This window comes from Streptomyces polyasparticus (genome assembly GCF_014493765.1).
GTDB lineage: Bacteria > Actinomycetota > Actinomycetes > Streptomycetales > Streptomycetaceae > Streptomyces > Streptomyces polyasparticus.
This window is the reverse complement of the sequence record NZ_JACTVJ010000022.1, coordinates 54,364-107,273: the sequence shown is the minus strand read 5'-3', so window position 1 is coordinate 107,273 and position 52,910 is coordinate 54,364. Positions and strand designations below refer to the sequence as shown.

50 protein-coding genes are annotated in these 52,910 nt (G+C 70.9%); 20 read left to right on the top strand and 30 right to left on the bottom strand.

Annotated elements, in window-relative coordinates; genetic code table 11:
* Positions 1-396: 396 nt before the first annotated feature.
* From proC to H9Y04_RS36110, 10 genes are all read right to left on the bottom strand, one after another.
* Entirely contained in the window at positions 397-1,200 is an 804-nt protein-coding gene (gene proC / locus H9Y04_RS36155; RefSeq protein WP_187818413.1) for a pyrroline-5-carboxylate reductase, read from the bottom strand.
* Between the two features lie 196 nt (positions 1,201-1,396).
* A complete protein-coding gene (locus H9Y04_RS36150) occupies positions 1,397-2,134 on the bottom strand; it encodes an ABC transporter permease (RefSeq protein ID WP_187818412.1) in 738 nt (245 codons plus the stop codon).
* Positions 2,131-2,994: an ABC transporter ATP-binding protein gene (locus H9Y04_RS36145; RefSeq protein WP_187818411.1), complete on the bottom strand. Its 864-nt coding sequence runs from the start codon at positions 2,992-2,994 to the stop codon at positions 2,131-2,133. The genes H9Y04_RS36150 and H9Y04_RS36145 overlap by 4 nt, the downstream gene beginning before the upstream one ends.
* Positions 2,995-3,049: 55 nt before the next feature.
* Positions 3,050-3,790 carry a class I SAM-dependent methyltransferase gene (locus tag H9Y04_RS36140; protein ID WP_187818410.1) on the bottom strand — a complete coding sequence of 247 codons (741 nt, stop codon included), beginning with the start codon at positions 3,788-3,790 and terminating at the stop codon, positions 3,050-3,052.
* Between the two features lie 88 nt (positions 3,791-3,878).
* A complete protein-coding gene (locus H9Y04_RS36135) occupies positions 3,879-4,394 on the bottom strand; it encodes a hypothetical protein (protein WP_187818409.1) in 516 nt (171 codons plus the stop codon).
* Positions 4,395-4,414: 20 nt separating this feature from the next.
* The gene (locus H9Y04_RS36130) at positions 4,415-4,843 is read right to left on the bottom strand and encodes an acetyltransferase (protein ID WP_187818408.1); all 429 of its coding nucleotides are present in this window, start codon (positions 4,841-4,843) and stop codon (positions 4,415-4,417) included.
* A gap of 135 nt (positions 4,844-4,978) precedes the next feature.
* Complete coding sequence (ilvD, locus tag H9Y04_RS36125; protein ID WP_187818407.1) at positions 4,979-6,832, bottom strand: dihydroxy-acid dehydratase; 1,854 nt, start codon at positions 6,830-6,832, stop codon at positions 4,979-4,981.
* 286 nt (positions 6,833-7,118) lie between these two features.
* A complete protein-coding gene (locus H9Y04_RS36120) occupies positions 7,119-7,748 on the bottom strand; it encodes a TetR/AcrR family transcriptional regulator (RefSeq protein WP_187818406.1) in 630 nt (209 codons plus the stop codon).
* A complete protein-coding gene (locus tag H9Y04_RS36115; protein ID WP_187818405.1) occupies positions 7,745-8,572 on the bottom strand; it encodes a sugar phosphate isomerase/epimerase family protein in 828 nt (275 codons plus the stop codon). The genes H9Y04_RS36120 and H9Y04_RS36115 overlap by 4 nt, the downstream gene beginning before the upstream one ends.
* Positions 8,573-8,658: 86 nt before the next feature.
* Positions 8,659-9,618 carry a Ppx/GppA family phosphatase gene (locus H9Y04_RS36110; protein WP_187818404.1) on the bottom strand — a complete coding sequence of 320 codons (960 nt, stop codon included), beginning with the start codon at positions 9,616-9,618 and terminating at the stop codon, positions 8,659-8,661.
* A 71-nt stretch (positions 9,619-9,689) separates the two neighbouring features.
* Here H9Y04_RS36110 and H9Y04_RS36105 point away from each other — a divergent pair, with 71 nt between their 5' ends.
* Positions 9,690-10,604, top strand: a complete 915-nt coding sequence (locus H9Y04_RS36105; RefSeq protein WP_187818403.1) for a DUF3109 family protein — start codon at positions 9,690-9,692, stop codon at positions 10,602-10,604.
* A gap of 188 nt (positions 10,605-10,792) precedes the next feature.
* On the opposite strand, the gene H9Y04_RS36100 is transcribed toward H9Y04_RS36105, so the two are convergent.
* Both H9Y04_RS36100 and H9Y04_RS36095 read right to left on the bottom strand, forming a co-directional pair.
* Positions 10,793-12,547 carry a BACON domain-containing protein gene (locus H9Y04_RS36100; protein ID WP_187818402.1) on the bottom strand — a complete coding sequence of 585 codons (1,755 nt, stop codon included), beginning with the start codon at positions 12,545-12,547 and terminating at the stop codon, positions 10,793-10,795.
* A gap of 125 nt (positions 12,548-12,672) precedes the next feature.
* On the bottom strand, positions 12,673-13,068 hold the full coding sequence (locus H9Y04_RS36095; RefSeq protein ID WP_187818401.1) for a MerR family transcriptional regulator: 396 nt from the start codon (positions 13,066-13,068) through the stop codon (positions 12,673-12,675).
* A 66-nt stretch (positions 13,069-13,134) separates the two neighbouring features.
* Here H9Y04_RS36095 and H9Y04_RS36090 point away from each other — a divergent pair, with 66 nt between their 5' ends.
* The 3 genes from H9Y04_RS36090 to disA all read left to right on the top strand — a co-directional run bounded on the left by H9Y04_RS36090 (position 13,135) and on the right by disA (position 17,070).
* Positions 13,135-14,307 carry an alkene reductase gene (locus H9Y04_RS36090; RefSeq protein ID WP_187818400.1) on the top strand — a complete coding sequence of 391 codons (1,173 nt, stop codon included), beginning with the start codon at positions 13,135-13,137 and terminating at the stop codon, positions 14,305-14,307.
* 60 nt (positions 14,308-14,367) lie between these two features.
* Complete coding sequence (gene radA, locus H9Y04_RS36085) at positions 14,368-15,774, top strand: DNA repair protein RadA (protein ID WP_187818399.1); 1,407 nt, start codon at positions 14,368-14,370, stop codon at positions 15,772-15,774.
* A gap of 237 nt (positions 15,775-16,011) precedes the next feature.
* Entirely contained in the window at positions 16,012-17,070 is a 1,059-nt protein-coding gene (gene disA, locus H9Y04_RS36080) for a DNA integrity scanning diadenylate cyclase DisA (protein ID WP_052581401.1), read from the top strand.
* A gap of 36 nt (positions 17,071-17,106) precedes the next feature.
* Here disA and H9Y04_RS36075 read toward each other — a convergent pair whose 3' ends face one another.
* On the bottom strand, positions 17,107-17,952 hold the full coding sequence (locus tag H9Y04_RS36075) for a hypothetical protein (RefSeq protein WP_187818398.1): 846 nt from the start codon (positions 17,950-17,952) through the stop codon (positions 17,107-17,109).
* 242 nt (positions 17,953-18,194) lie between these two features.
* Between H9Y04_RS36075 and H9Y04_RS36070 the strand changes: the two genes are divergently transcribed.
* The gene (locus tag H9Y04_RS36070; RefSeq protein ID WP_187818397.1) at positions 18,195-18,863 is read left to right on the top strand and encodes a phosphatase PAP2 family protein; all 669 of its coding nucleotides are present in this window, start codon (positions 18,195-18,197) and stop codon (positions 18,861-18,863) included.
* Here the strand turns inward: H9Y04_RS36070 and H9Y04_RS36065 are convergent, their stop codons facing one another.
* From H9Y04_RS36065 to H9Y04_RS36055, 3 genes are read right to left on the bottom strand one after another with little or no spacing between them, the layout of a single operon-like run.
* Entirely contained in the window at positions 18,864-19,526 is a 663-nt protein-coding gene (locus H9Y04_RS36065; RefSeq protein WP_187818396.1) for a response regulator transcription factor, read from the bottom strand.
* Positions 19,523-21,088: a sensor histidine kinase gene (locus H9Y04_RS36060; RefSeq protein ID WP_308801581.1), complete on the bottom strand. Its 1,566-nt coding sequence runs from the start codon at positions 21,086-21,088 to the stop codon at positions 19,523-19,525. The genes H9Y04_RS36065 and H9Y04_RS36060 overlap by 4 nt, the downstream gene beginning before the upstream one ends.
* A 46-nt stretch (positions 21,089-21,134) precedes the next feature.
* Positions 21,135-22,061: an iron-sulfur binding domain-containing protein gene (locus tag H9Y04_RS36055; RefSeq protein WP_236071890.1), complete on the bottom strand. Its 927-nt coding sequence runs from the start codon at positions 22,059-22,061 to the stop codon at positions 21,135-21,137.
* A gap of 301 nt (positions 22,062-22,362) precedes the next feature.
* On the opposite strand from H9Y04_RS36055, the gene H9Y04_RS36050 reads away from it, so the two are divergent.
* From H9Y04_RS36050 to cseC, 4 genes are read left to right on the top strand one after another with little or no spacing between them, the layout of a single operon-like run.
* Positions 22,363-22,902 carry a SigE family RNA polymerase sigma factor gene (locus H9Y04_RS36050; protein WP_187818395.1) on the top strand — a complete coding sequence of 180 codons (540 nt, stop codon included), beginning with the start codon at positions 22,363-22,365 and terminating at the stop codon, positions 22,900-22,902.
* Positions 22,903-22,952: 50 nt separating this feature from the next.
* Complete coding sequence (locus H9Y04_RS36045) at positions 22,953-23,585, top strand: hypothetical protein (protein ID WP_187818394.1); 633 nt, start codon at positions 22,953-22,955, stop codon at positions 23,583-23,585.
* A gap of 9 nt (positions 23,586-23,594) precedes the next feature.
* Entirely contained in the window at positions 23,595-24,308 is a 714-nt protein-coding gene (gene cseB / locus H9Y04_RS36040; RefSeq protein WP_187818393.1) for a two-component system response regulator CseB, read from the top strand.
* Positions 24,305-25,720: a two-component system sensor histidine kinase CseC gene (gene cseC, locus H9Y04_RS36035; RefSeq protein WP_187818392.1), complete on the top strand. Its 1,416-nt coding sequence runs from the start codon at positions 24,305-24,307 to the stop codon at positions 25,718-25,720. The genes cseB and cseC overlap by 4 nt, the downstream gene beginning before the upstream one ends.
* Positions 25,721-25,768: 48 nt before the next feature.
* Here cseC and H9Y04_RS36030 read toward each other — a convergent pair whose 3' ends face one another.
* On the bottom strand, positions 25,769-26,203 hold the full coding sequence (locus tag H9Y04_RS36030) for a VOC family protein (protein WP_187818391.1): 435 nt from the start codon (positions 26,201-26,203) through the stop codon (positions 25,769-25,771).
* 569 nt (positions 26,204-26,772) lie between these two features.
* Between H9Y04_RS36030 and H9Y04_RS36025 the strand changes: the two genes are divergently transcribed.
* Positions 26,773-27,402 (top strand): M23 family metallopeptidase, encoded by a 630-nt coding sequence (locus H9Y04_RS36025; RefSeq protein ID WP_187818390.1) that lies wholly within the window; start codon positions 26,773-26,775, stop codon positions 27,400-27,402.
* A gap of 24 nt (positions 27,403-27,426) precedes the next feature.
* Here the strand turns inward: H9Y04_RS36025 and H9Y04_RS36020 are convergent, their stop codons facing one another.
* Positions 27,427-28,014, bottom strand: coding sequence for a TetR/AcrR family transcriptional regulator (locus tag H9Y04_RS36020; RefSeq protein ID WP_187818389.1), 588 nt, complete (start codon positions 28,012-28,014; stop codon positions 27,427-27,429).
* A gap of 154 nt (positions 28,015-28,168) precedes the next feature.
* Here H9Y04_RS36020 and H9Y04_RS36015 point away from each other — a divergent pair, with 154 nt between their 5' ends.
* From H9Y04_RS36015 to H9Y04_RS36005, 3 genes are all read left to right on the top strand, one after another.
* Positions 28,169-29,770, top strand: a complete 1,602-nt coding sequence (locus tag H9Y04_RS36015; protein ID WP_438818195.1) for an MDR family MFS transporter — start codon at positions 28,169-28,171, stop codon at positions 29,768-29,770.
* 175 nt (positions 29,771-29,945) lie between these two features.
* Positions 29,946-30,416 carry a helix-turn-helix transcriptional regulator gene (locus H9Y04_RS36010; RefSeq protein WP_187818387.1) on the top strand — a complete coding sequence of 157 codons (471 nt, stop codon included), beginning with the start codon at positions 29,946-29,948 and terminating at the stop codon, positions 30,414-30,416.
* A 53-nt stretch (positions 30,417-30,469) separates the two neighbouring features.
* Positions 30,470-33,643 (top strand): NACHT domain-containing protein, encoded by a 3,174-nt coding sequence (locus H9Y04_RS36005; protein WP_187818386.1) that lies wholly within the window; start codon positions 30,470-30,472, stop codon positions 33,641-33,643.
* 83 nt (positions 33,644-33,726) lie between these two features.
* Here the strand turns inward: H9Y04_RS36005 and H9Y04_RS36000 are convergent, their stop codons facing one another.
* On the bottom strand, positions 33,727-36,252 hold the full coding sequence (locus tag H9Y04_RS36000) for an ATP-dependent Clp protease ATP-binding subunit (protein ID WP_187818385.1): 2,526 nt from the start codon (positions 36,250-36,252) through the stop codon (positions 33,727-33,729).
* Positions 36,253-36,694: 442 nt separating this feature from the next.
* On the opposite strand from H9Y04_RS36000, the gene H9Y04_RS35995 reads away from it, so the two are divergent.
* A complete protein-coding gene (locus tag H9Y04_RS35995) occupies positions 36,695-37,267 on the top strand; it encodes an SCO3374 family protein (protein ID WP_236071889.1) in 573 nt (190 codons plus the stop codon).
* On the opposite strand, the gene H9Y04_RS35990 is transcribed toward H9Y04_RS35995, so the two are convergent.
* From H9Y04_RS35990 to H9Y04_RS35945, 10 genes are all read right to left on the bottom strand, one after another.
* On the bottom strand, positions 37,246-37,581 hold the full coding sequence (locus tag H9Y04_RS35990; RefSeq protein ID WP_187818384.1) for a histone-like nucleoid-structuring protein Lsr2: 336 nt from the start codon (positions 37,579-37,581) through the stop codon (positions 37,246-37,248). The genes H9Y04_RS35995 and H9Y04_RS35990 overlap by 22 nt on opposite strands.
* A gap of 191 nt (positions 37,582-37,772) precedes the next feature.
* A complete protein-coding gene (locus H9Y04_RS35985) occupies positions 37,773-38,312 on the bottom strand; it encodes an amino-acid N-acetyltransferase (RefSeq protein ID WP_187818383.1) in 540 nt (179 codons plus the stop codon).
* 9 nt (positions 38,313-38,321) lie between these two features.
* A complete protein-coding gene (locus H9Y04_RS35980) occupies positions 38,322-38,720 on the bottom strand; it encodes a BlaI/MecI/CopY family transcriptional regulator (RefSeq protein WP_187818382.1) in 399 nt (132 codons plus the stop codon).
* 117 nt (positions 38,721-38,837) lie between these two features.
* A complete protein-coding gene (locus H9Y04_RS35975; RefSeq protein ID WP_187818381.1) occupies positions 38,838-39,029 on the bottom strand; it encodes a hypothetical protein in 192 nt (63 codons plus the stop codon).
* Positions 39,030-39,043: 14 nt separating this feature from the next.
* Positions 39,044-39,601, bottom strand: a complete 558-nt coding sequence (locus tag H9Y04_RS35970; RefSeq protein ID WP_187818423.1) for a hypothetical protein — start codon at positions 39,599-39,601, stop codon at positions 39,044-39,046.
* 117 nt (positions 39,602-39,718) lie between these two features.
* Complete coding sequence (locus H9Y04_RS35965; RefSeq protein ID WP_187818380.1) at positions 39,719-40,516, bottom strand: type III pantothenate kinase; 798 nt, start codon at positions 40,514-40,516, stop codon at positions 39,719-39,721.
* Complete coding sequence (nadC, locus tag H9Y04_RS35960) at positions 40,516-41,490, bottom strand: carboxylating nicotinate-nucleotide diphosphorylase (protein ID WP_187818379.1); 975 nt, start codon at positions 41,488-41,490, stop codon at positions 40,516-40,518. Before nadC ends, H9Y04_RS35965 begins: the two co-directional genes overlap by 1 nt.
* Complete coding sequence (locus H9Y04_RS35955) at positions 41,487-43,232, bottom strand: L-aspartate oxidase (RefSeq protein ID WP_187818378.1); 1,746 nt, start codon at positions 43,230-43,232, stop codon at positions 41,487-41,489. Before H9Y04_RS35955 ends, nadC begins: the two co-directional genes overlap by 4 nt.
* On the bottom strand, positions 43,229-44,359 hold the full coding sequence (panC, locus tag H9Y04_RS35950; RefSeq protein WP_187818377.1) for a pantoate--beta-alanine ligase: 1,131 nt from the start codon (positions 44,357-44,359) through the stop codon (positions 43,229-43,231). The genes H9Y04_RS35955 and panC overlap by 4 nt, the downstream gene beginning before the upstream one ends.
* Positions 44,356-45,291: a Rossmann-like and DUF2520 domain-containing protein gene (locus H9Y04_RS35945; protein WP_308801571.1), complete on the bottom strand. Its 936-nt coding sequence runs from the start codon at positions 45,289-45,291 to the stop codon at positions 44,356-44,358. The genes panC and H9Y04_RS35945 overlap by 4 nt, the downstream gene beginning before the upstream one ends.
* A gap of 318 nt (positions 45,292-45,609) precedes the next feature.
* Between H9Y04_RS35945 and H9Y04_RS35940 the strand changes: the two genes are divergently transcribed.
* Complete coding sequence (locus tag H9Y04_RS35940) at positions 45,610-46,809, top strand: threonine aldolase family protein (protein ID WP_187818376.1); 1,200 nt, start codon at positions 45,610-45,612, stop codon at positions 46,807-46,809.
* Between the two features lie 213 nt (positions 46,810-47,022).
* Positions 47,023-49,137, top strand: a complete 2,115-nt coding sequence (locus H9Y04_RS35935) for an ATP-binding protein (RefSeq protein ID WP_187818375.1) — start codon at positions 47,023-47,025, stop codon at positions 49,135-49,137.
* Between the two features lie 86 nt (positions 49,138-49,223).
* On the opposite strand, the gene H9Y04_RS35930 is transcribed toward H9Y04_RS35935, so the two are convergent.
* Positions 49,224-49,367 carry a hypothetical protein gene (locus H9Y04_RS35930; protein WP_187818374.1) on the bottom strand — a complete coding sequence of 48 codons (144 nt, stop codon included), beginning with the start codon at positions 49,365-49,367 and terminating at the stop codon, positions 49,224-49,226.
* 222 nt (positions 49,368-49,589) lie between these two features.
* On the opposite strand from H9Y04_RS35930, the gene H9Y04_RS35925 reads away from it, so the two are divergent.
* The 4 genes from H9Y04_RS35925 to H9Y04_RS35910 all read left to right on the top strand — a co-directional run bounded on the left by H9Y04_RS35925 (position 49,590) and on the right by H9Y04_RS35910 (position 52,786).
* Positions 49,590-50,714 (top strand): DUF5937 family protein, encoded by a 1,125-nt coding sequence (locus H9Y04_RS35925; RefSeq protein ID WP_187818373.1) that lies wholly within the window; start codon positions 49,590-49,592, stop codon positions 50,712-50,714.
* A gap of 177 nt (positions 50,715-50,891) precedes the next feature.
* Positions 50,892-51,635, top strand: coding sequence for a CPBP family glutamic-type intramembrane protease (locus H9Y04_RS35920; RefSeq protein ID WP_187818372.1), 744 nt, complete (start codon positions 50,892-50,894; stop codon positions 51,633-51,635).
* A 42-nt stretch (positions 51,636-51,677) separates the two neighbouring features.
* A complete protein-coding gene (locus tag H9Y04_RS35915) occupies positions 51,678-52,025 on the top strand; it encodes a PadR family transcriptional regulator (RefSeq protein WP_187818371.1) in 348 nt (115 codons plus the stop codon).
* Positions 52,022-52,786 carry an HAAS signaling domain-containing protein gene (locus tag H9Y04_RS35910; protein WP_187818370.1) on the top strand — a complete coding sequence of 255 codons (765 nt, stop codon included), beginning with the start codon at positions 52,022-52,024 and terminating at the stop codon, positions 52,784-52,786. The genes H9Y04_RS35915 and H9Y04_RS35910 overlap by 4 nt, the downstream gene beginning before the upstream one ends.
* The last annotated feature ends 124 nt before the right edge of the window (positions 52,787-52,910 follow it).

Genomic DNA, 52,910 nt, shown 5'->3' with positions numbered 1-52,910 from the left:
TCTCGGGCTTTCCTCCGGGCTTCCCTTCGGTCTTGCGTTTCCGACTCTATCAGACTCTTTCGAGTCTCGATTTCCTCGGTGCTTTCCAGTTCTTCGCTTTCGCGTTTCCCTTTCCGGCGGTGTCGACTCTATCAGATCCTTTCGGGCCTGACTCCCGGTCAACTCGGGTTGTCTTTGCGGCTGTTGGGCCGTTCCGACGAGTGAGACTTTAGCGGAACATTCGCTCCCGAGCTAATCGGGGGCTATTCCTCATTTCGTAAGAGCGCACGAAAGCGAGACCGCGTTCGAACGCGGAATGCTTGAAGTGGGTCTTGCGGAATGGCCGCCCGGGGACCGACTTTCGTCGGCTCTCACGTCGGGCAACTCGGAGAACACTACTGATCTACGAGGGCCGTGTCAACCCGCGGCCAGCTCGCGGCTGCGGTCGCGGGCTGCCTCCAGGGCGGAGAGCAGTGCGGCGCGTACGCCGTGGTTCTCCAGCTCGCGGATGGCGTTGATGGTGGTGCCCGCGGGGGACGTCACGTTCTCGCGGAGCTTCACCGGGTGCTCGCCGCTGTCGCGGAGCATCACGGCGGCGCCGATGGCGGCCTGGACGATCAGGTCGTGGGCCTTGTCGCGGGGCAGGCCGAGCAGGATGCCCGCGTCCGTCATGGCTTCGACGAGATAGAAGAAGTACGCGGGGCCGGAGCCCGAGAGTGCGGTGCAGGCGTCCTGCTGGGACTCCGGGACGTGGAGCGTCTTGCCCACGGCGCCGAAGATCTCCTCGGCGTGGGTGAGGGCTTCGGGTGTCGCGTGGGTGCCGGCCGAGATGACGGACATGCCCTCGTCGACCAGGACCGGGGTGTTCGGCATGACGCGGATGACCGGGGTGCCTTCGGTGAGGCGGTCCTCGATGAAGGCCGTGGTGATGCCGGCGGCCGCGCTGATGATCAGGCGGTCCTTGGTGACGTGGGGGGTGAGCTCGTCGAGGAGCTTGCCCATGTCCTGGGGCTTGCAGGCCAGGATGAGGGTGTCGGCGTGCTTGGCGGCATCGGCGTTGGTGACGGTCTCCACCGCGTAGCGCGTACGGAGTTCCTCGGCGCGTTCGGGGCGGCGGGTGGTGACCAGGAGGTTCTCGGGGGCCCAGCCTGCCCTGAGCATGCCGCTGAGCAGGGCCTCGCCGATCTTGCCGGTGCCGAGGACGGCGACTTTCTGGGTCATGCGGGCCTCCCGTGTGCGTTCGCTTGTCCGGTCATCCTCGCATCGGGTGGGGGGCGCCTGCGGCGGGGTTTTCTCCCCCACCCCGCCCCTTCCCGAAACCGGGGCTGCGCCCCGGACCCCCGCATCCGAACTTCGTTCGGATCTGCTCAAGCGCCGCAGGGGCTGAAAGGTCTGCCCAAGCGCCGCGGGGGCTGAGTTACGCCGTCCTGCGGCGGAGGGTGGCGGCTCCCAAGGCGAGGACCAGGAGGGCGCACAAGGCGACGATCAGGGCGTCGCGGATGAAGTTGGCTGTGACGTCTGTGTGTTTGAGGACTTCGCCCATGCCGTCGACCGCGTACGACATGGGCAGGACGTTGGAGAGCTTCTCCAGGACGGGCTGCATGGTGTCGCGGGCGGTGAACAGGCCGCAGAGGAGGAGCTGGGGGAAGATCACGGCCGGCATGAACTGGACGGCCTGGAACTCGGATGCGGCGAAGGCGGAGACAAAGAGGCCGAGGGCTGTGCCGAGGAGCGCGTCCAGGAGGGCGACGAGCAGGAGCAGCCACGGGGAGCCGATGACGTCGAGGCCCAGGGCCCACAGGGCGAGGCCCGTGGCGAGGAGCGACTGGATGATCGCGAGAGTGCCGAAGGCCAGGGCGTATCCGAGGATCAGGTCGGCTTTGCCCAGGGGCATGGCGAGGAGGCGTTCCAAGGTGCCCGATGTGCGTTCTCGCAGGGTGGCGATCGAGGTCACCAGGAACATCGTGATCAGCGGGAAGATGCCGAGGAGTGAGGCGCCGATGCTGTCGAAGATCTGCGGCCGGCCGTCGTAGACGTAGCGCAGGAGCAGCAGCATCACGCAGGGGACCAGGAGCATCAGCGCGATCGAGCGGGGGTCGTGGCGCAGCTGGCGCAGGACCCGGGCGGCGGTGGCGAGGGTGCGGGAGGTGTTCATCGCGAGGACTCCTTGGTGCTGCTGTTCCCGGATGTCTGCGGCGCGCTGTTCCCGGACGCCTGTGGCGTGCTGTTCTCGGCTGCTGTCGCCTCGTCGACCAGGCGGAGGAAGGCGGCTTCGACGGTTTCCGTGTCCATGCGGTGGCGCAGGGCGTCGGGGGTGTCGTCGGCGAGGATCTCGCCCTCGCGCATGAGGAGAAGGCGGTGGCAGCGTTCGGCCTCGTCCATGACGTGGGAGGACACGAGGATCGTGGTGCCGCGGCCCGCGATCTCGTGGAAGAGGTTCCACAGGTCGCGGCGCAGGACCGGGTCGAGGCCGACGGTCGGTTCGTCGAGCACCAGGAGTTCCGGGGTGCCGAGCAGGGCGACGGCGAGGGAGACGCGGCTGAGCTGGCCGCCGGAGAGAGTGCCGGCGAGTGCGTCGTGGTGGCTTTCCAGGTCGACATCGGCGATGGCCTTGCCGACGTAGTCACGGCGGAGACCGGCGTAGCCGCGGCCGGGGATGAGGATCGCGGCGAAGTACTCGAGGTTCTGGCGGACGGTGAGGTCCAGGTAGACCGAGGGCGCCTGGGTGACGTAGCCGATGCGGGAGCGCAGGGGTGCTGATCCCGCGGGTTCGCCGAGGACGTCGAGGGTGCCGGTGACCTTGGCCTGGGTGCCGACGACGGCGCGCATGAGCGTGGACTTTCCGCAGCCCGAAGGGCCCAGGAGGCCGGTGATCTGGCCTTGGGGGACCTCGAAGTGGAGGCCCTTGAGGACGGTGCGGGGGCCGCGGACGACGGTGAGGTCGGTGGCCTTGATGGCCGGGCCCGGGGTGGTCGGGCCCGGCCTGGGGGCTGCTCCGGATTTATAATTCATCATGTGATGAATATTGGTCGCGCGGGGGCGCTTCGTCAAGGCCGGGCACGGCAGGCGGCTAGACCGCGAGCGTCAGTTCCACCGTGTAGTGCTCCTGCACCTCGCCGGACGGGAAGAGGCGGAGGAGTTCGGTGCGCTCCTGGGCCAGGAGGGGTTCGGCGCGGGCCGGGCCCAGGGCGGCGAAGTAGGAGCGGCTGCCCAGGTGGGCCAGGTGGGCGTCCACCGTGACGCGGCGGGTCCAGTTCAGGCGGCGGTGGAGACGGGTGGCCTCCGGGGCGACGGTGGCGATGAGGCGTTCCGTATCGACGGCGACGCCGAAGCCGTGGTGACCGGGGACGCGGGTGGCGAGGCGTTCCTCCTGGGCGGCGGACCAGGGGCTGTCGGGGACGTTCCACCACAGGGCGAGCGCGCCGTCGGGGCGCAGGACGCGCAGCGCCTCGGGGATGGAGCGCTGCGGGTCCGTCCAGTGCCAGGACTGGGCGTACGTGACGAGGTCGGCGGTGGCGTCGGCGAAGGGCAGGTGCTCGCCGGCGGCGCGGACCAGGGGGACGTCGGGCAGGGCCGCGTGCAGCTGGGCGCCCATGCCGGGGCCGGGTTCGACGGCGATGACCCGGGCGCCGCGGGCACGCAGCAGGCGGGTGGCGATGCCGGTGCCGGCGCCCACGTCGAGGACGCGGCGGCCGGTGAGAGGTGCGCCGGTCAGCTCCTCGATCGTGTCGAAGAGCTCGGGCGGGTAGTCGGGGCGGGCGGTGGCGTACTGAGCGGCGACGGCGTCGAAGGAGAGCGCGAGGTCGGTCATGACCTCATCGTGGCGGGCGACGGGTGGGCGTGCCGGGGGTTCCGGGGTTCCGGGCCGCGGAGTTCCGGGGTGCGCAGGGGCGGCGAGGTCAGCCGCGGCGCTTCTTCTTCGGGCGGTTCGACGGGTTGCCCGTACGGCGGGACGCGCGGCGTTCGTACTGGGCGCGGGCCGTCTCGTATTCCGTGCGGCGGAGCTTCTCGCCCGGGGCTTCCATGAAGGTGCGGACGAAGTACGCGAGCAGGACGCCGATGAACCCGATGGCCATCAGGCCGCGTGCGGACTGGGAGGACTCGGGGTCGACGCGCTTGCCGTACGACTCCCATGCACGGCGGAAGGCGATGGCGCTGCAGGCCGAGAAGGCGACGATGAGGAGGAGGTTGAGGAAGTTGCCGACCTTGGCGATCTCCAGGCCCTGGAAGGCGAAGCGGAGGACGAACGCGCCGGCGGCGGCGAGGGCCAGGGAGCCGATGCCGGCACCGAGGCGACGCCAGAGGTAGCCGCCGTCGTGGTCCAGCCAGGTGGTGCCGAAGAGGGGCAGCGGCTCGGGCTGCGGGCCTGCGGCGGGTGGGGCTGGTGTCTCGTTCGTGCCGGTTTCGTCGCTCACAGGGGCGATTATCCAGGACCTCAGCCGCAGTGGCCCCAGCCGCTGTTGTAGGTGCGGGTCGCGCCGCCCCAGGTGATGGAGCCCGTGAAGGACACGCACCGGCCCGCGGCGGAAAGCCGGACGGGCCCCGCGTACTGGGAGTAGGTCCCGGGGTCCGACTTGCTGGCGCCCCCTTGGACCTCGAGCCGGGCGAGCGTGTAGGTGGCCACGCCGACCGAAGGTCCCGCATGGACCGTGACCACGCAGTTGTATCCCGTACCGGCGTTGTACAGGAGCGAGACGCGGGCGACGGTGGTGCCGCCGGACTGGATGCTCCTGGTCTCCAGGGTGGAGTATCCGGACCCGCAGAGCTCCGCGGGTGTGGCCGCGTGGGCCGGGGCCATGCCGATCCCCGTGGCCAGCGCCACTCCCGCGCTCAGAACGCCTGCCCTGCGCACACTCTTCCGCACTGCGAATCCCCCTGCGAGCCTTACGTGACATGCACACGGTAGCCGGAGCGTCCGGGACCCGAGGCGTGATCGACATGAACGGCGGCCCGCCCCCCGTCTCGCGGGGTGCGGGCCGCCGGTTGCGTGCGGGTGGGGTCAGCCCAGCTTGGACACGTCGCGGACTGCTCCCTTGTCCGCGCTCGTCGCCATCGCCGCGTACGCCTTGAGGGCCTGGGAGACCTTGCGCTCGCGGTTCTTCGGGGCGTACGTGCCGTTCAGAGCCTGCTCACGAGTCGCCAAATCCTCGTCGGAGACCAGGAGTTCGATCGTACGGTTCGGGATGTCGATGCGGATGCGGTCGCCGTCCTCGACCAGCGCGATCGTGCCGCCCGAGGCCGCCTCCGGGGATGCGTGACCGATCGAGAGGCCCGAAGTGCCGCCGGAGAAGCGGCCGTCGGTGATCAGCGCGCAGGCCTTGCCGAGTCCGCGGCCCTTCAGATACGAGGTCGGGTAGAGCATCTCCTGCATGCCGGGGCCGCCCTTGGGGCCCTCGTAGCGGATGACGACGACGTCGCCCTCCTTGACCTGCTTGAGCAGGATCTTCTCGACGGCTTCTTCCTGCGACTCGCAGACGACCGCCGGGCCTTCGAAGGTCCAGATCGACTCGTCCACGCCCGCGGTCTTCACGACGCAGCCGTCTACCGCGAGGTTGCCCTTGAGGACCGCGAGGCCGCCGTCCTTGGAGTAGGCGTGCTCGGCGGAGCGGATGCAGCCCTCGGCGGCGTCCTCGTCGAGGGAGTCCCAGCGCTCGGAGGTCGAGAAGGCCTCGGCGGAGCGGACGCAGCCGGGGGCCGCGTGCCACAGCTCGACGGCCTCGGGCGAGGGGGAACCGCCGCGCACGTCCCAGGTCTTGAGCCAGTCGGCGAGGGACGGGGAGTGGACGGAGTGGACGTCCTCGTTGAGGAGGCCCGCGCGGTGCAGCTCGCCGAGGAGGGCGGGGATGCCGCCGGCGCGGTGCACGTCCTCCATGTAGTACGTACGGTTCTTGCCGACGTTCGGGGCGACCTTGGCCAGGCACGGGACGCGGCGCGAGACGGCGTCGATCTCGTTCAGACCGAAGGGCACCTCGGCCTCCTGGGCCGCGGCGAGCAGGTGCAGGATCGTGTTGGTCGAGCCGCCCATCGCGATGTCGAGCGCCATGGCGTTCTCGAAGGCCTGGAAGGTGGCGATGGAGCGCGGCAGGGCCGACTCGTCGTCCTGCTCGTAGTAGCGCTTGGTGAGGTCCATGACCGTACGGGCGGCGTCCTCGTACAGCGCCTTGCGGGCGGTGTGCGTGGCGAGGGTCGAGCCGTTGCCCGGCAGGCTCAGGCCGATCGCCTCGGTGAGGCAGTTCATCGAGTTGGCGGTGAACATACCGGAACAGCTGCCGCAGGTCGGGCAGGCGTTCTCCTCGATACGGAGGATGTCCTCGTCCGAGATCTTCTCGTTCACGGCCTCCGACATCGCGTCGACCAGGTCGAGGGTGCGGACGGTGCCGTCGACGAGGGTCGCGCGGCCGGACTCCATCGGGCCGCCGGAGACGAACACGGTGGGGATGTTGAGCCGCAGGGCCGCGTTGAGCATGCCCGGGGTGATCTTGTCGCAGTTGGAGATGCAGATCAGGGCGTCGGCGCAGTGCGCCTCGACCATGTACTCCACGCTGTCGGCGATCAGGTCGCGGGACGGCAGGGAGTAGAGCATGCCGCCGTGGCCCATCGCGATGCCGTCGTCGACGGCGATCGTGTTGAACTCGCGCGGGATGCCGCCCGCGGCGGTGATCGCCTCGCTGACGATGCGGCCGACGGGGGCGAGGTGGGTGTGGCCCGGGACGAACTCCGTGAAGGAGTTGGCCACGGCGATGATGGGCTTCCTGCCGATGTCTCCGCCCGGTACGCCCGACGCCCGCATAAGGGCGCGGGCGCCCGCCATGTTGCGGCCGTGGGTGACTGTGCGGGACCTCAGCTGGGGCATCGTCGCTCGCTCCTTGCGTGACAGTGCTGGTCTGTTTGAGCGTACGCCTCGCTGCCTGCGATCTGGACAGGGTGTCCGGAATGCGGGATGTCGTCTTGGTGTGCGGGCCGGTGGGGTGCGGGCCGTTGCGCCTGCGGCGGGCCTTTCTCCCCGCCCCGCCCCTTCCCGAAACCGAGGGCTCCGCCCCCAGACCCCCGGGTGGGTGGCGCGCGGGGGCTTCGCCCCCTGCACCCCCGCATCCGAACTTCGTTCGGATCGCCTCAAACGCCGGCGGGGCTGCGTTTGCCTACGTCTCCGTCAAGTAGCGCTGCAGCGTGGGGGCCACCAGGGCGATGATTTCCTCCGGGTCGGCCGATGCCAGGGGCTCGACCTTGACCACGTAGCGGACCATCGCGATGCCGACCATGTGGGACGCGGCCAGTTCCGCGCGGAACTTGGGGTCGGGGACCTCGAGGTCCACCTCGACGCGTTCGATCAGGCGGCGCATCACGAACGCGCGCAGGATCTTGGCCGCCGCCTCGTGCGTGACCGCGGAGCGGATGATCGCGAGCAGCGGGGTGCGGGTGGCCGGGTTCTCCCAGACGGAGAAGAAGAAGCGGGCGAGCCGCTCGCCGGCGCCGTCCAGGCCGTCGGCCACCGTGTCGACCACGCCCTGGGCCGGTTCGAAGGTGACCTCGATGGCGGCCGCGAAGACATCGTCCTTCGTGCCGAAGTAGTGGTGGACCAGGGCCGAGTCCACGCCGGCCGCCTTCGCGATGCCGCGGATGGAGGCCTTGTCATAGCCGCGCTCGGAGAACTGTTCGCGGGCCGCGGCGAGGATCCGGTCCCTGGTGCCGGGGCCCGACTCCGCCTCCGTACGGGAGGGGCGGCCGCGGCCGCGGCGGGGCGCCGCGCCCTGCGGGTTCGCGGCGGTCACTGCTTCGATGCCGCGTTCAGGGCCGAGGCCAGATGCAGCCGGGTGAAGGCCAGGGCTTCGGCGAGATCGGCCTCACGTTCGGCACTGGACATCGCGCGCCGTGTGTTGACCTCGATGACGACATGGCCGTCGAAGCCGGAGAGCGCGAGGCGTTCGAGCAGTTCGGCGCAGGGCTGCGTACCCCGGCCGGGGACCAGGTGCTCGTCCTTCGCCGAACCGTTGCCGTCCGCGAGATGGATGTGCGCGAGACGGTCGCCCATGCGGTCGATCATCTCCAGGGCGCCGGTGCGGGCGGTCGCGGTGTGGCTGAGGTCGACCGTGAAGTGCCGGTAGTCGTCCTTGGTGACATCCCACTCGGGCGCGTACGCGAGCATCTCGCGGTCGCGGTAGCGCCACGGGTACATGTTCTCCACGGCGAAGCGGACGTCCGTCTCGTCCGCCATGCGCCACAGGCCCGTCACGAAGTCGCGCGCGTACTGCCGCTGCCAGCGGAAGGGCGGGTGCACCACCACGGTCGAGGCGCCCAGCTTCTCGGCGGCGGCCTGCGCGCGCTGCAGCTTCACCCACGGGTCCGTGGACCAGACGCGCTGGGTGATCAGAAGGCAGGGCGCGTGCACCGCGAGGATCGGGATCCGGTGGTAGTCGCTGAGCCGGCGCAGCGCCTCGATGTCCTGGCTGACCGGGTCGGTCCACACCATGACCTCGACACCGTCGTAGCCCAGGCGCGCGGCGATCTCGAAGGCCGTCGCCGTCGACTCCGGGTAGACGGAGGCCGTCGACAGGGCGACCTTCGCATCCGGGATGCGCACCACTGGTTCTGCCACGAAGGACAGGGTACGGGCCCCGAACGGGGTGCCGTCAGGAGACCTCTCGGGCCGGCCGCCCGGGTCTAAGGGATGGCTCGACCCGTTCAAAGCGCTGCCCCCTGGGAGTGCGCACCGGGTGTGGTCATCTGGTCGAGGCGGCGCAGGATGAGGCCCTCGCGCAGCGCCCATGGGCAGATCTCCAGGGTCTCCACGCCGAACAGGTCCATCGCGCCCTCCGCCACCAGGGCTCCGGCGAGCAGCTGTCCCGCCCGCCCCTCGGAGACGCCGGGCAGCTCGGCCCGCTCGCTCTCCGTCATCGCGGCGAGCTGCGGCACCCAGTCCTCCAGGGACTTCCGCTTCAGCTCCCGCTGGACGTACAGGCCCTCGGCGGAGCGCGCCGCGCCCGCGAGCCGGGCCAGCTGCTTGAAGGTCTTGGACGTGGCGACCACATGGTCCGGGTTGCCGAAGCGGCTGAACTCCCCGACCGTACGAGCGATTTGGGCCCGTACGTGGCGGCGCAGCGCCCTGATGTCCTGCGGGTCGGGCGGATCGCCGGGCAGCCAGCCCGCGGTGAGCCGGCCGGCGCCGAGCGGGAGGCTGACGGCGGCGTCGGGGTCCTCGTCGATCCCGTACGCGATCTCCAGTGAGCCGCCGCCGATGTCGAGCACGAGCAGCTTGCCCGCGGACCAGCCGAACCAGCGCCGTACGGCGAGGAAGGTGAGCCGGGCCTCGTCCTCGCCGGAGAGAACCTGCAGGTCGACGCCGGTCTCCTCCTTGACGCGGGAGAGCACCTCGTCGGCGTTGCCCGCCTCGCGCACCGCGGAGGTGGCGAACGGGAGCACGTCTTCGCAGCCCTTGTCCTCGGCGGCCTCGAGGGCTTCCTTGATCGTGGCGATCAGGCGGTCGACGCCCTCGGGGCTGATCGCCCCAGTCCGGTCGAGGAGTTGGGCAAGCCGCAGATCAGCCTTGTGCGAGTGGGCGGGCAGCGGGCGCGCGCCGGGGTGCGCATCCACCACAAGGAGATGCACCGTGTTGGAACCCACATCGAGGACACCGAGTCTCATGCGTAAAACGCTACTGCGCGTTCGGGGATCGACGGTCCACGCGAGGGGTCCGGCGCGCATACCCTGGGTGCGTGCCCAAGACGAAGAACGCGAAGTCGGAGAAGTCGGGTAAGACCGGTAAGTCGGGTAAGCCCGACAAGACCGGGGCGAACGGCGGCTCGGCAAAGGCTTCACAGAAGGACTCCAAGGCGAACAAGCCCGGCAAGGCGGCGAAGGTGATCGCCCCGAAGGCGGCTCCGGACGAGCAAGGGCTCGATTTCCCGCGCGCCTGGGTGGAGTTCGCCGATCCCGCCGACGAGGAGCAGGTCTTCCGCTGCGATCTGACCTGGCTCACCTCGCGCTGGCACTGCATCTTCGGCAGCGGCTGCCAGGGCATCCGCGCCGGCCGCGCGGACGACGGCTGCTGCACCCTCGGGGCGCACTTCTCGGACGAGGAGGACGAGCAGCGGGTCGCCGGTTTCGTGGCGCAGCTCACGCCGGACATCTGGCAGCACCACGAGGTCGGTACGGACTCGGGGTGGACGCAGGAGGACGAGGACGGCGAGCGGCAGACGCGGCGCTGGGAGGGCTCGTGCATCTTCCAGAACCGGCCGGGCTTCGCCGGCGGCGCGGGCTGCTCGCTGCACATCCTCGCGCTGCGCCAGGGCCGCGAGCCCCTGGAGACCAAGCCGGACGTGTGCTGGCAGCTGCCGGTGCGGCGGACGTACGAGTGGATCGAGCGGCCGGACGACACCAAGATCCTGCAGGTGTCGATCGGTGAGTACGACCGGCGGGGCTGGGGGCCGGGCGGTCATGACCTGCACTGGTGGTGCACCTCGGCCACGTCGGCGCACGGTGCGGGGAAGCCTGTCTATCTCTCGTATGAGCCGGAGCTGCGGGAGCTGATGGGGCCGGCCGCCTACGACATTCTGGTCGGCCTGTGCGAGCAGCGCCTCGCGTCCCAACTCCCGTTGGTGGCGCCGCATCCGGCGGATCCTGGGGTCTAGGCGGGGGTTGCGGTCCCGTTTTGGGTGCGGGTGAGTGGCGCCTGCGGCGGGCTGTTTTCCCCTACTCGCCCCTTCCCGAAACCGGGGGCTTCGCCCCCGGACCCCCGCATCCGAACTTCGTTCGGATCTGCTCAAGCGCCGCAGGGGCTGGAAGGTTTGCCCAAGCGCCGCAGGGGCTGAAAGTGTTCTCAAGGCCCGGAACGGCTGGAAGTGGGCGGCGGGTCCGACGGGCTGGGGTCGGTGGACGGCGGGGGCTCGCTGGTGGGTGGCGGGTCGCTGGTCGGGGGCGGGTCCGAGGGGCCCGGGTCCGAGGGGCCGGGATCCGAGGGACCCGGGTCGGAAGGTCCGGGATCCGACGGGCCGGGGTCGGAGGGACCGGGGTCCGACGGACCCGGATCGGACGGGCCGGGGTCGGAAGGCCCCGGATCGGAGGGACCGGGGTCCGACGGGCCCGGATGCGAAGGGCCCGGGGAGCCCTCTCCGTAACCGTCGATGACCACCACCGCATTGCCGGGGTCGACCGCGATACGGGCGGTCCAATGGCCCGTGGGCTGGCGCGCATGGTCGACCCAGACCTGGATCGTGACGGACTCGCCCGGCTGCAGGGTCCCCGAGGTGTGGCTGAACCAGAGCCAGGACGCGTCGCTGTACGCGGACCACCGGACCGGGCTGCCGCCCGATGCCGTCAGCGTGATGAGGGTGGTGTCACCGTTCGGCTGTGCGTCCACAGTGAGGCGGCCGGGGCCTATCCCGGGCTTCGTGGGCGCGGCGCCCGGGCTGATGACCTCGACGGAGACATCGGGCGAGCGGCTGCCCGCGGTGAAGCGGGGGTCCGGCTCCGCATGGGCATTGCCCGCGTTCTCGTACGTGTCCTCCGCGTTCTCCCCGTCGAGGCCGCCGGGTCCCCCGCCCTCGCCGGCCGAGATGGAGCGCCCGTCGCCCTCGCCGACCAGCGGCGCTCCCCGGTACGCCGCCCACAGGGCGAGCACCGGGGCCGCGACCACCGTGGCCACCACCGTGGTCGTGACGGCCCGCGCGCGCAGCCGATCGCGCCGGGCCGCACGGTCCTTGGGATCCATCGGGAAACCGCGCCGGTCGAAACGGGGCGCACCGCCGCGCGCCCGTACCGACGAGGCCATCGCCGCGTGCAGGGCCGCACGCGGTGCCTCGACCACCGGCAGGGCGGCCGGCGTGGCGGCGGTGCCGGGCCACGCCCTGGCGCCGGCGCGCTCGGCCGTACGGCGGCAGCGCGGGCAGTCGTCGACATGGCGGACGAGTTCGCCGCGCAGGGCGGCGCCGAGCAGCAGCTGATTGTCGCCGGTCAGGCGGGCCACGATCGGGCAGCTGCCGGTCTCGACCACGGCGAGCGCGGCGCGGGTGCGCTCCACCTCGCAGGCGGCGGCGGAGATCAGCTCACGCGCGGCCGTGCGGTCCATACCGAGGACGTCGGCGACCTCGGCGGCGCCCAGGCGGTGACGGACCGCGAGTTCGAGTGCCTCGCGCTGCTCGGGGGTGGTGCCGGCGGCCTCCGGCCAGGCGAGCAGCGCGAGTTGGCGCGTGTGCTCGTCCGTGGCCTGCCGCTCGGCGGACTCCCCCGCGTCGCGGCCGCCCGCGTGCGCGCCCTGCCGCTTGCGCTTGGCCTCGGCCATCCGGCGCAGACAGGCCCAGCGGGCCAGGGCGTACAGCCAGGCCCTGCGGTCGCGGTGGCCGACCGGGCCCCGGCCGGCCTTGCGCTCGGCGAACGCGAGCACGTCACCGAGCGCGGCGGTCGCCGCATCGTGATCGCAGAGCACGGACAGGCAGTAGGTGAACAGCCCGTCCAGATACGGCTCATAGCGGGTCGGCGGGGCCTGCGGAGCGGTCCGGTCCGAACGGTGCGCACGGCGGTGCGCCCGGTGTGCGCCGGTGGTGTGGGTGGAGTGTTCCGGGCTGCTCGTCGTCACCCGTGCGACCGTAGGTGCCGGGGTAAGTGCCCGTCCGTCCCCTTGCGCACCTTTAGCTCATACGGGTGAACGTATCCCTCAAAAGGGGACAGGAACCGTCGATTCCGGGCCTCTTGCCGATCGCCTCACGCGACTCCCGGCTCTGCCGACTCCGTCAACTGGACGCGCTGCGCGGCCACTTCGATGATCTCGTCGAGGACGCCGCGGGAGCGTACGAGGTCGGCGATCATGCCGTCGATGCGCTCGCGCTCCCCGGTCAGGTCCGCGACCAGGCGCGGGGTCGCGATCTCGCTGGGGCCGCCGTCCGCGTCCCGCATGCAGGGCAGGAGCTGGGCGATCTTGCGGCTGTGCAGGCCCGCCGCGTACAGGCCCTGGATGAGGACGACCCGGTCCACGGCCCGCTCGGGATAGTCACGGTGACCGCCGGGGGTCCGGTCCGCTGCGAGCAGCCCCTGCTTCTCGTAGTAGCGCAGGGAGCGCTCGCTGACTCCTGTACGTGCGGCCAGTTCGCCGATCCGCATCTCTCACCTCGCCGGTCACCGAAGGGACTTGAATCTGACACTGGTGTCAACTTCTACGGTACGGCCATGACGAACACCGCGAAGAACCAGACGCCCCACCAGACGCCGAACCAGCCGAAGGCCTCCGTGAAGACCCAGGCGAGCAGCACTCTCCTCAACCCCGCCCGCCTCGGCGGTCTGCCCCTCCCCAACCGTCTGGTCATGGCCCCGCTCACCCGCAACCGCGCGCACGCCGACGGCGTTCCGTCCGCGCTGATGGCGCGGCACTACGCCGACCGTGCCTCGGCCGGCCTGATCATCGCGGAGGGCACCACCCCGAACGCCGTCGGCCAGACCTACCCGAACATCCCCGGTATCCACACCGACGCCCAGGAGGCGGGCTGGCGGCGGGTGACCGACGCGGTGCGGGCGCGCGGCGGGCGGATGTTCCTGCAGCTGCAGCACGGCGGCCGCAACGGCCACCCCGACACCAGCGGCCATGTCCCGGTCGCACCGTCCGCCCTCGCGCTCCCGGAGGACGTGGAGACGCCGAGCGGGCCCCAACCCGCGCCCGTGCCAAGGGAGATGACCACCGAGGACATCCGCGCCACCGTCGCCGACTTCGCCGCGGCCGCCCGCCGCGCGATCGCCGCGGGATTCGAGGGAGTCGAGGTGCACGGCGCCAACGGCCAGCTGCTCCAGCAATTCCTCGCCGAAAACACCAACCGGCGCACGGACGGCTACGGCGGCGCCCCCGAGCAGCGCATCCGCTTCGCCGTCGAGGTCGTGCGCGCCGTCGCCGCGGCCGTCGGACCCGAGCGGGTCGGGCTGCGGATCTCCCCGAACGTCACCGTGAACGGGATGGCCGAGGGCGACACGTATGCGATCTACCGGGCGCTCGTGACGGAACTGGCCGGTGACGGGCTCGCGTATCTGCACATCGTGTACGCGGATCAGGACCCGGAACTCTTCGGGGAGCTGCGCCGCCTGTGGCCCGGCACGCTGATCGGCAACCCGGTCCTGACCCGCGAGGACGTGGCCAAGGACGGCGGTCTGCGCAAGGGCGAGGCGCTGCACGCGGCGGGCGCCGATCTGATCGCGCTGGGGCGCGGCTTCCTGGCCAACCCCGACCTCGTCGAGCGCCTTGCCGCGAGTGCCCCGCTGAACCTCGTACGGGACAAGTACCTGATGTACACGGGCGGCGAGACGGGCTACAACGACTACCCGACGCTGGCGGATACGCGGGCCGCGGCGGCTTGAGCGGGTGGGACGCTGTCGGTCCGTACGGCGATGTCAGTGGCTGGCGCTACGGTTCGGGGCATGGCTGCCCGTACGAAATCCAAGGACCGTCCCGCCTACCGCTGCACCGAATGCGGCTGGCAGACGGCCAAGTGGCTCGGCCGCTGCCCCGAGTGCCAGGCCTGGGGCACGGTCGAGGAGTACGGCGCGCCCGCCGTGCGCACCACCGCTGCGGGTCGCGTCACCAGTTCCGCCGTGCCCATCGGCGAGGTCGACGTACGGACGGCCACCGCGCGCTCGACCGGGGTGGACGAGCTGGACCGGGTGCTCGGCGGCGGGCTCGTACCGGGCGCCGTGGTGCTGCTCGCGGGCGAGCCGGGCGTCGGCAAGTCCACGCTCCTGCTCGACGTCGCGTCCAAGGCGGCCAGTGACGACCACCGCACTCTCTATGTGACGGGCGAGGAGTCCGCGAGTCAGGTCCGCCTGCGGGCCGACCGCATCGGCGCGATCAACGACCATCTGTATCTGGCCGCCGAGACCGATCTGTCCGCCGTCCTCGGCCACTTGGACGCGGTCAAGCCCTCGCTCCTGATCCTCGACTCCGTACAGACCGTGGCATCGCCCGAGATCGACGGCGCGCCCGGCGGCATGGCCCAGGTCAGAGAGGTCGCCGGGGCGCTGATCCGCGCGTCCAAGGAGCGCGGGATGTCCACGCTCCTGGTCGGCCATGTCACCAAGGACGGCGCGATCGCGGGACCGCGTCTCCTGGAGCACCTGGTGGACGTGGTCCTCTCCTTCGAGGGCGACCGCCATGCGCGCCTTCGTCTCGTACGAGGAGTGAAGAACCGATACGGAGCCACCGACGAGGTCGGCTGCTTCGAGCTGCACGACGAGGGGATCACCGGACTCGCCGACCCCAGCGGCCTCTTCCTGACCCGGCGCGACGAGCCCGTGCCCGGCACCTGCCTGACCGTCACCCTGGAGGGCCGCCGCCCCCTGGTGGCCGAGGTGCAGGCGCTCACCGTGGACTCGCAGATCCCCTCGCCGCGGCGGACGACCAGCGGTCTGGAGACCTCCCGGGTCTCGATGATGCTGGCCGTATTGGAGCAGCGTGGCCGGATCAGCGCCCTCGGCAAGCGCGATATCTACTCCGCGACGGTCGGCGGTGTGAAGCTCTCCGAGCCCGCCGCGGACCTCGCGATCGCCCTCGCCCTGGCCAGCGCCGCGAGCGACACCCCACTGCCGAAGAACCTCGTCGCGATCGGCGAAGTGGGGCTCGCGGGCGAGGTCAGACGCGTGACGGGCGTCCAGCGCAGGCTGGCCGAGGCGCACCGCCTCGGCTTCACGCACGCCCTCGTGCCGGGCGATCCGGGGAAGATCCCGGCGGGCATGCGGGTCACCGAAGTGGCCGACATGGGGGACGCGCTGCGGGTCCTGCCGAGGTCGCGTCGGCGAGAGGCCCCACGGGAGGACGACGAGCGCCGGTAGACTTTGCCCCGGTCTCGCCCGTCCGTACGAAACACGGGCCCCACGCGTACGCGCCGCAAGCCCGCTGACGTACGTACGAGACCACGAGGCTGAGTTTTTTACGTGGCAGGGCGTGGAGTAGATCCCCGATCCCGGAGGAGAGCAGTGGCAGCCAGCGACCGGGGAGCGAATCCCGGCAAGGACAAGGCCGCGGCTCCGAGCAGGACGGGCGGCTCGGGCGTCGGCGCCGAAGGCCTGATGCGCGCCGCGCTGAGCGCGGTCGCGCCCGGCCAGGCGCTGCGCGACGGCCTGGAGCGCATTCTGCGCGGCAATACGGGCGGGCTCATCGTGCTCGGCTCCGACAAGACGGTCGAGTCGATGTGCACGGGTGGATTCGTCTTGGATGTCGAGTTCACGGCCACGCGGCTGCGCGAGCTGTGCAAGCTCGACGGCGGCATCGTGGTCAGCTCCGATCTGTCGAAGATCCTGCGCGCCGGCGTCCAGTTGGTGCCGGATCCCACGATCCCCACCGAGGAGACCGGCACCCGGCACCGCACCGCCGACCGCGTCTCCAAGCAGGTCGGCTTCCCGGTCGTCTCGGTCTCGCAGTCGATGCGGCTGATCGCCCTGTACGTGGACGGGCAGCGCCGCGTCCTGGAGGACTCGGCCGCGATCCTGTCCCGCGCCAACCAGGCCCTCGCGACCCTGGAGCGCTACAAGCTCCGCCTCGACGAGGTGGCCGGCACGCTCTCCGCCCTGGAGATCGAGGACCTGGTGACGGTCCGCGATGTCTCGGCCGTGGCCCAGCGCCTGGAGATGGTGCGCCGGATCGCCACCGAGATCGCCGAGTACGTGGTGGAGCTGGGCACCGACGGCCGGCTGCTCGCGCTGCAGCTGGACGAGCTGATCGCGGGCGTCGAGCCCGAGCGCGAGCTCGTCGTACGGGATTACGTGCCGGAGCCGACCGCCAAGCGCTCGCGCACCGTGGACGAGGCGCTGTCCGAGCTGGACGCCCTCTCGCACACCGAGCTGCTCGAACTGCCCGTCGTGGCACGGGCGTTGGGCTACACCGGCTCGCCGGAAGCCCTGGACTCGGCGGTGTCGCCGCGCGGTTACCGGCTCCTGGCGAAGGTGCCGCGGCTGCCCGGCGCGATCATCGACCGGCTCGTGGAGCACTTCGGCGGACTGCAGAAGCTGCTCGCGGCGAGTGTGGACGATCTGCAGACGGTCGACGGCGTGGGCGAGGCCCGCGCCCGCTCGGTGCGCGAGGGGCTCTCGCGGCTGGCGGAGAGTTCGATTCTGGAGCGGTACGTGTAGGTGCGCGGCCCGAGAGGGTTACGCACCGCCCAGGCCTCACGCCTCGTCAAGCACGAACGACGCCCGCAGCGTCCCCGTCCCCTCGCCCTTCGCCTCGACCAGGTACGTACCGGGAGAGGCCGAACCCGGCGCCGGCGAGGCGCAGTTGGCCTCGCTCGGCTTGCGGTCCCAGTTCAGGGTGTACGTGATGGCGCTGTTGCCGGGGACGCGGTAGAGCAGGCTGCCGGCGGTGGCCGGGCAGTCGGCGGACTTCCAGTACGGGGAGTCGTCGCCGGCCTTGGTGATCGTGACGACCAGTTCCTTCGGGCCGAGGTCGACCTTGCAGTCGGCGGACGCGGAGTTCTTCGCGACGATCTCGACCTTGGGCTTCTCGCCCGGCTCGTAGCGGTTCTTCGCGCTCTCGATCGTCAACTCGAGGTCGGAGGCACGGCAGTTGGGGATCGAGGAGCCGGCGGGAAGCTGCTCGCCGGACCCCGACCCCGCGCTCGAACCGACCCCGGACCCGGAGCCCGCGGAGCCGCCCGCCCCACCGGAATCACCGTCGCCGCCCGTGCCGTTCGCCCCGTCCGTACCGCCGGAGTCCTCCCCCGTACCGCCGTCCTCGCCGGAGCCGCCGCCCGAGTCCGCGCCCGTGGAGTCGCCCGACTCGTCGCGCCCGCCCGGTCGTTCGCTGATCGCGGGACCCGAGCCGTCGGGGCCGGGGGTGATGGAGGGCGCGGGGTTCTTGCCGTTGGCGTCGCCCCCGTTGCCCCCTCCGCCGCCGGACGTGACGGCCCACACGATGAGCAGCGTCAGCAACCCGAGCACGGTCAGCAGCGCCGCCCTCCGTCGCCAGTAGATGGAGGAGGGAAGCGGCCCGACCGGATTGCGCAGAGATCCCACGGCGCAAACTGTACGAGAGATCGTGCCCAACTCAGGCCCCACCCGCCGCCACGGAACCCAACTTTTCCGGATCATCATTCCGGGAACGGGGGTTCGCCGGGCGGTATGGGTTCTTTGCGGCCGACGGCGGGCCGTTGGACCCGGGCCCTTGGTCCCCGCCCCGCACCCCTGACGATCGTCAGGTGCGGCTGTGGCCGATCGCCGGATGCGGGCCTTACCCCGCACTCCGTACGTTCTAGATCATGGAAGCGACCACCTCACTCACGACGGCCTCCGCACCCCCCGTCGACACCTCCGGGCTCTACCGCGACATCACCGGCTTCGCTCACGACGCGCCTGCCTGGCTGCAGCACATATTCGAGGTGTGGACCGAGCTCGGACTGCTGCTCTTCGGCGCGCTGTTCGTCGCCGCATGGTGGCGGGCGCGGCGCGGGGACTCCCTGGCGCTGGCCGTCGCGGTGCTCGCCCCGCTCGCCACCGCGCTGGCGTACGTGGCCAGCGAGCTCCTGAAGTCGGTGGTCGACGAGGAGCGACCGTGCCGGGCCGTGGCCGGAGCGGTCACCTCGCTCGCCAAGTGCCCGCCGCACGGCGACTGGTCGTTCCCCAGCAACCACGCCACGATCGCCGGCGCCTCGGCCGTCGCGCTCGCGCTGATCTGGCGCGGCATGGCCTGGCTGACGCTGCCACTGGCCCTGCTCATGGCGTTCTCGCGGGTGTTCGTCGGTGTGCACTACCCCTTCGACGTGGCGGTGGGCCTGGCGCTCGGCGCCTTGGTCGCGTTCCTCGTCGTACGGCTCCTGCCGCCGCCCCTGATCCGCCTGGTCACGGCGATGCGTGCCTCGTCGAACGCGGCGGTGCGCTGGTGCGTGGGCCCGGGCCCCGCGGCGCACGCCTACGCGGCCGTCCGCTAGCTAGGAATCGCCGGAGCCCACAAGTCCCGCCTCGTACGCGACGATCGCCGCCTGGACGCGGTTCCTGACCTCCAACCGGTCGAGAACCGCGCTCACATACGCCTTCACCGTGCCCTCGACCAGATGCAGCTCCGCCGCGATCTCCGGGTTCGACAGGCCCGCCCCGACCAGCGCGAGCACCTCGCGCTCACGCGGGGACAGCGCCCGGGTGCGCTCGCACGCCGCGGCCGAGCGGCTCAGGCGTTCGCCCCCGTATCCCTCGATGACCTGCCGTGCGACCTTCGGCGAGAGGAAGGCCGCGCCGGAGGCCACCGCCCTTACCCCGGCGAGGAGTTCGGCCGGGTCGCCGGACTTCAGGAGGAAGCCGGTCGCGCCGCCGGTCAGGGCGCGGGCGACATAGGCGTCCTCGGAGAAGGTCGTCAGCATGGCGACGGCCGTCTGCGGCACGGTCCGGGCGATCTCCTCCGCCGCCCCGAGCCCGTCGAGCCGCGGCATCCGGATGTCGAGCAGCGCGACATCCGGCCGGTGCGCGCGCACCGCCTCGACGGCCTCGCGCCCGTCGGCGGCCTCGGCGATCACCTCTATATCGGGGGCGAGGGCGAGGATGGCCCGTACGCCCGCCCGGATCATGGCCTCGTCATCGGCAAGCAGTACGCGGATCACTCACGGTCCTTTCCCGCGGCCGGCACCGCGTCCTTGGCGACGAGCCGGCCGTCCTCGAAGCACAGCCTGAAGTGCTCGACGGAGACGAAGAGTTGGCCGCTCGCACGGTAGTAGTGGCAGTCGGCCCCTGCGGGCGGCTCGGGCGCGCGGTCGTCCGGCGGATCGGCCACATCCCGCTCGGGCAGGACCTTCCGTACATCCGCCTCGCTCATCCCGGTATCCAGGCGCGCGTAGTCGGCGGGTCTCAGGACGGAGTGCGTCTTGCTGTACGCGTACCAGGCGAAGGTGCCCGCGACGAGCAGCACACCGGCGGCGCCCGCGGCGGCGAAGGACAGCAGGGTGCGGCGGCGCAGGCCGACGAGCACCTGGGCCTGCGGGTGCGGCGCGTCCAGGCGGGGCAGCCGCTCTGCGGGCAGCCAGGCGTGCACCCGGAAGCCTTCGCCGTACGGGCCCGCGTGGAAGTTCCCGCCCTCGTCGAGCACCCGCTCGCGCAGCCCGATCAGGCCGGTGCCGCCCTCTCCGCGGGGCGCGTCGGGCGCCCCCTCGTCGGTGACGGTCACGGTCGCGCCCGCCGCGTCGCGTACGAGATCCACGCGGACCGCGGCGCCCGGCGCGTACTTCACGGCATTGGTCAGCGCCTCCTGGACGACGCGGTGCACGATCCGCTCGCACAGCACATCGCGCCGCGCGCCACCGAGCTTGCCTTCGGTGTGCAGCCGGACATCGAGCCCCGAGGTCCCGGCCCGCTCCACCAGCGCCTCGACCGTCTCCCCCGCCGGCACGAGCGGTGCACTCTCGTCACCCTCCTCGCGAAGCAGCCCGATGATCTCGCGCAGCCGGTCGGTGGCATCGGCCGCGGCGCCGCGCAGTTCGGCGGCGGCCGCGCGGTGCCGCTCGTCGAGCCCGGGGTCGAGCTGGAGCGCGCCCGCGCGCAGGGCGAGCAGGCTCAGCTCGTGGCCGAGCGAATCGTGCATGTCCTGGGCGATCCGGGCGCGTTCGCGCAGCCGCGCCCGGTCGGCCACGATCAGCTGCTCGCGCTCCAGCTGCTCGGCGCGGGCGAGCGCGGAGCTCACCAGCGCGGCCCGCTGCCGCCAGTAGCGCCCGACGAGCCACGGGAAACAGCCCGCGAACAGCAGCGTCGCGAGCAGTACCAGCCACTCCGGAGCCGGATCCACATCCCGTACGAGAATCCGCACCGTCCCCGCGACGGCGATCCCGGCGAAGGACACGAGCACCGGGCGCCCGCCGCCGCTGCGCGCACCGAGCAGCAGGGCGAAGACGGCAAGGGCGGGCCCGTACGAGACGGTGAACAGGGCCGGCGAGGCGACCAGGCCGAGCGCGGCGACGGCCAGGAACGCGAGGAGCGGGCGCGCCCGGTGCAGGGCGACCGCGAGCGCCAGCACGGCAAGACCGGCCAGCTCCTGCCAGGGTGCGCGCGGCTCGTTGAGCCCGATGCGGTCCGCGCCCACCGCGGGTACGGCGAGGAGGGCCCAGAGCAGGGCGTCTTTGAGAACACGTCGTACGACAGGGGCCACGCCGGTCGACGCTACAAGCGGAGGCACCTGCTCCACACCTGTCGATCGTCAGGTCTTCGCGACCAGGCGCGGGTCAGCCCACCGGAAGCCGGTACAGCCCACCCTCGATCGGCTCCACCAGACCGTCCGCCACCAGCCCGTCGAGCGCCCGCGCCCGCTGCACCGGCTCCTCCCACACCGCATCCAGCACGGCCTGCGGCACGGGTGCCACGGCCTCGCGCAGGACGGCGAGCAGCTTGCCGCGGACCTGGCGGTCGGTGCCCGCGTAGGTCTGGCCGCGGCGCGGCGGCCCCTGGTGCTCGGGCTTGCCCGCGAGGCGCCAGGCGCACTGCGCGGCGATGGGGCAGGCCCCGCAGTCCTCGTTCTTGGCGGTGCACACCAGCGCGCCCAGCTCCATGGAGGCGGCGGCCCACTGCGCGGCCGTCCGCTCCTCCTCGGGGAGCAGCATCCGGGCGAGCTTGCGCTCGGCGGCGGTGGTGGCGTTCGGCGGGTAGCGCACACCGGTGACGGCGCGGGCGAAGACCCGGCGCACGTTCGTGTCGAGGACCGCATGCCGCTGCCCGTACGCGAAGGAGGCGACGGCCGCCGCGGTGTACTCGCCGATGCCGGGCAGCGCGAGCAGCTGGGCGTGCTTGGTCGGTACGTCGCCGCCGTGCCGCTCCGTTATGGCGACGGCAGCGCCGTGCAGGCGAAGGGCGCGGCGCGGGTAGCCGAGCCGGCCCCAGGCGCGGACGGCCTCGCCCGGCGCCTCCTTGGCGAGGTCGGCGGGGCGCGGCCAGCGGGCCAGCCACTGCTCGTACACCGGCAGGACCCGGTTCACGGGCGTCTGCTGCAGCATGAACTCGCTGACCATCACGCCCCAGGGGCCGGCCTCGGGCCGTCGCCAGGGCAGGTCGCGGGCGTGGGTGTCGAACCAGGCGATGACGCGGGTGTGCAGGACATCCGCTTCGGTGCCGGGGTGGTCGGGGCTTGGGGCGGAGGTGAGCGCGGTCGCAGTCATGACGGAGGGATCCTCCCACGGGCGGTGCGCAAACCGGGGGAAGCCGAGTCTTTATGTGCCCCTGAAACCATCCCTGACCGGCGCAAACAAGGCGCAATCAGTCCGCTTGCTTAACCCCGCGTTACTTCTGTTACACAACCGAGGGCCAGCCGTGCGCCCGCCGAAGGCTGCATCGCGAAATGCCGTTACACCGCCTCCGTAGCGTCGAAGACGGAACAACGAGAGATCACGTTCCGCATCGCACGAACTTCTTCCGGGAGCGAACGCTCGCGGTCATGACGGTGGACGGAGGCGGTTGGATATGGCGCACGGCGAGGTGCTCGAGTTCGAAGAGTACGTACGCACCCGGCAGGACGCCCTGCTGCGCAGCGCCCGCCGCCTGGTCCCCGACCCGGTCGACGCGCAGGACCTGCTGCAGACCGCCCTGGTCCGTACGTTCCACCGCTGGGACGGCATAGCCGACAAGCGCCTCGCGGACGCCTACCTGCGCCGCGTCATGATCAACACCCGTACGGAGTGGTGGCGGGCCCGCCGTATCGAGGAAGTCCCCACCGAGCAGCTGCCGGACGCCAGCGTCGAGGACTCCACCGAGCAGCACGCGGACCGCGCGCTCCTGATGGACGTCCTGAAGGTGCTCGCCCCCAAGCAGCGCAGCGTGGTCGTGCTGCGACACTGGGAGCAGATGTCCACCGAGGAGACCGCGGAGGCGCTCGGCATGTCCGCCGGCACCGTCAAGAGCACGCTGCACCGCGCGCTGGCCCGACTGCGCCAGGAGCTGGAGAGCCGGGATCTCGACGGCCGGTTCCTGGAGCGTGAGGAGCAGGAGCGTTGCGCGGCCTGAACGGCGGCAGCAGCCCGGCGGCACCACCGGGCGAACGGAACCCCAGGCGCATGGCGGGGGGCGCGGCATCGGCCGGGCTCGCCGCCCTCGCGCTTTGCGTGGTGGCCCTCACGGCCTGCGGCACCGGCGCCGGCGGCACCCGCGACGAGGGCGCGGCCCGGGTCGGCGATGCCACGCCCAAGGCCACCGTGTCCCCCTCGCCCTCGCCGTCCCTGAAGGGCACCCGGCTCACACAGGTGCAGGCGGTCGCCCTGGTGAAGGACGACCCGACCGTGAACGCCCGGGTGCGGGCCGATCTGAAGCCCTGCTTCGAGGACACGTATCCGGTCGATGTCTCCTACGGCAACCTGACCGGGGGATCGTCCGAAGACATCATGGTCAACGTGATGACCTGCGGCGATGGCATCGGAATGGGCAGTTACGTCTATCGCGCCGAGGGCAGGAAGTACCAGAATGTCTTCAAGGCCGAAGAACCACCGGTCTATGCGGAGATGAACCGTGGCGACCTGATCGTCTACCAGCAGTTGTACGACGCGGGCGACCCGGTGGCCCTGCCCTCCAGCGAGGACGTCATCACGTACCGCTGGAAGGACGGCCGGTTCGTGGAGACGGACCGGATGCACAACGACTACAGCAGCGCGGTGAACGGCCCGGACGCCGCGGCCGCGCCCGAGGAGAACTGAGAGCAGGCGATGGCCGATCAGAGCAAGACGCGCGTCCTGTTCGTCGAGGACGACGATGTCATCCGCGAGGCCACACAGCTCGCCCTTGAGCGCGACGGCTTCCAGGTCACCGCGATGCCCGACGGACTCTCGGGCCTGGAGGCCTTCCGCGCCGAGCGGCCCGACATCGCGCTGCTCGACGTGATGGTGCCGGGCCTCGACGGGGTCTCGCTGTGCCGCCGTATCCGCGACGAGTCCACCGTGCCCGTGATCATGCTGTCCGCGCGCGCCGACTCCATCGACGTGGTGCTCGGCCTCGAAGCGGGTGCCGACGACTACGTGACCAAGCCGTTCGACGGCGCGGTCCTGGTGGCCCGTATCCGCGCGGTCCTGCGCCGCTTCGGGCACGCGGGCGGCCCGTCCTCCCCGGGTGACGAAGAGGCGGTCGGAGCGGGCACCGGCGTCCTGACCTTCGGCGATCTGGAGATCGACACCGAGGGCATGGAGGTCCGCAAGTCCGGCGAGACGGTCGCCCTGACCCCGACCGAGATGCGGCTGCTCCTGGAGTTCTCGCACGCGCCCGGCACCGTCCTGTCCCGCGACAAGCTCCTGGAGCGCGTCTGGGACTACGGCTGGGGCGGCGACACCCGCGTCGTGGACGTCCATGTGCAGCGGCTGCGGACGAAGATCGGCCAGGACCGGATCGAGACGGTCCGCGGCTTCGGCTACAAGCTCAAGGGATGAGCCGTACGGGGGCTCGGGGGGCGGCACGCAGGCCGGCCCCCGGAACGAGCCGGATTCCTGCCGCCGGCTCACCGCGCGGCGCCGGGTTCGCCGCGCTGACCTCGCGGCTCAGGCACGGTCTGCGCACCGGTCTGCGCTGGAAGCTGAGCGCCGCGATCGCCCTGGTGGGGGCACTGGTCGCGATCACGCTCTCGCTGGTCGTGCACAACGCGGCGAAGGCTTCGATGCTGGACAACGCGCGCGATGTGCAGGACGAGCGGATCGTGTTCGCGCAGCGGATCTACGACTCGACCAAGCGCACCCAGTTCGGCACCCGGCTCGACGATCCCGCGCTGCCCGCCGAGCTGAAGGCGAAGGCGGCGGCGGGCCGGCGCGCCACCTACGTACAGGAGAACGCCGAGGGGCCGCCCGACATCTGGGCCGCGACGCCCGTCGGCGACGGGCACGTCCTGTCGCTGCACAGCAAGTTCACCGACCGCAGCGCCAGCATCATGAGCGATCTCGACCAGGCGCTGATCATCGGCTCGATCGCGGTCGTCTTCGGCGGCAGCGCGCTCGGCGTGCTCATCGGCGGCCAGTTCTCGGGCCGGCTGCGCAAGGCGGCCACGGCCGCGAACAAGGTGGCCCAGGGACAGACCGAAGTGCGCGTACGGGACGCCATCGGCGGTGTCGTACGCGACGAGGCGGACGATCTGGCCAGCGCGGTGGACGCGATGGCCGACGCGCTCAAGCAGCGGTACGAGGCCGAGCGCCGCGTCACCGCCGATATCGCCCACGAGCTGCGCACCCCGGTGACGGGCCTGCTCACCGCGGCCGAGCTCTTGCCGCCGGGACGCCCCAGCGAGCTGGTCAAGGACCGCGCGCAGGCGCTGCGCACCCTGGTCGAGGACGTCCTGGAGGTGGCCCGTCTCGACGGGGCCTCCGAGCGGGCCGAGCTGCAGGATCTGATGCTCGGCGAGTTCGTGCGGCGGCGCGTGGGGATCGCGTATCCGGACGTCACGGTCCAGGTCCTGCACGAGTCGGAGGTCACCACGGACCCCCGCCGTCTGGAGCGGATCATCGGCAATCTCCTGGCCAACGCCTCCAAGCACGGCAAGCCGCCCATCGAGGTCTTCGTCGAGGGCCGGGTGATCCGGGTCCGCGACCACGGCACGGGCTTCCCGCCCGAGCTGCTCGCGGACGGCCCGAGCCGCTTCCGTACGGGCAGCAGCGACCGCGCCGGACACGGCCACGGTCTGGGCCTCACCATCGCGGCGGGCCAGGCCCGGGTGCTCGGCGCCCGCCTGACGTTCCGCAACGTGGGCACCGAGAACGGTCCCGTCGAGGGTGCGGTGGCCGTGCTGTGGCTGCCGGAGCACGCGCCGACGAACACGGGGAGCTTTCCGATCCTGCAGCTGCCGCCGCAGAAGTAGTGCTCCCGGGGCGGGGCGCCGTCAGCCCCGGGACGTGGGGGGGCGCTCTCACCCCCAGGACTTCGAGAAGTCCAGCTCCTCGTTGCGCTCGGTCAGCGAGTACCAGTTGCCGTTGTCGTCGCGGAAGGTCGCCTCGATGCCGTACGGGCGCTCCTGGGGCTCCTGGAGGAACTCGACGCCCTTCGCCTTGAACTCCGCATAGTCGCGCCGGCAGTCGTCGGTGGTGAACGCGCCGGCCCCGATCGCGCCCTTGGCGACCAGCTGGACGAGCGCCTTGGCGGTCTCCGCGTCGGCGCCGGGCCCGTCGGGGCGCATCAAGGCCAGCTCGACATCGGGCTGGTCCTTGGCGCCCACCGTGACCCAGCGCATGTCCCCCATCTCCAGGTCGGTGCGCACCTCGAAGCCGAGCTTCTCGGTGAAGAACTTCCTGGTCCGCTCCTGGTCGAGCGTCCAGACCGTGCTGATGGCGAGTCCCTTGATCATGGCCGGGCTCCTCGTTCGTCGTGGTGGCTGCCTTCCGTGGCCGCCCTCTCACCGTAGGCAGCGACCCCCTGCCCGTACTTCTTCAGAATTGCGGCGCCGAATCCGGTGACCCAGGTCTCAATGCGATCCACCCCCTCGTGACATGACGCACAGGCGATTTGTCCGGTACTACCCGGATTAGTTGTTCGCCGGGGCTCCGAGCTCGGGACTTTCGCCTCGCAACCCTCGGGTCTTTTGTCCCATTTGCCCATGACCAAGTCCGGGAGGCCCGAATCTCGCCTCGCCCGCCCCCGCGAAGTGCGGCTAAACGCTCATACCGCAAAGAACGTGAAGAAATCCGGTGACCTGATCGTCGGCCGACTGCAACACGTCAAGGGTCGAGCAGCCTTCGCCTGGTTTACGAGGTTGCGTAGTAGATGGGCGGTTTGGGCGGGGGTGCCCGGTCGGGTTACCAAGGGATGGCCACCCCGGCCGTGCGGTCCTCATCGAGGCCTTCGCGACCGGGTCCGTTCATGTCAGGCGACGTTCTCGTCCCCCCGAGCGAGCGAAGCCCCCTGGAGGAAACGCCGATGTCGAAGTCCGCCAAGTCCCACATAACCCGCCCCCTGCTCAGCACCCGCGCCCGCGCCACCGCCGCAGTGGTGACCGCCGGGCTCGCAGCGACCTCGCTGCTCGGAGCAGGGGTCGCGATGGCAGCGGACGAGGCGGCCGGCAACGCCGGGCAGGTTTCCACCCAGGTGACCGCGGCCTCCGCCCAGCAGGCCGCGGCCAAGAAGGCCGCCGGCTGGGAGGACCCGGTCCAGCACTACACCCTGTCCGCCAGCTTCGGCATGGGCGGCGGCATGTGGGCCCACAAGCACTCCGGCCAGGACTTCGCGGTGCCGATCGGCACCCCGGTCGACGCCGTGCACGCCGGCACGGTCGTCAAGGCGGGCCCGAACGGCGCCGGTGACGGCCCCGCGTACGGCAACGCCATCGTGATCAAGCACGACAACGGCAAGTACTCGCAGTACGCCCACCTGTCCAAGATCCAGGTGCGTATCGGCCAGCACGTGAACACCGGCCAGCAGATCGCGCTCTCGGGCAACACGGGCAACTCCAGCGGCCCGCACCTGCACTTCGAGATCCGTACGACGCCGAACTACGGCTCCGCGATCAACCCGGTCAACTACCTGCGCTCGCTCGGCGTGAAGGTCTGACCGCTCGCGAGAGCGACAACTGAACTACTTCCCGCCCTGCCCCGCATGGGCCTGGGTGACGAGATCGATGGCGACCTCGAGGACAGCGGCACGCTTCTCCTCGGGGTCGCCTTCGGCGTCCTGGAGGTGGAAGTTGCCCGCGTGCATCGTGATCAGCGCGCTGATGCAGCGCACCTGGTCGGCGAGCGGCGCGTCGGGCTCCTTGAGGATGGCCATCAGCTCGAAGATCCGGTCCTTGAACATCTCGCCGATGCTCAGCTCCCGTACCGTCGCCTGGTTCTCCTGCATGAAGCGGAAGATCGGGCCCGCGTCCATCACGATCTCGCTGTAGCGGTTGAGGACTTCCTTCTTGGTCTCCAGGCCGTGCGGCTGCCCCTCGGCCCACTCCACCAGCTCCCTGATGGGCCGCGTGCGGTCCTCGAAGACGCTGATCAGGATGTCTTCCTTGGTCTTGAAGTGGTAGTAGAGCGCCGCCTTGGTCACTTCCAGACGCTCGGCGATCTCGCGCAGCGAGGTCTTCTCGTACCCCTGCTCGGCGAAGAGCTCCAGCGCGACGTCCTGGATGCGCTTACGGGTGTCGCCCCTGCGGGGCTGCCGCGTGCTGCTGCTCATGGCTCTCTCCTGCCTACTCCCGGGGTCCTGTTGGCCCTGGGTCCAAGGGTGGATCCAAACTTACTTGACGCCCGGCTAGTTTCCCGGCTACCTTCACATCGTAGCGAACTAGCCGGGCGGCAAGTAAGTGCCGGGAGCCGAGGAAGTGATGGGGATGGCGGCCCAGACAGCGGCGGGGATACCCCCGCAGGACATGGCAGAGAAGGAACCCAAGCAGCGCAGCGTGCGCGTCGTGCTCGGTGCCCTGATGATCGCGATGTTGCTCGCGATGCTGGACAACATGATCATCGGCACCGCGATGCCGACCATCGTCGGCGAGCTCGGCGGTCTCGAGCACCTCTCGTGGGTGGTCACCGCGTACACGCTCGCCACCGCCGCATCGACCCCCATCTGGGGCAAGCTCGGCGACATGTACGGGCGGAAGGGCACCTTCCTCACGTCCATCGTGATCTTCCTGATCGGCTCCGGGCTCTCCGGAATGGCCCAGGACATGGGCCAGCTGATCGGCTTCCGCGCCATCCAGGGCCTGGGCGCCGGCGGCCTGATGGTCGGCGTCATGGCGATCATCGGCGATCTGATTCCGCCGCGTGAGCGCGGCAAGTACCAGGGCATGATGGCCGGCGTCATGGCGCTCGCCATGATCGGCGGCCCGCTGGTCGGCGGTGTGATCACCGACCACCTGAACTGGCGCTGGACCTTCTACATCAACATCCCGCTCGGCATCGTCGCGCTGATCGCCGTCACCGCCGTGCTGCACCTGCCGAAGAAGCGCTCCAAGGCGCGTATCGACTACCTCGGCGCCGCGCTCCTGACCGTCGGCATCACCTCGATCGTGCTGGTCACGACCTGGGGCGGTACGGAGTACGCCTGGGGCTCCTCGCAGATCATCGGCCTCGCCGTGCTCGGCGTCGTCTCCCTTGCGGCCTTCATCGGCTGGCAGACCAAGGCGGCCGAGCCGATCCTGCCGCTGCACATCTTCCGCAGCCGCAACTTCTCCCTGATGGCCGTCATCGGCTTCCTGGTCGGCTTCGTGATGTTCGGCGCGACGCTGTTCCTGCCGCTCTACCAGCAGTCCGTCCAGGGCGCCTCGGCCACCAACTCCGGCCTGCTGCTCCTGCCGATGCTGCTCTCGATGATGGTCGTCTCGCTGGTCGTCGGCCGGATCACCACCAACACCGGCAAGTACAAGATCTTCCCCGTCATCGGCGGCGTCCTGATGATCGTCGGCATGTTCCTCCTGTCGACGATGGGCGTGGGCACCTCGCAGCTCACCTCCGGTGTCTACATGGCGGTGCTCGGCGCCGGTATGGGCTTCCTGATGCAGATCACGATGCTCGTGGCGCAGAACAGCGTGGAGCTGAAGGACATGGGCGTCGCGTCCTCCTCGGCCACCCTGTTCCGTACGCTCGGCAGCTCCTTCGGTGTGGCGATCATGGGCGCTCTGTTCAACAACCGCGTGCTGCACGAGATGACCTCGCGCGGCGCCGAGGGCCTGCAGAACGCGCAGCTCACCCCGGAGCAGCTGAAGGGCCTGCCGGTGCAGGCCCGTGAGGCCTACGAGTACGCGGTGTCCTCCGGCACCCACATCGCCTTCCTGCTCGGCGCGGCCATCACGGTGATCGCGCTGATCGCGGCCTTCTTCGTCAAGGAGATCCCGCTGAAGGGGGCGGGCCCCAAGCCGGCCGAGGCTTCCAGGGAGGGTGGGGACGCTCCTCGGGACACTCGGGAGAAGGCGGCCGTAGCGGAGACCGTCTGATCCCCTGGCCCCAGCCCGGCCTACGAAGCCCTCGGTGACCCGCGGTCGCCGGGGGCTTCGTGCTGTGCTGCTGTCCGGCTGTCGTGCAGTCCTGTCGTCCCGCCGTCCGGCTGTCCTGCCGTCCGCGGAGGCCGGTGCGCGGCCGTTGTCAGTGCCGCGTGCCAGCATCGAAGGCATGGAACCGTCCCCGGGCTCGTCTGCGGACGCCACGCCCGTGACACCGCACCTGGTCCATCTGCGCCGGCTCCGGCTGGCCAAGGACGCGATGGACCGCGACTGGTCGGACCCCGATCTGGACCTGGACACGGTGGCCGCCCACGCCGGCTACTCGCGCTTCCATTTCGTACGGGCCTTCAAGGCCGTGTACGGGGAGACACCGGGCCAGTACCTGTCGCGGCGGCGGATCGAGCGGGCCGAGGAGATGCTCCGCACGGCGAATCTGTCGGTCACGGAGATCTGCATGCTGGTGGGCTTCAGCAGCCTGGGCACGTTCTCCACCCGCTTCAAGCAGCAGACGGGTCTCACGCCGCGTGAGTACCGCGCGAAGAACGTCGGGCGCGGGGCGGCGCTGATCCCGGGCTGCTATGCGCTGCTGTACGCGGGCGGGTTCCCCGGACGGGAACGGCACGGCAAGACGGAGACCTGACGGCAGGCACCAACTCCCCGTCACCGCAGGCACGTTGGCCCTACGCTCGTTTCATGGTCGATCCGGTAATGGTGGGGATCCGTGTCGCATCGAGCGCGGTGGCGCCACTCGTCCGCAAGCTCTTCGCGCAGCCGGGGCCGGGCGCGGCTCTCACGGAGAAGCCGGTACGGGTGTCATCCCTGGTCACCTTCAAGGGCGAGCAGCGCACACTCGGCCCCGAGGAACTGAAGCGGCTCGTACGGGAGTTGGTGCGGCGGACAGGCGGCCGGAACGCCCCGGACGAACTGGACGCGGTGGCCGACGTCCTCGAACGCACGCTGTACGCGCTGGGCGACCTGGACCTCGATGACGTACAGGCCGTGCATCTCGGCCACGAGGCCCTGGCCCGCCGCCTCCGTGTCGAGTCCGGAGGAGAGCGCCTGGTCACGCACCTCAGCCAGGACGCGACAGACCTCTACTCCCGCCTCGTGGACAGCGCCTGCCTCAACATCCTGCACTTCTTCACCCAGCGCTCCCCGTTCGTCGCGCGCACGCTGGTCGAGCAGAGCCGACAGCTGCGGGAGCTGATCGAGCGCACGGACGTCCTCATCGAGCGCCTGGGCTCCCAGTCGGCGATCGACGCGGGGTTCGAGGAGCGGTACGCGACCTATATCGCCAAGCGGCACGGCTGCCTGACGATCTACGGAATCGATCTCACCGAGAACCGTCAGTGGCCCCTGGACACCGCCTACTTGAGCCTCCAGGCCAACCACCAGACCGCCCTCGCGGCCATGGACGGCGCCGAAGCCATCATGGGCGACTGGTCGCAGCCGGTCACCCAGTCCGTCGCCCAACCCGTCGACCAGGCGTTGTCCGGCCACGCCCGCATCCTGCTGCGCGGCCACGCCGGCTCCGGCAAGACGACCCTCGTCCAGTGGCTCGCGGTGACAACGGCCCGCCAGGACCGCCTCACGGGCGCACTCGCCCGCCTCATCGGACGCGTCCCGTTCGTCCTGCCCCTGCGCACCCTCACCCGCAAGGGCGCGCACCTGCCCACACCCGCCGACTTCCTGAAGGCCGTCGGCTCCCCACTCACGGGCGCCCAGCCGCAGGGCTGGGCGGACCGCGTCCTGGCGGCGGGCCGGGGCCTGCTCCTCATCGACGGGATGGACGAGGTCCCCGAACAGGAACGGACCCGCGCGCGCGGTTGGCTCACCGACCTGCTGGCCGCCTACCCCGACAACCTCTGTGTGGTGACCTCCCGCCCTTCCGCCGTACGCCAGGACTGGCTCGGCACCGAGCACTTCACCGAGCTGACGCTCATGCCGATGAGCCGCGAGAACCTCGCGGTCTTCGTGGAACGCTGGCACGCGGCCGCAGGCGCGGATCCGGCACTCGCAGCCACGCTCCTGGACTCGATACGCACCAAGCAGGACCTGAGCCGCCTGGCCACCAACCCCCTGATGTGCGCCCTGATCTGCGCCCTGCACCGCGAACGCCGAGGCTTCCTGCCCCGCGGGCGCAAGGCCCTGTACGACGCCGCACTCTCCATGCTCCTCGAACGCCGCGACCGCGAGCGCGACATGGCCCACGCGGGCCTGGACCTCGACGAGGAATCCCAGACCGAACTGCTCCAGAAACTCGCGTACTGGCTCATCCGCAACGGCCGTTCGGCCATGGACAGGGCAGACGCGCTCGCCCAGCTGGAGCGCCTGCTCCCCGCCATGCCGTACGTGGCACAGCAAGGCGACGCGGATACCGTGCTGCGTCACCTCCTCAACCGCTCAGGCCTGCTGCTCGAACCCGCCACGGACTCCATCCAGTTCGTCCACCGCACCTTCCAGGACTACCTGGGCGCGCGTGCCGCGGTGGAGGAGCGCGACTTCGATCTCCTGCTCGGCCAGGCGCACTTGGACCAGTGGGAGGACGTCCTGCGGATGGCCGTCGCCCACGCCCGGCCCGACGAGAGGGCCCGTCTCCTCCGGGGCCTGGTCGAGCGCGGCGACAGGGAGCCCGAGCACTGCATCCGTCTCCACCTCCTCGCCATGGCCTGCCTGGAGCACGCGCCGAAGCTGGATCCTCGGGTGCGGGCGGAGGTGGAGGAGCGGGCGGGGCGGCTGATCCCTCCGTACAACCACGAGGAGTGCATGGAGCTGGCCGCACTCGGACCGATCGTCCTGGAGTTGCTTCCCGGGCCCGCACAGCTTCCGGACCCGGCCCTCGCCCCGTACGTCGTCCGAACCGCCGGCCTCATCGGCGGGGACGCCGCCCAGGCGTGCATGGTCAAGTACCGGAGCAGCGAGGACGTGAGTGTGCTGTTCCAACTCGCCCAGCACTGGGCGAACTTCGACACGGACAGCCATGCCGCAGAGATCATCGACGGGCTGCGTCATCGGGTGGACGTGGCGATCACTGTCCGGTCCACCGCCGAGCTGACAGCACTGCTCGACCTCGGGGGCCACAGCAACGTGGCGTGTGTGGGTGACTTCACGGCTGACCAAATCGTCGGCCATCTCGGAGCCATGCCCATCCACCGACTCCGGCTCGCCGAGAACTCGGTCCTGGAAGGTCTTGAGTTCCTCAGCCACTTTCCGGACCTGCGCCAGCTCTCGCTCCATGGCTGCCCCGCGGTCACGTCCCTGGAGCCGCTACGTGGACTGCCGCTGGAGAATCTCGTCGTCTCTGAGACTCCGGTTCAGGACTCCGGTGCGCTCCGAACCCTCCGTGCGCTGAAAGTCGTCAGTCTGCGCACACTCACAGCCGCGCGCGATCTGGCCGACCTCTCGCGGGAAGCCCCACTGGAATGCATCTTCCCGCCCGTCGACACACCGGGACTTGCTCCCCTGCGGGAATTCCCCCAACTCAATCAGGTCGGCCTCGATCTCGAAACCGACCTGGACGCCAAGGACTGGCACGTCCTCGCACAGCTCAGTGCGCTCAAGTATGTGAGCGTCAACAGCCGCGAGTTGGTCTCTCTCACCGCCAGTGGCGTCTCCTTGCAGAAAGTCGAGAGTGTTTTCGTCAAAGGCGATCTGCTCCCCGTGGACACCCGCGCCCTGGCTGAGCCGCTGCCCGCCCTGCGCAACTTTCACGTGTCCGGCGCCTCCGAAATCGACCTGGCCCCCTTGGTGGACTGCCCCACCTTGAAAACCGTCCACGTGATGGACACCTTCAAAGTCCGGCACGCCGATGCCCTCCCCGCCCACATCAAGCTCACCTTCACCCCACGCCCCAGCCGCCAGACATGACACCACCGGCTACAAAAGAGGCGGCCCCCGGAACCAAAGGTCCCGAGGGCCGCCCCTCCGTACAGAGCTGAACTACCGGCCGCTTACGCGTCCTTCGTCAGGTTCGGACCCGACCCACCCGCAGCCGACTCGATCGGCGGAACATCCGGCAGAGCCGACTTCTCCTCACCCCGGAAGGTGAAGGTCTTCTCGTCGCCCTCGCCCTCCGTGTCCACGACCACGATGTGACCGGGGCGCAGCTCGCCGAAGAGGATCTTCTCCGACAGGCTGTCCTCGACCTCGCGCTGGATCGTGCGACGCAGCGGACGCGCTCCGAGAACCGGGTCGTACCCCTTCTTCGCGAGCAGCTCCTTGGCGGACTGGGAGAGCTCGATGCCCATGTCCCGGTCCTTCAGGCGCTCGTCCACCTTCGCGATCATCAGGTCGACGATCTGGAGGATGTCGGCCTGGCTGAGCTGCGGGAAGACGACGACGTCGTCGACACGGTTGAGGAACTCGGGCCGGAAGTGCTGCTTGAGCTCGTCCGAGACCTTGTTCTTCATGCGCTCGTAGTTGGTCTTCGTGTCGCCCTGCGCCGCGAAGCCAAGGTTGAAGCCCTTGGAGATGTCACGGGTTCCAAGGTTGGTCGTCATGATGATGACCGTGTTCTTGAAGTCCACGACGCGGCCCTGGGAGTCGGTCAGGCGACCGTCCTCCAGGATCTGCAGCAGCGAGTTGAAGATGTCCGGGTGCGCCTTCTCGACCTCGTCGAAGAGCACGACGGAGAACGGCTTGCGGCGGACCTTCTCGGTCAGCTGGCCGCCCTCTTCGTATCCGACATAGCCGGGAGGCGAGCCGAAGAGCCGCGAGACGGTGTGCTTCTCGCTGAACTCCGACATGTCGAGGGAGATCATCGCGTCCTCGTCGCCGAAGAGGAACTCGGCGAGCGCCTTGGACAGCTCGGTCTTACCGACACCGGACGGGCCGGCGAAGATGAACGAGCCACCGGGGCGCTTCGGGTCCTTCAGACCCGCACGCGTACGACGGATCGCCTTGGAGAGCGCCTTGACGGCATCGGTCTGGCCGATGACGCGCTTGTGCAGCTCGTCCTCCATGCGCAGCAGACGCGAGGACTCCTCCTCGGTCAGCTTGAAGACCGGGATGCCCGTGGCGGTCGCGAGGACCTCGGCGATCAGCTCGCCGTCAACCTCGGCCACGACGTCCATGTCGCCGGCCTTCCACTCCTTCTCGCGCTTGGCCTTCGCGGCGAGCAGCTGCTTCTCCTTGTCGCGGAGCGAAGCTGCCTTCTCGAAGTCCTGGGAGTCGATGGCCGACTCCTTGTCGCGGCGCACGCCCGCGATCTTCTCGTCGAACTCGCGGAGGTCCGGCGGCGCGGTCATCCGGCGGATACGCATCCGGGAGCCGGCCTCGTCGATCAGGTCGATCGCCTTGTCCGGCAGGAAGCGGTCCGAGATGTACCGGTCGGCCAGCGTGGCGGCCTGCACGAGCGCCTCGTCCGTGATGGAGACACGGTGGTGGGCCTCGTACCGGTCGCGCAGACCCTTGAGGATCTCGATCGTGTGCGGCAGCGACGGCTCCGCGACCTGGATCGGCTGGAAGCGGCGCTCAAGGGCCGCGTCCTTCTCCAGGTACTTGCGGTACTCGTCCAGCGTGGTCGCACCGATGGTCTGCAGCTCGCCTCGCGCCAGCATGGGCTTGAGGATCGAGGCCGCGTCGATGGCACCTTCGGCGGCACCCGCACCGACCAGCGTGTGGAGCTCGTCGATGAACAGGATGATGTCGCCGCGGGTGCGGATCTCCTTGAGGACCTTCTTCAGGCGCTCCTCGAAGTCACCGCGGTAGCGGGAACCGGCGACGAGCGCACCGAGGTCGAGGGTGTAGAGGTGCTTGTCCTTGAGGGTCTCGGGCACCTCGCCCTTGACGATGGCCTGGGCGAGGCCCTCGACGACGGCGGTCTTGCCGACGCCGGGCTCACCGATCAGGACCGGGTTGTTCTTGGTACGGCGCGACAGGACCTGCATGACGCGCTCGATCTCCTTCTCGCGCCCGATGACCGGGTCGAGCTTGGATTCGCGCGCGGCCTGCGTGAGGTTGCGGCCGAACTGGTCCAGGACGAGGGACGTCGAGGGCGTGCCCTCGGCGGGGCCGCCGGCGGTGGCGGTCTCCTTGCCCTGGTAACCGGAGAGCAGCTGGATGACCTGCTGCCGCACCCGGTTGAGGTCTGCACCCAGCTTGACCAGGACCTGGGCGGCGACGCCCTCGCCCTCACGGATCAGGCCGAGCAGGATGTGCTCCGTGCCGATGTAGTTGTGGCCCAGCTGAAGGGCCTCGCGGAGCGAGAGCTCCAGGACCTTCTTGGCACGAGGGGTGAAGGGGATGTGCCCGGACGGGGCCTGCTGCCCCTGCCCGATGATCTCCTCCACCTGCTGGCGGACCGCCTCGAGCGAAATCCCGAGGCTCTCCAGGGCCTTAGCGGCGACACCCTCACCCTCGTGGATCAGGCCCAGGAGGATGTGCTCGGTGCCGATGTAGTTGTGGTTGAGCATCCGGGCTTCTTCCTGAGCCAGGACGACAACCCGCCGCGCGCGGTCGGTGAACCTCTCGAACATCGTTAATCGCTCCTCAGAGCGGTCAGGCAGTTAGGGGTCGGTCCCCTCCCTGTCCTTCCGCAGCTTAGTCCCGCAAGCGGGGACCGCTCATTCCAACTGCCGACACCCGGCCCAGAACCTCGGGGGCTTTTCTGCCCCGAGAGCCGACAACTGCTCCAACCCGATGGTGCGAGACGATGTTCCCGCAGGCCAGGCAGTTACCCCTTCCTCCAGTACGCCGATGGCGAACGGGAGACGGCCTCGCGGTGCGTGTCGCCCCTCCTCACTAGGAATGTCTTACCCGTTGGGACTGACACTCCATGCGGCGCACCCCGGTTCCCTCCGCTACGGGCGAACACCCTTGCGCCCTTGCGAGGGCCTTGACGACCGGGCGGCGGGAACCTTCCGTACACGACTCTGAACGCTGCGTAACCCCGGACGGTTCCCGGGAGTTGCTCCTGGCATGGTCCCCGCCACGGCGCCGCCCCGCGTCCCGCTCCCCCGCCGCCCCCTCATGGGCACCCGCATTCAGCGGTGGTACGAGGAGGAGCTGGGCTGGGCCGTCGTGCCCGGGGCGCAGGTGCGGCTGCGCGCGGGGCTGCGGTTCGACGTGCTCGACATGCCGGCCGCCGCGGGATACGCGGTGTGCGAGCGGCTCGGCGACCAGGGCACAGGACCGGTGGCTCTGCAGGGGAACACCCTGCGGTTCCTGGTCGCCGCGGGCAGCGCCGAGGAGCTGCCCGGGCTGCTCGACTGGCTCGAGTGGGGCGCACTCGCCCATGATCTGCGGGCCGTGGGCGCGGGAGGTCTGATCGACGCGCCCCTGCCGCCCGCGATGGCGGGCCCCAGGGGAGCCGCCGTATGGCTGCGGCCCCCCGAGCCGGGATGCGAGGTGGAGCCGACACTGCCGGCCCTCACCACTCTCGGGGCCGGCGCCGCAGGCCCCCATCTCGTACGCCTCGTGGACGCGGCGGCGAATGAATGCCACCGGGCCCGGCTGCTGAGTGCGACGACTCAGCCGTTGGCCTTCTGGTAGGCCTCGCGGATGTCCTGGGGGACGCGGCCGCGCGGCTTGACCTCGTAACCGTTCTCCTTGGCCCACGCGCGGATCGCGGCGGTGTCCTCGCCGCCGACCGTCGCGGCGCGCGCCTTGCCGCGCGCACCCGAGGCCCGGCCACCGGTGCGACGGCCGCCCTGCACGAACGGTGCGAGAGCGTCGCGGAGCTTGTCCGCGTTGGCGGTGGTGAGGTCGATCTCGTACGTCTTGCCGTCCAGCGCGAACGTCACGGTCTCGTCGGCCTCGCCGCCGTCGAGGTCGTCGACAAGAAGGACCTGAACCTTCTGTGCCACCGGATTTCCTTTCATCGATAACTGCACTGCATTTGGAGTACGCCCGAAAGCAAACCGCTTTTGCCGGGAAAACACAAACCCCCCAGAGAAGCCCAGGGCCCAAGCACCCTTGAAACATGCGCGTTTCGGACATAGCCACCGCTTCAAGTGCGGTCACGGGAAGAGTGCTCGGCGGCGGAAGCCGAAAAACCTCACAGATGCAGAAGCATCCGGCTGTTGCCCAAGGTGTTCGGTTTCACTCGTTCGAGACCGAGGAACTCCGCGACGCCTTCGTCCGCGGACCGCAGCAGCTCGCTGTACACATCGCCGTCGACCGGAGTCTCGCCGATCTCCACGAAACCGTGCTTCGCGAAGAAGTCGACTTCGAAGGTGAGACAGAAAACCCGGCGCACTCCCAGCCAGCGCGCGGTCTGCAGCAACTTCGCCAGGAGTTGATGACCCACTCCCGCGCCCTTGACCTCACCGTTCACCGCGAGGGTGCGGACTTCCGCGAGGTCTTCCCACATCACATGCAGGGCGCCGCAGCCGACAACCTTCGCGTTGTCATCACGTTCCGCCACCCAGAACTCCTGGATGTCCTCATAAAGCGTCACCGTCGCTTTGTCGAGGAGGATGCCGCGGTGTGCGTAGGAGTCGAGGAGCTCACGCACTGCGGGGACATCGGCGGTACGGGCACGCCGGATGGTGACGGCTTTCGCCGGCTCTTGCCGTTCGGGAAGTGCTGCGGACATGTCCGGACGCTATCGCCCTTGGGTGCCTTCGCCCGACGGGGGGTTGTCCGGCCCCTGCACCATGCGCACCGCATCGCTGAGGGCCTCGCGCTGCTCCGGAGACATCATGCCGAAGAAGGCGACGAGAGCGGCGGCCGGGTTGTCGCTCTGCGACCAGGCCTCGTTCATGAGAGCGGCCGAGTAGGCGGCGCGTGTGGAGACCGCCTCATATCGATAGGCGCGGCCTTCCGCTTCTCTGCGGACCCAGCCCTTCTGATGGAGATTGTCCAAAACGGTCATCACGGTTGTGTACGCGATGGACCGTTCCTGCTGAAGATCTTCCAGAACCTCTCGAACGGTCACCGGGCGGTTCCACTTCCACACCCGCGTCATGACCGCGTCTTCGAGTTCTCCCAGGGGGCGAGGCACACCTGAACAATAGTGGGAGATGTCCGTTACGGCCCGCCTATTGGGAACAAAAAGGGCGCACGGCTCGAAGGGGATTTCCGAGCCGTACGCGAAACCTCTGTGGAGAAGGTGCGGCGCTCAGGCCTTGGGGGCCTCGGCCGCGTGCGGCGACGCCTGGCGGGCGGCCTCGGCGCGGGCGATCGCCGCATCCACGGCGGCGTCCTCCTTGGCCTTCTTGTCGCCGCCCTGAGTCTTCACGATGACCCTGATGACCGCGCCGAAGAAGACGGCCATCACTACGGGGGGCAGGAGTGCGGAGACGTAGTCCATGCCCCCCAGAGTAGTCAGCCCGCCGCGCGCTTCTGCGGTGAGGGGTCGGGCGCCGGGCGGCGCTTGGGCGGGAAGACCTCGGCCGGGGTGGGCACCGGACGCGGGGGCGCGGGGCGCGCCGGCTGCGGGCGGCTCGCGGGCTCGTCGGCCGCGCGCCCGCCGGGCAGAGCGAGCAGACGGGTGCGCGAGACGGGGACCGTACGGCCGGAGAGCTTGGCGCGCACGGAGGCCTCCGCGAGAGTGCGGCAGCGGTCGAGCAGGGCGGCCGCGCGGGGGTTGCCGCGCAGGGCGCGCAGCGCGGCGAGGTCGTCGGGGACGGGGCGGTAACCGGCGGCCAGGGCGTCCGCGAGAAGTTCGAGGTAGCCGCTGGTGGAGCCGGGGAGCGCCTGGCGGTACCGGGCCAGATCGTCGAGCAGGAAGGCGCGCAGCCGTTCCGACTCGCGCACCGCTTCGTCGAGGCTGTACGCGAGGCGCAGGCAGTCCTGCAGCTCGGAGGCGCCGGCGTGGTCGGTCTTCAGGGCGATGGCGAGGGCGCCTTTGAGCACACGCAGCTCGTCTGCGCTGAACGCCATGCCGCCGCGGGATCCGTATGGCGTGGGCATGGGCCGACGATACGCACTAATCCGACAAAAAAGGTTTATGGGTTCATTGGTGGGCGCGTTGCTGACGGCGCGCGCCCACCGGTGCCGTCAGCTGCGCGACACGTTCCGTTCGTAGACGAGACGCAGGCCGATGAGGGTGAGCCAGGGCTCGTGCTCGTCGATCACCGCGGAGTCGGCGAGCACCAGCGGGGCGAGGCCGCCGGTGGCGATGACCGTGACGTCGTCGGGGTCCTCGGCGAGCTCCTTGGCCATGCGGTGGACCAGACCGTCGACTTGGCCCGCGAAGCCGTAGAGGATGCCGGACTGCATGGCCTCGACGGTGTTCTTGCCGATCACGTTGCGCGGGCGGTTGAGCTCGATCTTGCGGAGCTGGGCGGCCTTGACGCCGAGCGCCTCGACCGAGATCTCGATGCCGGGGGCGATCACACCGCCCACGTACTCGCCGCGCGCGCTCACCGCGTCGAAGGTGGTCGCGGTGCCGAAGTCGACGACGATCGCGGGGCCGCCGTACAGCTCGTTGGCCGCGACCGCGTTGATGATGCGGTCGGCGCCGACCTCCTTCGGGTTGTCGAAGAGGATCGGGACGCCCGTCTTCACGCCCGGTTCGACGAGGACGGCCGGTACGTCGCCGTAGTGGCGGCGGGTGACCTCGCGCAGCTCGTGCAGAACGGACGGGACGGTGGAGCAGATCGCGATGCCGTCGATGCCGTCGCCGAGCTCCTCGCCGAGCAGCGGGTGCATGCCCATGAGGCCGTTGAGCAGGACCGCGAGCTCGTCGGCGGTGCGGCGGGCGTCGGTGGAGATGCGCCAGTGCTCGACGATCTCCTCGCCGTCGAAGAGACCGAGGACCGTGTGGGTGTTTCCTACGTCGATCGTCAGCAGCATCAGACGGTCGCCTCGCGCAGGTCGAGGCCGATGTCCAGGATCGGCGACGAGTGGGTGAGGCCGCCGACCGCGAGGTAGTCGACGCCGGTCTCCGCGTACGCGCGGGCCGTGGCGAGCGTGAGGCGGCCGGAGGACTCGAGCACCGCGCGGCCCTTGGTGAGGGCGACGGCCTCGGCGGTCTCGGAGGGCGTGAAGTTGTCCAGGAGGATCAAGTCGGCGCCGGCGTCGAGGACTTCGCGCAGCTGGTGCAGGGTGTCGACCTCGACCTCGACGGGCAGGTCGGGGAACTGCTCCCGTACGAGCTTGAAGGCCTGGGCCACTCCCCCGGCCGCGACCACGTGGTTGTCCTTGACGAGGGCCGCGTCCGACAGGGACATGCGGTGGTTGACGCCCCCGCCGCAGCGGACCGCGTACTTCTCCAGGGCGCGCAGGCCCGGGGTGGTCTTGCGGGTGTCGCGGACCTTGGCCTTGGTGCCTTCGAGGGCGTCCGCCCAGGCGCGGGTCGCGGTCGCGATGCCGGACAGGCGGCACAGGAGGTTGAGCGCGCTGCGCTCGCCCGTGAGCAGGTCGCGGGTGCGGGTCGTGACGCTCAGGAGCTTCTGGCCGGCCTCGACGCGGGCGCCGTCCTCGACGTGCCGCTCGACCTCGAAGGCCTCCTCGCAGACGATCGACAGGACCGCCTCGGCCACGCGCAGACCCGCGACGACACCAGCCTCGCGGGCCGTGAAGTCGCCGGTGGCCACGGCGTCCTCGGGGATCGTGGCGACGGAGGTGACGTCCACGCCGCCGTCCAGGTCCTCGGAGAGCGCCATGTGCGCGATGTCCTCGACGAGTACGGGGTCCAGGCCCGCCTCGGCGAGCAGCTCGGCGAGCGCGGGGTCGAGGCCGCACTCCAGGGCCTCGCCGTCACCGCAGGCACAGCCGTCGCCGCAGCCTTCGTCGGCGTTGTCGACAAGGGGAAGGTCGGTGCTCACTGCTGCTCCTGGGCTCGGGTCGGAGGGAAGTATGCGGTGTCGGTGGTGCGCACGGCGAGCGTGCGGTCCGGATTGAGGGTCACGACGATGTGCTTGCGCCACTGTTCGTCGTCGCGGTCGGCGTGGTCCTCGCGCCAGTGGCAGCCGCGGGTCTCCTCGCGGCGCTGTGCGGCGGTGACCAGGACCCGGGCGACGCATAGGAGGTTGGTGGACTCCCAGGTGTCCACGCCGGGTTCGGCCGTCTTGCCGTTCTCGGCGAGCGCACCGCGGGCCTCCGCGTGGATCGCCTCGATGCGCTCGGCGGCCTCGGCGAGCGACGCGGCGCTGCGCAGGACTCCGGCGCCCTCGGTCATGATCCGCTGGATCGCGAAGCGCGCCTCCGCCGGAAGCAGCGGATGCTGCGGGACCTCCGGATGCGATACGGGGACAGGGGTGCCGGCCGCGGGCAGCTCGGCGGCGATGTCGTCGGCGATGCGCTCCGCGTAGACCAGGCCCTCCAGAAGGGAGTTGGAGGCGAGGCGGTTGGCGCCGTGCACCCCGGTGCAGGCGACCTCGCCGCACGCGTACAGGCCCGGGACCGTCGTACGGCCGCGGCTGTCGGTGCGGATGCCGCCCGAGGCGTAGTGCGCGGCGGGCGCGACCGGAATGGGCTCGGTGACCGGGTCGATGCCGTGGGCGCGGCAGGCGGCGAGGATCGTGGGGAAGCGGTGCTCCCACATCTCGGCGCCGAAGTGCCGTGCGTCCAGGTACATGTGCTCGGCGCCCTGCTCCTGCATCCGGCGCATGATGCCCTTGGCGACGATGTCGCGCGGGGCCAGCTCGGCCAGCTCGTGCTGTCCGACCATGAAGCGGACCCCGTCGGCGTCGACGAGATGGGCGCCCTCTCCCCGTACCGCCTCGGAGACCAGAGGCTGCTGGCCCTCCGCGTCGGAGCCGAGGAAGAGGACGGTGGGGTGGAACTGGACGAACTCGATGTCGCTGATCTCCGCGCCCGCGCGCAGGGCGAGCGCGACGCCATCGCCGGTGGAGACCGAGGGGTTGGTCGTCGCGGAGAAGACCTGGCCCATGCCGCCGGTCGCGAGGACGACGGCCCGGGCGTGCACCGCGCCGACTCCGTCGTGCTGGCCCTCGCCCATGACGTGCAGCGAGACTCCGGCCGTACGGCCTTCGGCGTCCGTGAGCAGGTCGAGGACCAGGGCGTTCTCGATCGTACGGATGGGGCCCGCGGGCTCCTCCGCGTCGCCCGCGTACTTGGCGGCCTCGACGAGGGCGCGGGAGATCTCCGCTCCCGTGGCGTCACCGCCCGCGTGGGCGATGCGGCGGCGGTGGTGGCCGCCCTCGCGGGTGAGCTCGATCTCGCCCGCGGCGTTCCGGTCGAAGTGGGCGCCGGTGTCGATCAACCGCCGTACCGCGTCCGGGCCTTCGGTGACCAGGATGCGGACCGCGTCCTCGTCGCACAGGCCCGCGCCCGCGACCAGGGTGTCCTCGAGGTGCTGCTCGGGGGTGTCGCCCTCGCCGAGCGCGGCGGCGATGCCGCCCTGGGCCCAGCGGGTGGAGCCGTCGTCGAGGCGGGCCTTGGTGACGACGACCGTACGCAGGCCGGAGGCGGCGCAGCGCAGGGCGGCGGTCAGTCCGGCGACGCCCGAGCCGACCACGACCACGTCGGCGTCGATGGACCAGCCGGGGGCCGGGGCGTGCAGGCGTATGCCCGTTCCCGATCCTGTGGTCGTACGGCTGCTCATACAGCGGCTCCGAAGGTGAGCGGGATGTTGTCGATCAGACGGGTCGTGCCCACCTTCGCGGCGACCGCGAGGATCGCCTCTCCGGTGAAACCGTCGGCGATCTCGGTGAAGTCGGACGGGTCGACCAGCGCCAAGTAGTCCAGGACGAGCGGCGGTTGGACCTTGGCCGCGTCGTCGAGCACACCGCGGGCTGCGGCGCGTACCGCAGCGGGGCCGCCCGTGTGGGCCTGCGCCACGGCGTGCGCGTCGGCGGCGGCGCGGGCCTCGCCGAGTGCGCCGAGCGCCTGGGCGCGTTCGCGCGTGGAGGGTGCGGCCTGGGCGCGGGCGTGCAGGGCGGCCTGCGCGGTGAGGCGGTCGCGGCCGGCGAAGAGCGCGGCGGAGAGGGCGAGCGCGGTGCGGCGTTCGGCGTCGGAGAGGTAGCGGTTGCGAGAGGACAGGGCCAGCCCGTCCGCCTCTCGTACGGTCGGCACGCCGACGATCTCGACCGGGAAGTTGAGATCGCGCACCATGCGCTTGATCAGGGCCAGTTGCTGGGCGTCCTTCTGGCCGTAGAGCGCGATGTCCGGGGCCGTGAGGTGCAGCAGCTTGGCGACGACGGTGAGCATGCCGTCGAAGTGGCCGGGGCGCGTGGCGCCTTCGAGGCGGCCGCCCATGGGGCCCGCGGTGATGCGGACCTGGGGCTCGCCGCCGGGGTAGACCTCGTCGGTGTAGGGCGCGAACACCGCGTCGGCGCCCGCCTGTCCGGCGATCTCCAGATCCGCGTCGAGGGTGCGCGGGTAGCGGTCGAGGTCTTCGTTCGCGCCGAACTGCAGCGGGTTGACGAACACCGTGACCAGGACCTGGCCCCGGGGCCCGGCGAGTTCGCGGGCGCGGCGGATCAGGGTCGCGTGGCCCTCGTGCAGGGCGCCCATGGTCATGACGACCGCGCGCAGGCCCTCGTAGCGGAGCTTGTGGAGGTCTTCGGCGGTGCGGAGGAGGGCGGGGGTGCGCGGGGCGGTGGTGTGGGGTGCTTCGGTGTTGTGCGCCTCGGTCGTGTGCGCCTCGGTCTTGTGCGCCTCGGTCTTGTGCGCCTCGGTCTTGTGCGCCTCGGTGGTCCGCGTCTCGGGGGCGCGCGGCAGGTCGGTCATCGGTCCGTCCCGTCCGCGCCGTTGGCCAGGACGCCGAGCAGGTCCTCGGCCAGTTCCGGCTTGAGCAGGCCGTGCGCGAGGGCGCGGTCGGCGGTCGCGCGGGCCATCGCGAGATAGCCGGCGACCGTCTGGGGCGCGTGCTTGCGCAACTCGGACACATGGGCCGCGACCGTACCCGCGTCGCCGCGGGCGACCGGTCCGGTGAGGGCGCCGTCGCCGGAGCGCAGCGCATTGTCGAGCGCGGCGCCGAGCAGCGGGCCGAGCATCCGGTCCGGGGCCGAGACACCGGCCTGGCGGAGCAGCTCCATGGACTCGGCGACCAGCGTGACCAGGTGGTTCGCGCCCAGCGCGAGGGCCGCGTGGTAGAGCGGGCGCGCGGCTTCCTCGATCCACTCGGGCTCGCCGCCCATCTCGATCACGAGCGCCTCGGCGGCAAGGCGCAGCTCCTCGGGCGCGGTGACGCCGAAGGAGCAGCCGGCCAGACGCTGGACGTCGACGGCGGTGCCGGTGAACGTCATCGCCGGGTGCAGGGCGAGCGGCAGGCCGCCGGCGCGCAGGGCGGGCTTCAGGACGTCGACGCCGTACCGGCCCGACGTGTGGACGAGCAGCTGGCCGGGGCGGACCGCACCGGTCTCCACCAGGCCCTCGACCAGGCCCGGCAGGGCGTCGTCCGGGACGGTGAGCAGCACGAGGTCGGCGCGGGCGAGGACTTCGGCGGGGGTGACGAGGGGGACGCCCGGGAGCATCTCGCCCGCCCGGCGCACGGAGGCGTCCGAGACGCCGGAGACGGCGACGGGGCGGTGCCCGGCGAGCTGCAGGGACGCGGCGAGCGCGGGGCCCACGCGGCCGGCGCCCACGACGCCCACGGTGAGGCGGGCGGGGCGTTCGGCGGGGTCCGGCAGTCCGGGCCCTGGGGGGTGGCTTGCGTTCACTAGACGACGGCCTTCCGTTCCAGTCCGCTCCGGGTACCGGACGATTCGTTCCGCTCTGCTGCCGGGCGCTGTCCGGGTCGTGGCGCTTGCTCCGCCCCGACGTCCTACTCTGCCCGACGATTTCTCGTCATGTTAACGCAATGGGGGGTGACGGGGTCCGGTCGTCGTCCGGTCCTCGCCTGGCCGCGGTCCAGTCCTCGCCTGGCCGCGGTCCGGTCGTCGTCCGGTCGCCGTCCGGTCGTCCACAGGCGATACGGAGCCGCGGAGAGTTATCCACAGGCTGTGCGTGGGCGGACGGGTGTGCGAGAGGATCTGTGGATGGACGACATCGAGGCTGTGGATCAGGCGGCGCAGAGCCAGGATCGGGCGGAGCCGGACGGCTCGGGTCAGGACGATCCGGGGGCCGCGCGGGAGCGGAGGCTTGCGGCGCTCCGGGCGGCGGAGCGTGTGCTGTCGCGCCCTGCGGCCGACCGCACGCTCGCGGACAACCTCGGGCGGCTGACGCGCCGGGCGCCCGAGGTGTACGACCTGGACCGGAGCTCCGACATCTATGGTGACGCGATCGTCGAGGAGCTGGAGCGCCGGGTGGCCTCGCTGCTCGGCAAGGAGGCCGCGGCCTTCTTCCCCACGGGCACGATGGCCCAGCAGATCGCCGTACGGACATGGGCGGGCCGCACGGGCAATGCGACGGTCGCCCTGCACCCCCTCGCCCACCCCGAGCAGCACGAGCGGGATGCGTTCTCCGTGGTCAGCAGGGTGCGTACGGTGCATCCGACCACCGAGCCGCGGATGCCGAGCGCCGAGGAGATCAGGGAGTTCGAGGAGCCCTTCGGCACCCTGATGCTCGAACTGCCGCTGCGTGAGCCCGGGTTCGTGCTGCCGTCCTGGCAGGAGCTCGTGGACGCGGTCGAGGCCGGGCGCGAGCGGGACGCGGTGGTGCACTTCGACGGGGCGCGGCTGTGGGAGTGCACCCCGCACTTCGGGCGCCCGCTCGACGAGATCGCGGCGCTCGCGGACAGCGTGTACGTCTCGTTCTACAAGTCCCTCGACGGCCTCGGCGGCGCGGTCCTCGCGGGTCCGCGCTCGTTCGTCGAGGAGACCAGGACCTGGCGGCACCGTTACGGCGGCCAGATCTTCCAGCAGTACCCGACCGCGCTGTCGGCCCTGATCGGCCTCGAGGACGAACTGCCGCGCCTTCCTTCGTACGTGGCGCAGGCGCGCGTGGTCGCGCAGGCGCTGCGCGAGGGGTTCACCAAGGCCGGGGTGCCGTTCTTCCGGGTGCATCCCGAGGTGCCGCACACCCACCAGTTCCAGGTGTGGCTGCCGTACGGGACTTCGGTGCTCGACGAGGCCACGGTGCGGCAGGCGGAGGAGACGGGGACGGCGCTGTTCCGCCGCTGGTTCGCGGACGGCCCGCCCGGCCTCTCGGTGACCGAGGTGACGGTGGCGGGGCCGGGGTTGGAGTGGTCGGCGGAGGATGTACGGGGGGCGGTGGAGGAGTTCGTACGGCGGCTGTAGTCGTGACCCAGCTCGTGGCCCAGCTGTGGGCAGTCGTGGCGCACGGCGGCACGGGTGGGCGCAGCGGCACCCCACGGCGGGCAGCCGACAAGCCCGCGCAGCCACCCCAAGGCTGCGTCAAGCGCGTGCCAAGCCTTGGGGCGTTTCCCCGGAAACCGCCGCACCGCGGGCGGATAATCGAGCCGAACCGTCGGAATGGCTAGGGGGTCGGCCATGAAGACCTGCGCACCGCAAGGGCGGCCCGGCAATCTGCCGCCCGAGACGAGCACCTTCGTCGGCCGCGAGAGCGAACTGCGCGCCGCGGCCCGCGCGTTCGGCACGACCCGCCTGGTCACGCTGACCGGCCCGGGCGGGGTGGGCAAGACCCGGATCGCGCTGCGGGCGGCGGAGCGCCTTGGATCCCGGCTGGCCCAAGGGGCCTGGTTCGTGGAGCTCTCGCCGGTGCTCGACCCGGCCCTCGTCCCGCAGGCCGTGACCAACGCGCTCGGACCGGTGGACCAGACGTCCCGGCCACTGCTCGACGTACTCGTGGAGTACTTACGGGAGCGGGAGCTGCTCCTTGTCCTGGACACATGCGAGCACCTGGCCGAGGCGTGCGGAGAGCTCGCCGTGCGGCTCCTGGACGCCGCGCCCGGCCTGCGCGTGCTCGCCACGAGCCGGCAGCCGCTGGGCGTCCCCGCCGAGCGCCTGATCGCCGTCGGCCCGATGGAGACCGGGCGCGACGGCGACGCCGTCACCCTGCTCGCCGACCGCGCGTGGCCGGAAGGCACGACGGACGAGGGCAGCCCTGTCTCTGTGCCGGCGGGTGAACTGGCCAGGATCTGCACCCTGTTGGACGGCATCCCGCTCGCGATCGAACTCGCCGCCGCACGGCTGCGGACGACACCTGTCGAGGAGCTGGCCCGGCGGCTCGCCGAGCCGATGTCCGCCCTCTCCCCCGCCGAGGCCCCGGCCACCGGGAACCGCCATGCGGGGCTGCGGACCAGCATCGGCTGGAGCCACGAGTGGTGCACCCCTCGCGAGCGGCTCCTTTGGGCCAGGCTCTCGGTCTTCCCCGGCAGTTTCGAGAGCGCGGCCGTGGACTACGTATGCACCGGGGAGCCGTTCTTCGGGTTCGATCTCCATGCCGAACTGAACTCACTGGTGGCCAAGTCCATCGTGCTGCAAGAGGGCAAGGCCGGGGGCGGGTACGGGGCACACCGCTACCGGTTGCTCGACACGATCCGGGAGTACGGAGCCGAGTGGCTCGAACGGCTGGGTGGGACACGGCAGTTGCGCAGAAAGCACCGGGACTACTACCGGCACCTGGCGCTGACGTTCTGCGACGCGTGGGTGGGGCCCCACCAGGTCGAGTGGACCGCGCGCATGTACGCGGAGCTGCCGAATCTGCGGCTCGCCATGTCCGAGTGCGTGGAGTCCTCCGTGGAGATGGCGTTGGAGATGGCCGGGGACCTGGTCGCCTTCGGGGTCTGCTGCGGGCACGCACGTGAGGTGCGCGGCTGGACGGAGGCCGCACTCGCCGCGGATCCCGCCTGCCGGGGTCCGCGGGCCCGCGCCCTGTGGTCGTGCGCCTACGCCACCCTGGCACAGGGCGAGCTGCGCACCTGCATCACCTTGGCCGAGCAGGCGCATGAACTGGCTGTCGAGCAGCAGGACGAGGCGGCGGAGACCGGAGCCCTGTACGCGTATGCCTCGGCGAAGACCGTGCTGGGCGAGACGGACCAGGTGGTGCCCCTGTTCGACGAGGTGCACGAGAAAGCCGAGCGGCTCGGCCTCGCCTGGATCGGGGTGATGAGCCTGGCCACCAGGGCATGGGCGCATGTGGTCCGGGGTGAGCCCGATCAGGCACGGGACACGGTGGCCCGGCTCAAGGTGCTCGCCAGGGCGAGCGGCGAGCTGTGGGCCGGCGGGTTCGGCGAGTTCATCCTCGGCAACCTGAGCATCGCGCAGGGCCGGTTCGGCCCGGCCCTGGGGTCCTTGCGCGTCGCCCTGGAGGCGAAGCGGCGACTGGCGGACCCGTTCGGGATGGCTCTCGCCCTCGACGCACTCGCCGTCGCGGCCTGCGGTGACGGCCGGCCGGAACTGGCCGCCCGGGCCTGCGGAGTCACCGACCGCCTGTGGGACGGCCTGGGCACACCGCACCTCGGCGCGCCGGGGCTGACCGAGGCGCGCCGGGCCTGCGAGGAGAAGGCCCGCGCGGAGCTGGGCGCGGAGGCGTACGGCGTCCACTACCTGCGCGGCTACACGGAACGGTCGGCGACCGTCGGTGTCGATTACATCCTCCGCCTGCTGCCGGGCCCGCCCGCGGGGAGCGGCTTCGAGGCCTGACGGGCGTGGGCGCCGGCCGGATCGCGGATCGCCGGGCGGGCGGGCCCGCGCGGCAGGCCGGATGTCGCCGCCCGCGCCCGGCCTCCTCAGCGGCGCACGGAACCTGCGCGCACATGGCGCCACAGCTCCTTGAGCACGCGCCAGTCGTGCCGTCCGGGCGCGGGCGGGAGCGGGGCGCCGTGGCGCGCGGCGCGGTGGAGGTCGAGGTGATGCTGGGCGGTGATGCTCATTGCTGTGCCCTTCGTGGCAGGGATGACAGGAGTGACAGAGGCGACTGGAGTGACAGGGGCGACTGGAGTGACAGAACTGAGGTGGGTGCCGGGCCGGCCGTGCGTCGGCGCAGCGGCCCGGCGGTCTCGACGTTCCGCCCGCCCGATGCCGCCGGTCACGCCGATTGACAGGAGCCGTCAAACGACAGGGGCGCTGTCGGCGGCGCAGGGCACACTGGCGGCATGAGCTTCACCCTCGACATCAGCGCCCTGCCGCAGGACCGCGTGCATGAGCGGATAGCCTTCGTGCCCTCTCCGCTGGCGGAGCTGAGCATGACCCTGCACACCCTGAGCGAGCCCGGCCACCACCCCGGCATGCAGGGCTGGGCGACCTCCGTGATGGCGGGACTCGACCAGTGCTTCGCGGAGCGTCTGTGCGAGGCGGAGTTCCTGTGGCGGTCGACGTTCTCGGACATCTTCATGCCGTTCTCGGGCCTGGCCGATCCCGGTGCCCTGCCCGCGGGCACGCTCGCCGAGGAGCTCGACCAGCTGGACAAGCTGGAGGACGAGCAGTTCGTCGACGCGGCGCTCGAGTTCACCTGCACCCTGGCGTACGGGAAGCTCGCCGCCGCTCCGCTGCTCAGCGACGCGGACGCCCGCCGGCGCGTGCTCGAGCTCGCCGCCACCCGCGGCACCCGGCAGGTGCAGTTCACGCAGCGGCTGCTCGACGATCCGCCGGCCGTGCGCGCCTGGATCCGGCGGCTGCTGCTCGACTGCGAGGAGGAGTTCTTCGGTGACGTATGGGCGCGGGTGCATCACCAGCTCGCCGCCGATGCCCGGCACAAGAGCGAGCTGCTGCGGCACAAGGGGCTCGGCACAGCACTGACCTCCGCGTCCAAGGCCCTGAGCCTGACCGACGACGAGCGGACGATCGAGGTAGACAAGCTGGTCTTCGGGCGGACGGTCCTCCCCGAGGACGGCACGCTCCGGCTGATCCCGACCGTGATGGGCCGCCCGCATCTGCTCGTGCTGCACCGGTACGGATGGACGCCGGCGATCCACTACCCGGTCGCGGGCGAAACGCTCTCCTCCACGGCCTCCGTCGAGGAGCTGACCCGCCGCATGGAGGCGCTCTCGCATCCCGTACGGATGCGCCTGTGCCGGAACCTGGCGCGGGGCGCGTACACGACGAGCGAGCTGGTCGACGTGCACGGGATGAGCGCGCCCGAGATCTCCCGCCACCTGGCCGTGCTCAGGAAGGCCGGTCTGATCACGGCCCGGCGGCGCGGGCGGTACGTACTGCACCAGCTGGATCTGTCGAAGGTGGCCCGGCTCGGGAGCGACTTCATCGAAGGGGTGCTGCGCTGAGCGGTCCGCTCGGGCATCCACGCAGGGATCCACGCAGGGATCCACGCAGGCATCCACGCAGGGATCCACGCAGGCATCCACGCAGGGATCCCCGCGAAGTCCGCACAACTACATAGGTTGTATTCCTGACTAGGTAGCTCTACCGTCTAGGTAGCCACCTGGTGAAAGGGGCAACCCATGGCCATCTCCCCGGAGTTCGGCACCGCCGGTGCCGCCGCGACCGCCGTCCTCGCCGCGTATCTCCTGCTCGCCGACCCCTGGATCGGCCGCCGGATGTACGCATCCCTGGAGCGCCGCCGCGACAGCGAACCGCGCGCGCTCGTCCGCTACTTCGCCCTGGTGACGGTCCTGTGGTGGCTGGCCGCCGCCCTCGCCGGAGCCGCCCTGCTCGCCGCCGACGACGTGGCCGCCTCCGATGTCGGCCTCGGGGCCCCCGAATCCCCTTGGTACGCGGCCCTGTTGTGCGCGCTGCTCGTCGTCGGCGCCGTCGTGACCGGGCGGAGTCTGCGCCGTCTGCACGCCGAGGGCCGCAGTGTGCCCGGCCTGAGCACCATCGCCGCGATGCTCCCGCGCACCCCGGCCGAACGCCGGATCGCGACCGTCGCCGCGGTCACCGACGGCCTGTGCGCGGAGTTCGTGTACCGCGGCCTGCTGATCGCCTTCGGCGTCGGCGTGCTCGGCCTCAACGTCTATGTCGCCGCGGCCATTTCCCTCGCCGCCTACGCTCTCGCCGGCCTCTACCAGGGCCGCCGCGGAGTGCTCGCCTTCGCGGTCTTCGGGGCGATCGCCACCATGTTCTACCTGGTCACCGGCTCGCTTCTGGTGCCCGTGGTGTTCCATGTGGTGATGACCGTACGAGACCTGGCGTTCATCCCCGTACCGCCTCGGGAACGCCGCTCGGGCGCTCACGCGACCCTTTGAGAGACCCCATGCCTCCGGGCTCCCCGTACGAAAGGCACAGACGTGACCGCCACTCCGGCCGACCGCAGAGCCAGCTGGTTCAAGGGTGTCCTGGATCTGCTCGTGCTCGCGAGTCTGACCGGCGGGGAGAGTTACGGGTACGAGATCGCCAAGACGCTGGACGCGGCGGGATTCGGGCGGATCAAGGGCGGGACGCTCTATCCCGTACTGAACCGGCTTGAGGAGGCCGGTCTGGTGGCGGCCGAGTTCCGGGCGGCCGACAAGGGGCCGGGGCGGCGGTACTACACGCTGACCGACGCGGGGCGGGACACGCTGCAGGCGCAGGGCGGGCAGTGGCTGGCGTTCGAGGCATCCGTACGGGAGCTGCTCGCCAAGGGGGGCGTGGCATGAGCGACGCGAACGCCGGATACGTGGCCGAACTGGCCGCCGCGCTGCGCGAGTCGGGGCTCCCGGAGGAGCGGGTGGCGGCGACGGTCGCGGATGTCGCCACGCATCTGCAGGAGACGGGGGCGGACGGCCTCGACGAGTTCGGTCCTGTCGGTGAGTTCGCCGCGCAGTTGGCGCCGGCCGGTGCGGAGGCGGTCGCGGAGAGCCCGGTCGAGACCTGGCGCTGGACCGCGGACACGTATGCGGACGAGGCGCTGCTCAACCGTTTCGGCGCGGAGGGCTGGGAGGTCGAACGGATCGACGCGCTCGGCCGGTTCGTGAGCCGGCGCGACGCCGAGCGGCCGCTGAGCTGGGAGTACCGGCGCGAACTGGTCTCACTGCTCGGCCGCGAGGACCTCGACGAGCGGCTCGCGCCCGACGGCTGGGAGGCGTGCGGCAACTGGCTGATGTACGCGTGGTTCAAGCGGCCGGTCGCGGTCCGCGAGGGTCCCGCGGCCGAGCTCGCCGCTCCTGCGCCCCGGCCGGCCGCGCGCAGTGGCCTGGGTCGCTACGTCAGCCGCCGTCTGCGCTGGACGCTCGCGCTCACGGCCGTGACGCTCGTGGTCGCGGCGGTCGTCGTCGGCCTTGCGGAGGGCGACGCCGCGTCGGGTCTGGGCTTCGCGGGCGGGCTGCTCGCGGGGGCCGCCGTACCGCTGGGGCTGATGGCGGTGGTGTCGTGGCGTACGGAGAGGGTGCGGGGGCGGGCGGATTCGGAGGCGCTGTGAATGTCAGCGCCTGCGGCGTTTGAGCAGACCCGAACGAAGTTCGGATGCGAGGTCCGGGGCGGAGCCCCCCACGCGCGGCGGAGCCGCAAAATGTCACAGCCGGGATGGGCCGGGGCGAGGAGAA

Bases quoted from the DNA above. Each gene is read 5' to 3' on its own strand.
- proC (WP_187818413.1), bottom strand. From the start codon at position 1,200: ATGACCCAGAAAGTCGCCGTCCTCGGCACCGGCAAGATCGGCGAGGCC.
- H9Y04_RS36150 (WP_187818412.1), bottom strand. From the start codon at position 2,134: ATGAACACCTCCCGCACCCTCGCCACCGCCGCCCGGGTCCTGCGCCAG.
- H9Y04_RS36145 (WP_187818411.1), bottom strand. From the start codon at position 2,994: ATGATGAATTATAAATCCGGAGCAGCCCCCAGGCCGGGCCCGACCACC.
- H9Y04_RS36140 (WP_187818410.1), bottom strand. From the start codon at position 3,790: ATGACCGACCTCGCGCTCTCCTTCGACGCCGTCGCCGCTCAGTACGCC.
- ilvD (WP_187818407.1), bottom strand. From the start codon at position 6,832: ATGCCCCAGCTGAGGTCCCGCACAGTCACCCACGGCCGCAACATGGCG.
- H9Y04_RS36110 (WP_187818404.1), bottom strand. From the start codon at position 9,618: ATGAGACTCGGTGTCCTCGATGTGGGTTCCAACACGGTGCATCTCCTT.
- H9Y04_RS36095 (WP_187818401.1), bottom strand. From the start codon at position 13,068: ATGCGGATCGGCGAACTGGCCGCACGTACAGGAGTCAGCGAGCGCTCC.
- H9Y04_RS36090 (WP_187818400.1), top strand. From the start codon at position 13,135: ATGACGAACACCGCGAAGAACCAGACGCCCCACCAGACGCCGAACCAG.
- radA (WP_187818399.1), top strand. From the start codon at position 14,368: ATGGCTGCCCGTACGAAATCCAAGGACCGTCCCGCCTACCGCTGCACC.
- disA (WP_052581401.1), top strand. From the start codon at position 16,012: ATGCGCGCCGCGCTGAGCGCGGTCGCGCCCGGCCAGGCGCTGCGCGAC.
- H9Y04_RS36070 (WP_187818397.1), top strand. From the start codon at position 18,195: ATGGAAGCGACCACCTCACTCACGACGGCCTCCGCACCCCCCGTCGAC.
- H9Y04_RS36055 (WP_236071890.1), bottom strand. From the start codon at position 22,061: ATGACTGCGACCGCGCTCACCTCCGCCCCAAGCCCCGACCACCCCGGC.
- H9Y04_RS36050 (WP_187818395.1), top strand. From the start codon at position 22,363: ATGGCGCACGGCGAGGTGCTCGAGTTCGAAGAGTACGTACGCACCCGG.
- H9Y04_RS36045 (WP_187818394.1), top strand. From the start codon at position 22,953: ATGGCGGGGGGCGCGGCATCGGCCGGGCTCGCCGCCCTCGCGCTTTGC.
- cseB (WP_187818393.1), top strand. From the start codon at position 23,595: ATGGCCGATCAGAGCAAGACGCGCGTCCTGTTCGTCGAGGACGACGAT.
- cseC (WP_187818392.1), top strand. From the start codon at position 24,305: ATGAGCCGTACGGGGGCTCGGGGGGCGGCACGCAGGCCGGCCCCCGGA.
- H9Y04_RS36030 (WP_187818391.1), bottom strand. From the start codon at position 26,203: ATGATCAAGGGACTCGCCATCAGCACGGTCTGGACGCTCGACCAGGAG.
- H9Y04_RS36025 (WP_187818390.1), top strand. From the start codon at position 26,773: ATGTCGAAGTCCGCCAAGTCCCACATAACCCGCCCCCTGCTCAGCACC.
- H9Y04_RS36020 (WP_187818389.1), bottom strand. From the start codon at position 28,014: ATGAGCAGCAGCACGCGGCAGCCCCGCAGGGGCGACACCCGTAAGCGC.
- H9Y04_RS36015 (WP_438818195.1), top strand. From the start codon at position 28,169: ATGGCGGCCCAGACAGCGGCGGGGATACCCCCGCAGGACATGGCAGAG.
- H9Y04_RS36010 (WP_187818387.1), top strand. From the start codon at position 29,946: ATGGAACCGTCCCCGGGCTCGTCTGCGGACGCCACGCCCGTGACACCG.
- H9Y04_RS36005 (WP_187818386.1), top strand. From the start codon at position 30,470: ATGGTCGATCCGGTAATGGTGGGGATCCGTGTCGCATCGAGCGCGGTG.
- H9Y04_RS36000 (WP_187818385.1), bottom strand. From the start codon at position 36,252: ATGTTCGAGAGGTTCACCGACCGCGCGCGGCGGGTTGTCGTCCTGGCT.
- H9Y04_RS35995 (WP_236071889.1), top strand. From the start codon at position 36,695: ATGGTCCCCGCCACGGCGCCGCCCCGCGTCCCGCTCCCCCGCCGCCCC.
- H9Y04_RS35985 (WP_187818383.1), bottom strand. From the start codon at position 38,312: ATGTCCGCAGCACTTCCCGAACGGCAAGAGCCGGCGAAAGCCGTCACC.
- H9Y04_RS35975 (WP_187818381.1), bottom strand. From the start codon at position 39,029: ATGGACTACGTCTCCGCACTCCTGCCCCCCGTAGTGATGGCCGTCTTC.
- H9Y04_RS35970 (WP_187818423.1), bottom strand. From the start codon at position 39,601: ATGGCGTTCAGCGCAGACGAGCTGCGTGTGCTCAAAGGCGCCCTCGCC.
- H9Y04_RS35965 (WP_187818380.1), bottom strand. From the start codon at position 40,516: ATGCTGCTGACGATCGACGTAGGAAACACCCACACGGTCCTCGGTCTC.
- H9Y04_RS35955 (WP_187818378.1), bottom strand. From the start codon at position 43,232: ATGAGCAGCCGTACGACCACAGGATCGGGAACGGGCATACGCCTGCAC.
- panC (WP_187818377.1), bottom strand. From the start codon at position 44,359: ATGACCGACCTGCCGCGCGCCCCCGAGACGCGGACCACCGAGGCGCAC.
- H9Y04_RS35940 (WP_187818376.1), top strand. From the start codon at position 45,610: ATGGACGACATCGAGGCTGTGGATCAGGCGGCGCAGAGCCAGGATCGG.
- H9Y04_RS35935 (WP_187818375.1), top strand. From the start codon at position 47,023: ATGAAGACCTGCGCACCGCAAGGGCGGCCCGGCAATCTGCCGCCCGAG.
- H9Y04_RS35930 (WP_187818374.1), bottom strand. From the start codon at position 49,367: ATGAGCATCACCGCCCAGCATCACCTCGACCTCCACCGCGCCGCGCGC.
- H9Y04_RS35925 (WP_187818373.1), top strand. From the start codon at position 49,590: ATGAGCTTCACCCTCGACATCAGCGCCCTGCCGCAGGACCGCGTGCAT.
- H9Y04_RS35920 (WP_187818372.1), top strand. From the start codon at position 50,892: ATGGCCATCTCCCCGGAGTTCGGCACCGCCGGTGCCGCCGCGACCGCC.
- H9Y04_RS35910 (WP_187818370.1), top strand. From the start codon at position 52,022: ATGAGCGACGCGAACGCCGGATACGTGGCCGAACTGGCCGCCGCGCTG.